This window comes from Haloferax sp. AB510 (assembly GCF_024136985.1).
Taxonomy (GTDB): domain Archaea; phylum Halobacteriota; class Halobacteria; order Halobacteriales; family Haloferacaceae; genus Haloferax.
Genome location: NZ_JAMYJY010000023.1, coordinates 1 through 41510, shown reverse-complemented (window position 1 = coordinate 41510; position 41510 = coordinate 1). Strand labels below are relative to the sequence as shown.

44 protein-coding genes, 2 tRNA genes and 3 pseudogenes are annotated in these 41510 nt (G+C 66.4%); 18 read left to right on the top strand and 31 right to left on the bottom strand.

Going from position 1 to position 41510, the window contains the following annotated elements:
• The 9 genes and pseudogenes from NKF06_RS06595 to NKF06_RS06555 form a co-directional block, all read right to left on the bottom strand.
• A pseudogene (locus tag NKF06_RS06595) lies at nucleotides 1–333 on the bottom strand (ParA family protein); the annotation flags it as partial.
• Nucleotides 334–441: 108 nt separating this feature from the next.
• Entirely contained in the window at nucleotides 442–1257 is an 816-nt protein-coding gene (locus NKF06_RS06590; RefSeq protein WP_253244887.1) for a hypothetical protein, read from the bottom strand.
• Between the two features lie 87 nt (nucleotides 1258–1344).
• The gene (locus NKF06_RS06585) at nucleotides 1345–1761 is read right to left on the bottom strand and encodes an HIT family protein (RefSeq protein ID WP_253244886.1); all 417 of its coding nucleotides are present in this window, start codon (nucleotides 1759–1761) and stop codon (nucleotides 1345–1347) included.
• Nucleotides 1762–1821: 60 nt separating this feature from the next.
• Entirely contained in the window at nucleotides 1822–2058 is a 237-nt protein-coding gene (locus tag NKF06_RS06580; RefSeq protein WP_253244885.1) for a hypothetical protein, read from the bottom strand.
• A 98-nt stretch (nucleotides 2059–2156) separates the two neighbouring features.
• Nucleotides 2157–2786 (bottom strand): annotated as a pseudogene (locus NKF06_RS06575) (uracil-DNA glycosylase family protein).
• A complete protein-coding gene (locus NKF06_RS06570) occupies nucleotides 2787–3017 on the bottom strand; it encodes a hypothetical protein (protein ID WP_058568293.1) in 231 nt (76 codons plus the stop codon).
• Between the two features lie 54 nt (nucleotides 3018–3071).
• Nucleotides 3072–3923, bottom strand: coding sequence for a ribose-phosphate diphosphokinase (locus tag NKF06_RS06565; protein ID WP_253244884.1), 852 nt, complete (start codon nucleotides 3921–3923; stop codon nucleotides 3072–3074).
• 60 nt (nucleotides 3924–3983) lie between these two features.
• Nucleotides 3984–4811: a hypothetical protein gene (locus NKF06_RS06560; protein ID WP_058826805.1), complete on the bottom strand. Its 828-nt coding sequence runs from the start codon at nucleotides 4809–4811 to the stop codon at nucleotides 3984–3986.
• 96 nt (nucleotides 4812–4907) lie between these two features.
• Nucleotides 4908–5252 carry an SWIM zinc finger family protein gene (locus NKF06_RS06555; protein WP_058826804.1) on the bottom strand — a complete coding sequence of 115 codons (345 nt, stop codon included), beginning with the start codon at nucleotides 5250–5252 and terminating at the stop codon, nucleotides 4908–4910.
• A 133-nt stretch (nucleotides 5253–5385) separates the two neighbouring features.
• On the opposite strand from NKF06_RS06555, the gene NKF06_RS06550 reads away from it, so the two are divergent.
• From NKF06_RS06550 to NKF06_RS06540, 3 genes are all read left to right on the top strand, one after another.
• The gene (locus NKF06_RS06550; RefSeq protein ID WP_253244883.1) at nucleotides 5386–6516 is read left to right on the top strand and encodes a tRNA (guanine(26)-N(2))-dimethyltransferase; all 1131 of its coding nucleotides are present in this window, start codon (nucleotides 5386–5388) and stop codon (nucleotides 6514–6516) included.
• Between the two features lie 111 nt (nucleotides 6517–6627).
• Entirely contained in the window at nucleotides 6628–7965 is a 1338-nt protein-coding gene (locus NKF06_RS06545; protein WP_253244882.1) for a YihY/virulence factor BrkB family protein, read from the top strand.
• 1 nt (nucleotide 7966) lies between these two features.
• Nucleotides 7967–8926 carry a phosphatase PAP2 family protein gene (locus NKF06_RS06540; protein WP_058826801.1) on the top strand — a complete coding sequence of 320 codons (960 nt, stop codon included), beginning with the start codon at nucleotides 7967–7969 and terminating at the stop codon, nucleotides 8924–8926.
• 17 nt (nucleotides 8927–8943) lie between these two features.
• Here the strand turns inward: NKF06_RS06540 and NKF06_RS06535 are convergent, their stop codons facing one another.
• The gene (locus NKF06_RS06535; protein WP_058826800.1) at nucleotides 8944–9672 is read right to left on the bottom strand and encodes a methyltransferase domain-containing protein; all 729 of its coding nucleotides are present in this window, start codon (nucleotides 9670–9672) and stop codon (nucleotides 8944–8946) included.
• A 139-nt stretch (nucleotides 9673–9811) separates the two neighbouring features.
• On the bottom strand, nucleotides 9812–11182 hold the full coding sequence (gene glnA, locus NKF06_RS06530; protein WP_058826799.1) for a type I glutamate--ammonia ligase: 1371 nt from the start codon (nucleotides 11180–11182) through the stop codon (nucleotides 9812–9814).
• A 126-nt stretch (nucleotides 11183–11308) separates the two neighbouring features.
• On the opposite strand from glnA, the gene lrp reads away from it, so the two are divergent.
• Complete coding sequence (gene lrp, locus NKF06_RS06525) at nucleotides 11309–11767, top strand: HTH-type transcriptional regulator Lrp (protein WP_004973746.1); 459 nt, start codon at nucleotides 11309–11311, stop codon at nucleotides 11765–11767.
• 5 nt (nucleotides 11768–11772) lie between these two features.
• Here lrp and NKF06_RS06520 read toward each other — a convergent pair whose 3' ends face one another.
• Together NKF06_RS06520 and NKF06_RS06515 are read right to left on the bottom strand one after the other, a co-directional pair.
• Entirely contained in the window at nucleotides 11773–11925 is a 153-nt protein-coding gene (locus tag NKF06_RS06520; protein WP_004045356.1) for a hypothetical protein, read from the bottom strand.
• A 283-nt stretch (nucleotides 11926–12208) separates the two neighbouring features.
• Complete coding sequence (locus NKF06_RS06515; protein ID WP_058826798.1) at nucleotides 12209–13291, bottom strand: aminopeptidase; 1083 nt, start codon at nucleotides 13289–13291, stop codon at nucleotides 12209–12211.
• 116 nt (nucleotides 13292–13407) lie between these two features.
• Between NKF06_RS06515 and NKF06_RS06510 the strand changes: the two genes are divergently transcribed.
• Nucleotides 13408–14433, top strand: a complete 1026-nt coding sequence (locus NKF06_RS06510) for a GntG family PLP-dependent aldolase (RefSeq protein WP_253244881.1) — start codon at nucleotides 13408–13410, stop codon at nucleotides 14431–14433.
• Nucleotides 14434–14654: 221 nt separating this feature from the next.
• Here NKF06_RS06510 and NKF06_RS06505 read toward each other — a convergent pair whose 3' ends face one another.
• Nucleotides 14655–15599, bottom strand: coding sequence for a cation diffusion facilitator family transporter (locus tag NKF06_RS06505; RefSeq protein ID WP_253244880.1), 945 nt, complete (start codon nucleotides 15597–15599; stop codon nucleotides 14655–14657).
• Nucleotides 15600–15762: 163 nt separating this feature from the next.
• Between NKF06_RS06505 and NKF06_RS06500 the strand changes: the two genes are divergently transcribed.
• On the top strand, nucleotides 15763–16281 hold the full coding sequence (locus NKF06_RS06500; protein WP_253244879.1) for a metallophosphoesterase: 519 nt from the start codon (nucleotides 15763–15765) through the stop codon (nucleotides 16279–16281).
• A gap of 207 nt (nucleotides 16282–16488) precedes the next feature.
• On the opposite strand, the gene NKF06_RS06495 is transcribed toward NKF06_RS06500, so the two are convergent.
• The gene (locus NKF06_RS06495; protein ID WP_253244878.1) at nucleotides 16489–17463 is read right to left on the bottom strand and encodes a winged helix-turn-helix domain-containing protein; all 975 of its coding nucleotides are present in this window, start codon (nucleotides 17461–17463) and stop codon (nucleotides 16489–16491) included.
• A gap of 96 nt (nucleotides 17464–17559) precedes the next feature.
• Here NKF06_RS06495 and NKF06_RS06490 point away from each other — a divergent pair, with 96 nt between their 5' ends.
• Genes NKF06_RS06490 through NKF06_RS06480 form a run of 3 tightly spaced genes read left to right on the top strand, consistent with a single transcriptional unit; the run spans nucleotide 17560 to nucleotide 19245 of the window.
• Entirely contained in the window at nucleotides 17560–17727 is a 168-nt protein-coding gene (locus NKF06_RS06490; RefSeq protein ID WP_167321013.1) for a hypothetical protein, read from the top strand.
• A gap of 46 nt (nucleotides 17728–17773) precedes the next feature.
• Nucleotides 17774–18973, top strand: coding sequence for an inorganic phosphate transporter (locus tag NKF06_RS06485; RefSeq protein ID WP_253244877.1), 1200 nt, complete (start codon nucleotides 17774–17776; stop codon nucleotides 18971–18973).
• On the top strand, nucleotides 18970–19245 hold the full coding sequence (locus NKF06_RS06480; RefSeq protein ID WP_253244876.1) for a hypothetical protein: 276 nt from the start codon (nucleotides 18970–18972) through the stop codon (nucleotides 19243–19245). The genes NKF06_RS06485 and NKF06_RS06480 overlap by 4 nt, the downstream gene beginning before the upstream one ends.
• Before the next feature lie 129 nt (nucleotides 19246–19374).
• Here the strand turns inward: NKF06_RS06480 and NKF06_RS06475 are convergent, their stop codons facing one another.
• On the bottom strand, nucleotides 19375–20781 hold the full coding sequence (locus NKF06_RS06475; RefSeq protein WP_253244875.1) for a hemolysin family protein: 1407 nt from the start codon (nucleotides 20779–20781) through the stop codon (nucleotides 19375–19377).
• Between the two features lie 235 nt (nucleotides 20782–21016).
• Here NKF06_RS06475 and NKF06_RS06470 point away from each other — a divergent pair, with 235 nt between their 5' ends.
• The 3 genes from NKF06_RS06470 to NKF06_RS06460 all read left to right on the top strand — a co-directional run bounded on the left by NKF06_RS06470 (nucleotide 21017) and on the right by NKF06_RS06460 (nucleotide 22497).
• The gene (locus NKF06_RS06470; RefSeq protein ID WP_004968989.1) at nucleotides 21017–21280 is read left to right on the top strand and encodes a glutathione S-transferase N-terminal domain-containing protein; all 264 of its coding nucleotides are present in this window, start codon (nucleotides 21017–21019) and stop codon (nucleotides 21278–21280) included.
• Complete coding sequence (locus NKF06_RS06465) at nucleotides 21280–21786, top strand: redoxin domain-containing protein (RefSeq protein ID WP_058826790.1); 507 nt, start codon at nucleotides 21280–21282, stop codon at nucleotides 21784–21786. The genes NKF06_RS06470 and NKF06_RS06465 overlap by 1 nt, the downstream gene beginning before the upstream one ends.
• A gap of 108 nt (nucleotides 21787–21894) precedes the next feature.
• Nucleotides 21895–22497 carry an L-threonylcarbamoyladenylate synthase gene (locus NKF06_RS06460; protein WP_058826789.1) on the top strand — a complete coding sequence of 201 codons (603 nt, stop codon included), beginning with the start codon at nucleotides 21895–21897 and terminating at the stop codon, nucleotides 22495–22497.
• 82 nt (nucleotides 22498–22579) lie between these two features.
• Here the strand turns inward: NKF06_RS06460 and NKF06_RS06455 are convergent, their stop codons facing one another.
• Nucleotides 22580–23269 carry a hypothetical protein gene (locus NKF06_RS06455; protein ID WP_253244874.1) on the bottom strand — a complete coding sequence of 230 codons (690 nt, stop codon included), beginning with the start codon at nucleotides 23267–23269 and terminating at the stop codon, nucleotides 22580–22582.
• A gap of 137 nt (nucleotides 23270–23406) precedes the next feature.
• Here NKF06_RS06455 and NKF06_RS06450 point away from each other — a divergent pair, with 137 nt between their 5' ends.
• Nucleotides 23407–25059, top strand: coding sequence for a fused MFS/spermidine synthase (locus NKF06_RS06450; protein WP_253244873.1), 1653 nt, complete (start codon nucleotides 23407–23409; stop codon nucleotides 25057–25059).
• A 213-nt stretch (nucleotides 25060–25272) separates the two neighbouring features.
• Nucleotides 25273–26007, top strand: coding sequence for a class I SAM-dependent methyltransferase (locus NKF06_RS06445; RefSeq protein WP_253244872.1), 735 nt, complete (start codon nucleotides 25273–25275; stop codon nucleotides 26005–26007).
• Nucleotides 26008–26051: 44 nt separating this feature from the next.
• Here the strand turns inward: NKF06_RS06445 and NKF06_RS06440 are convergent, their stop codons facing one another.
• From NKF06_RS06440 to NKF06_RS06400, 8 genes and pseudogenes are all read right to left on the bottom strand, one after another.
• Nucleotides 26052–27530 carry an acetyl-CoA hydrolase/transferase C-terminal domain-containing protein gene (locus tag NKF06_RS06440; protein ID WP_253244871.1) on the bottom strand — a complete coding sequence of 493 codons (1479 nt, stop codon included), beginning with the start codon at nucleotides 27528–27530 and terminating at the stop codon, nucleotides 26052–26054.
• Nucleotide 27531: 1 nt separating this feature from the next.
• Nucleotides 27532–28099 (bottom strand): annotated as a pseudogene (locus tag NKF06_RS21135) (MaoC family dehydratase).
• Nucleotides 28100–28125: 26 nt separating this feature from the next.
• Complete coding sequence (locus NKF06_RS06425; RefSeq protein WP_253244869.1) at nucleotides 28126–28317, bottom strand: hypothetical protein; 192 nt, start codon at nucleotides 28315–28317, stop codon at nucleotides 28126–28128.
• A gap of 76 nt (nucleotides 28318–28393) precedes the next feature.
• Nucleotides 28394–28789: a hypothetical protein gene (locus NKF06_RS06420; RefSeq protein WP_253244868.1), complete on the bottom strand. Its 396-nt coding sequence runs from the start codon at nucleotides 28787–28789 to the stop codon at nucleotides 28394–28396.
• A 301-nt stretch (nucleotides 28790–29090) separates the two neighbouring features.
• A tRNA-Pro gene (locus NKF06_RS06415) sits at nucleotides 29091–29163 on the bottom strand.
• A 49-nt stretch (nucleotides 29164–29212) separates the two neighbouring features.
• Nucleotides 29213–31069 (bottom strand): SLC13 family permease, encoded by a 1857-nt coding sequence (locus NKF06_RS06410; RefSeq protein ID WP_058826784.1) that lies wholly within the window; start codon nucleotides 31067–31069, stop codon nucleotides 29213–29215.
• A gap of 74 nt (nucleotides 31070–31143) precedes the next feature.
• Entirely contained in the window at nucleotides 31144–33198 is a 2055-nt protein-coding gene (locus NKF06_RS06405; RefSeq protein WP_253244867.1) for a DEAD/DEAH box helicase, read from the bottom strand.
• A gap of 113 nt (nucleotides 33199–33311) precedes the next feature.
• Nucleotides 33312–33701: a cupin domain-containing protein gene (locus NKF06_RS06400; protein WP_058826782.1), complete on the bottom strand. Its 390-nt coding sequence runs from the start codon at nucleotides 33699–33701 to the stop codon at nucleotides 33312–33314.
• An 86-nt stretch (nucleotides 33702–33787) separates the two neighbouring features.
• Between NKF06_RS06400 and NKF06_RS06395 the strand changes: the two genes are divergently transcribed.
• The gene (locus tag NKF06_RS06395; protein WP_058826781.1) at nucleotides 33788–34960 is read left to right on the top strand and encodes a M50 family metallopeptidase; all 1173 of its coding nucleotides are present in this window, start codon (nucleotides 33788–33790) and stop codon (nucleotides 34958–34960) included.
• A gap of 24 nt (nucleotides 34961–34984) precedes the next feature.
• Here NKF06_RS06395 and NKF06_RS06390 read toward each other — a convergent pair whose 3' ends face one another.
• Both NKF06_RS06390 and NKF06_RS06385 read right to left on the bottom strand, forming a co-directional pair.
• Complete coding sequence (locus NKF06_RS06390; protein WP_253244866.1) at nucleotides 34985–35755, bottom strand: molybdopterin-binding protein; 771 nt, start codon at nucleotides 35753–35755, stop codon at nucleotides 34985–34987.
• A gap of 622 nt (nucleotides 35756–36377) precedes the next feature.
• Nucleotides 36378–36450: transfer RNA gene (locus NKF06_RS06385), tRNA-His, on the bottom strand.
• Nucleotides 36451–36600: 150 nt separating this feature from the next.
• Between NKF06_RS06385 and NKF06_RS06380 the strand changes: the two genes are divergently transcribed.
• Complete coding sequence (locus NKF06_RS06380) at nucleotides 36601–37062, top strand: DUF5814 domain-containing protein (RefSeq protein WP_058826779.1); 462 nt, start codon at nucleotides 36601–36603, stop codon at nucleotides 37060–37062.
• A 40-nt stretch (nucleotides 37063–37102) separates the two neighbouring features.
• Here NKF06_RS06380 and NKF06_RS06375 read toward each other — a convergent pair whose 3' ends face one another.
• From NKF06_RS06375 to NKF06_RS06365, 3 genes are all read right to left on the bottom strand, one after another.
• Nucleotides 37103–37516, bottom strand: a complete 414-nt coding sequence (locus tag NKF06_RS06375; RefSeq protein ID WP_004044633.1) for a ribbon-helix-helix protein, CopG family — start codon at nucleotides 37514–37516, stop codon at nucleotides 37103–37105.
• Nucleotides 37517–37704: 188 nt separating this feature from the next.
• Entirely contained in the window at nucleotides 37705–38295 is a 591-nt protein-coding gene (locus tag NKF06_RS06370) for an RPA family protein (RefSeq protein WP_004973682.1), read from the bottom strand.
• Complete coding sequence (locus tag NKF06_RS06365; protein ID WP_058826778.1) at nucleotides 38296–39231, bottom strand: replication factor A; 936 nt, start codon at nucleotides 39229–39231, stop codon at nucleotides 38296–38298.
• A 170-nt stretch (nucleotides 39232–39401) separates the two neighbouring features.
• On the opposite strand from NKF06_RS06365, the gene NKF06_RS06360 reads away from it, so the two are divergent.
• Nucleotides 39402–39683 carry a hypothetical protein gene (locus tag NKF06_RS06360; RefSeq protein WP_058568259.1) on the top strand — a complete coding sequence of 94 codons (282 nt, stop codon included), beginning with the start codon at nucleotides 39402–39404 and terminating at the stop codon, nucleotides 39681–39683.
• Nucleotides 39684–39784: 101 nt separating this feature from the next.
• Entirely contained in the window at nucleotides 39785–40789 is a 1005-nt protein-coding gene (locus tag NKF06_RS06355) for a sugar phosphate nucleotidyltransferase (protein WP_253244865.1), read from the top strand.
• Nucleotides 40790–40807: 18 nt separating this feature from the next.
• Here NKF06_RS06355 and NKF06_RS06350 read toward each other — a convergent pair.
• Nucleotides 40808–41510, bottom strand: a 703-nt coding sequence (locus NKF06_RS06350) for an SDR family oxidoreductase (RefSeq protein ID WP_253244864.1), incomplete at its 5' end; no start/stop codon positions are given.

The window sequence follows — 41510 nt, the reverse complement described above, 5'->3', positions numbered from 1 at the left end:
CGCCCGCGCGGCGTCAGGGGTCATCGCCCGCGCGAGTCGCTCGAACGGGGCCGCGGCGGGGCAGACGGCGACGCGTCCCTCGGTGTCGGTTTCGAAGTCTACCAGCCCCGACTCCAGCGGCACGTCCGCTGCGTCGGTGACGAGCGACGTCGCGTCGGGGTCGAGCGCTCCCGAGACGTAGTCTGAGAGTCCCTGCGTGGCGAACGCCGCGTCGAGGACCACCACGTCGCGGCCGTCGCTCGCGAGCGCCGCGGCGAGTTCGAGCGTCAGTCGGGTCGTCCCCGCGCCGCCGGCGACGCCGACGAGCGCGGTGGTTCTGGGGGGAATCGGCATACCGCGACTGGTCGGGTTCTCGAATTAATAGCTTCGGTCGGCCGGAATTGGTGTCGTCGGACGATACTATTCAGCTCACAGAGATGATTTTGACGGCCGGCGGTGGGGCTAGACCGACCACTCGTCGTCGGCCGCGTCAGGGTCAGACCCCGGCACGGCGTCCGTACAGGCCCGGTAGAAGCAGACCTTGTAGGTTCGCCCGACGAGCGTGGTGACCGTCGAGCCGACGGCCACGACGGCGATATCGACCGCCGACATCGGCGCTTGGAACGCCGTCACCGCGCCGGCGACGGTGGTCGCCCCGTCGAGGCTGACGAGCCAGAGGACCGGCAGGTCGACGACCGAGGTCACGGCGGTCGCCACGACCGCGTAGCCGACGACGTGCCGGAGATTGCCGAAGACGAAGTCGACGCTGCGGCTGAGTGACCCGCCCGCGGTCTTCCCGTCGAGGACGACGGCGGTGTCGAAGAACGTGAAGACGTAGATGACGACCACCATGGTGACGCCGGCCACGCCGAGCGCCCCGAGTTCGACGAGCGTGAGGCTCGCGGAGCCGTTCAGCACCGCGTTGAATCGGTCGAACCCGATGTAGCCGAGGACGCCGCCGCCGACGACCATCGCGACGACGACCACGACGAGGCCGGCGAGGAGCGTCGCGCCGAACAGGCTGACGTAGTAGCGCTGTGCCGCGGTGGACGCGCGCAGGTCGGTGTCAGAACCGGGCCGCGCGCCGTCGGCGACGGTGTAGAACGCGCCGATGAGCGCCGGCACAGCGAGGAGTTGGAGGAGCGAGCCGACGGCACCGGTCGGACCGGAGGCGCTGTTCAACGCGCCGATGAGCCCGAACGCGAGGGCGAACGCGACGAGCACCGGCGTCTCGGTGACGATTCGGAGGGCCGTTCGAAACGATTGGAGGACTGTCACGACAGCCGGTACTCACGGCGGCCCTATGTGTGTTTATGTCGACACGATTGGCGGAGAGACGGAGCGCCGGCTGGAACGAGACCCGCTTCAACCCGAGATGGCCGCCTCGATGTCGGCCAGTTCCTCGTCGGAGAGGTCGGGTCGCTCGCCCGCGACGGCGTGGATGGGACTGCCGCCGTCGCCCTCGAACCGCGGGACGATGTGGACGTGGACGTGGTCGACTTCTTGGCCGGCGGCGGGGCCGTTGTTGATGCCGACGTTCGTCGCGTCGGCGTCGACCGCCGCCTCGACGCGCGGGACGAGGTCGTTCACGGCGGCGAAGAGGTCGGCGGCCGCGTCGGCCGGCACCTCGTCGAGTCGGGAGTGGTGTTCCTTCGGAACGACGAGCGTGTGGCCGGGCGCGAGCGGGTTGGCGTCGAGGAACGCAAGCGAGTGGTCGGTCTCGTGGACGATTCGGCCGGGGATGTCGCCGTCGACGATGGCGCAGAAGATGCAGTCGGACATACGTGGCACGTCGATTGGCGAGGAAAAGAAAGTTCGCACCGGTTCGGCGTCGGGGTCGCGTCAGTTCCGCCCGGTGGACCGTTCGCGGTCGGCGGCGTCGTATTCGCGGCCGACTCCGGTGTTCCCCTTGTCGGCGGCCGCGCCGACACCGTCACCGCCGTTACCCTCGCCACCGCCGAACCGCGCCCGAATTCGCGCCAGTCGCTTCTTCACGCCGGCGACGAACGGGTCCATCGCTTTCACGAACGGGTGGAGAACGACGTCGATAATCAGGTCCGCGATGAGGTCGCCGAGCATCGGTGTGATCGAATAATGTCAACCACCATCCATGAATGTGTGGGTCGAGCGACGCGGTCGTCACCGCCGTCGCGGTTATTCCGCTCGGCGCGGCGGCCTCAGGGGAGACGGGATTCCAAGTCGGCCAGATACTCGTCTAACTCGTAGCCGAGTCGGGAGAGCCACACGTCGCGGTAGGAGGGGTGTAAAAGCGGGACCACGGTGTAGCCGAACCGCTCGCTCTCGACGGGTTCGAGGACGGTATCGAGGAAGCCGTCCAGCGAGGCGTCGTCGAGCGCGAGAACGCTTTCGGTCGCGTGGCGGCCGGTCGGGACCACCACGTCGGGGTCGACGGCTTCGAGTTCGGCGACGAGGTGGTCGCGGCAGTTCGCCTTTTCGGCGGCGGTGGGCGCGCGGTTCGACCCCTCGCCGTCCGAGGGAAAGCACTTGACGGCGTTCGTGTAGAAGACGCCCGACTCGTAGCCGACGGCGGCCATCGTCTCGCGGATGCGGCGGCCCGAGTGCCGGGCCGTGTAGGACATCCCGGTCCAGTTGCCGCCCCGCCAGCGGTCGGCGTCGGGATTGCCCGCACCCGGCGCTTCCCCGACGACCATCACAGTCGCGTCGTCGGGGCCGACGCCCCACGAGATGCGGTTTCAGCACTCGACGAGCGCCGGACAGCGCGCGCAGTCGGACTCGAGGACAAGCGTCTCGTCGTCGTCAGGGAACCGCGGGTCGGCGTCGGCCATCTACTCCGTCAGGGGGAGCACGATGCCGAAGATAATCGGCGAGAACAGGACCAGTGCGATGCCGATCCACTCGGCGTCGAAAAACAGCGTGCGCTCCCAACCGGGGATGGAACCGCCGCTCATGGCGAGGGCGACTTTCGCGCCGACAGCGCCGAACAGGAACAGCGCGAGCCCCAGTCCGAGGCCGGTCTTGGTCATCCGCGGGTAATCGATGTCTCCGTAGCGTCCCATGTTACTCCGAGATACGGGGACTGGGAAAACCGTTTCGAGAGACTGTGTGGTCTGTTACCGTTCGAGTTCGTCGGCGACGGCGGGCGCGACGGACACCTCGCTCACGTCGCGCTCGATGGTGTCGGTGCCGACGACGCGTTCGATACCGGCGCGTGCGAGTTTCGTGCGGGCGTTGCGGGCGAGAAGCGGGTGGACGGTCGCACAGAAGACGCGCTTTGCGCCGCCGTCGGCGAGGACGGTCACGGCCTCGCTCATGGTCGACCCGGTGGCGATGATGTCGTCGGTGATGACCACGTCGCGGCCCTCGAAGTCGGCGTCGCTCGGCGTGATTTCCACGTCGGTCCCGGAGTGGCGCACCTTCTCGAAGTAGTCGGTCTCGCCCTCGCCGTAGGCGTCGCGAACGGTCTCTGCGATGCCGATGGCCCCCGAGTCGGGCGACAGAAACAGCGGGTCGTCGAGTGCGGGGAGCGGTTCGGCGAGTCGCCCGGCGGCGTCGACGATGTCGACGGGCACGTCGAAGAACTCCGAGACGGCGTCCTCGTGGGGGTTGACGAGCACGACGCGGTCGGTCGTCGTGCTCACGGCGCGGGCGACCGCGCGGGCCGAAATCGGGTGGCCGGCCTCGAACGCCTTGTCCTGTCGGGCGTAGCCCATGTACGGGATGACCGTCGTGACTTCGGACGCACCGGCCTCGCGGACCGCGTCCTGCAGTTGGAGGAGTTCGACGTAGGCGTCGTTGCTGGCGGTGCTGGCGACGATGGTGGCGGCGTCGGCGTCGAAGCCGGGGACCGCGGCCAACGTCTCGCCGTCGGGGAAGCGGTCGTACTCGACGGCCGCGAGCGACTCGCCGAGTTCGGAAGCGAGCGCGGCCGCGAGTGCCTGGGAGGATGCGCCGGGTACGAGCATACCCGTTCGTCTCTCGTGGGGGGTAAAACCGCTTTTCGTTGCGTTCAGCCCCGTCGCGTGTCAGCGAACCGCGACGCCGACCGTGTCCAATCCGAGCACCTGCGTCCGCCAGTCGCCTCCGGTCAGCCGAACGCAGAAGCTCCCCGCGTCGGTGACGGCGTAGGCGGCCCGAGCGTCGTGGGCGAGCGCGACGACCGTCTCGTCCAGCGGAATCGGTGCGTCGTCCCACGCGCCCGCCTCGTCGCCGCGCGCGACGACGCCGTCCGGTCCGACCGCGTGGGCGCGGCCGTCCGGCATCGACGCGACCGCCGAAAACGCCCCGTCGAGCGTGTCCATCCAGCCGTTGCCGAGCGCGTACAGCCCCGAGTCGGTCGCGGCGAGCGGGGTTCCCGAGTCGCCGCCGAGACGGCCCGCGGGGTCGGACACGTCGTTCACGTCGTCGAGGCCGACGTGCGAGAGACCGTCGTCGCCGATACGGTAGACGCCGTCTTCGGCCGCGACGAGGCTCCCGTCGAGGGCGCGGACCGATTCGGCCTCGCCGAGGTCGGTCCACCCGGACTCGTCGAAGCGGGCGACGCGACCCGAGTCATCCGCGGCGACGACGCGATTGCGGTGGAAGCCGACGGCCGTCGCGGGGCCGAAGTCGAGTTCGTGGTAGTCGTCGTCCCGCGCGAGCAGCACGTCCTCGTCGGTGGCGACGGCGACTTCCCCGGGCGACCCGGCGGCGTCCCGCGCGGTGCACCGGCGGTCGACGCGGAAGCCTCCGACGAGGTCGTCGGACACGTCCACGGTCACGACCCCGACGTCCGCGGCGACGTACACCGTCTGCTTGTCGGACTTGTCCGCGTACACTCGCTTTTCGTCGATAGAGAGGTCGAAATCAGCCATCCGTTGGACCGAGGTTCGCGGCGGGGTTCGGAAAGGATTGTGGTCGTTCCCGCGGCGCGGCGACGGGCCGAACGAGCGCGTCGTTGAGAACTGAGGTTACAGAAATTCCCGCACGTCGGAGTACCACATGTCGTGGTGGTCGAGCTCGCCGAGCGCCTCGGCCACGTCGACCGCGAGGACGTGCCAACAGCGCTCGCCCTCGTCGGGATCAAGGTTGTACTGGGAGTCCTTGCAGGTACAGCCGCGGTCTTCGACCACGTACTCGTCGTCGTAGCCGACGACCACGTCGAAGTCGCGGTAGCGCTTCACCCGTCGCTCGGAGACGGCCTCGATGGCCGTGACGCCCCGGTCGCCGTGGGCGTCGACGATGGCCTGCACGATGTTCGGCGAGAGCCGCCCGGTCTCCGCGAGCGCCGCTCGCCAGTCGTCGGCCGAATCCACGTCCCCGACTTCGTCGGTGGCGGTGAAAACGCATTCGATGCCGCAGGGTGGACCGACCGCCGCAATCGAATCGCGCAATCGCGTCGCACAATCGCATCGCAACCGGTTTCCGCCCGCGCGGGGGACTGCGGGTATGCACGTGAGCGAGGGAGGCGTCGAAATCGAGGTTCCCGACGCCCGCGACGGGGCGTCAGCGGGGACCGGCGACGATGTCTTCTACAACCCCACACAGGAGTTGAACCGGGACATCACCGCGGCCGTCCTCCGCGCCTTCCGCGAGCGCGAACCCCGCGCCGAGAGCTACCTCGATGCGATGGCCGCCTCGGGAATCCGGGGCGTCCGCGCCGCCGCCGAGGGCTACGACGTGACCTGCGCCGACCTCGACACCGATGCCGTCGAACTCGCCCAGTCGAACCTCGACCGCGCCGGCAACGGCGGCGAGGCGGTCCACCGCAACGCCAACGCCCTCATGTACGACTCCGTCTTCGACGTGGTCGACCTCGACCCCTTCGGCACGCCGATGCCCTTCGCGGACCCCGCCTTCGCCAACACCCGCGACCTCGTCTGCGTCACCGCCACAGACACCGCCCCGCTGTGCGGTGCACACCAGAAAAGCGGCATCCGGAAGTACGGCTGTCTCCCGCAGAACACCGACTACCACCCCGAGATGGGCCTTCGGACGCTCCTCGGCGCGATGGTCCGCACGGCCGCCCGCTACGACAAGGCGGCCGTCCCGATTCTCGCGCACGCGACGCGCCACTACGCGCGGGCGTATCTCGAACTCGACGAGCGGGCGACGAAGGCCGACGAACTCCTCGAATCGACCGGCTTCGTCTATCACTGCGAGGACTGCCTCCACCGTGAGGCAGAGCACTCGCTCATCGCCCACCCACCCGAGGCGTGCGCCAACTGCGACTCGACCCGGATTCTCGAAGCCGGCCCCATCTGGCTCGGTCCCGTCTCCGAACCCGCGTTCGCCGAGGCCGTCCGCGACGAGGTGACGGACGACTTCGGGACCGCCAAGCGCGCCCGAAAGCTCCTCGACACGCTCGCGGTCGAACTCGACACGCCGACCCACTTCGACCAGCACCGCCTCTGTAAGCTCTGGGGGCGCTCGGCCTCGAAGATGGAGACGTTCCTCGAAACCCTCCGCGACGCAGGCTACGACGCTACCCCCGCGCACTACCACGGAACCGCGTTCAAGACCGACGCGACGGTCGCGGAGATTCGCGAGGCGACCGCCGCGCTTGACCCCGAGGCCTGAGAGCAACCCCGCGGCCCGAGCGCCCCGAACCCGAGCAACCGCCCCCGGAACCGCCTCACGCCGCCGCGTCGGCGAGTAGCTTCTTTGTCTCCCGTGTCGTTTTGGTGATACGTGAGCGCCAAGATTCGAACCGCCGTCCCTCTCGCACGGACCGTCGTCGACACGATTCGGGAGAAGGAAATCTCGTTTCTCGCGGCCAGCATCTCGTACTACGCGCTCGTCTCGCTGATTCCGCTTCTCGTGCTCGGCGTCGTCGTCGCCACCGCGGTCGGCGGCGCGGAGTTGCAGGCGCAACTCCAGTCGCTCGTCGAGCAGTATCTCGTCCCGACCGGGCAGGACCTCGTCGAGGAGGCCCTCACGGACCGAACCGGACAGGGAAGCGTCGGGGCGGTGAGCCTCGCGTTGACGGTCTGGGGCGCGCTGAAGCTCTTTCGCGGCCTCGACATCGCGTTTTCGCGGATCTACGGCTCCGAGGCGGGCGGTATCCTCGACCAACTTCGCGACGGCACCATCGCCCTCGCCAGCATCGGCGTCGGCACCATCGGCGTCGCGGTGGTGACCGCGCTCCTCGGCCTCCTCGACGTGCCGTTTCTCCAACTGCTCTCGCCGCTTCTGTTGCTGCTCACGCTCTGTGCGGCGTTCTTCCCGCTGTACTACGTCTTTCCCGACGCCGACCTCTCGCCGCGGCAGGTCGTCCCGGGAACCGTCCTTGCGGCTGTCGGCTGGACCGTCCTCGGGATTGGCTTCGGCATCTACGCGTCGGTGGCCGGCGCGTCGGTCGCGGGTGCGCTGGGGACGCTCCTGTTGCTCGTGACATGGTTCTACTTCTCGGGGCTCATCCTGCTTTCGGGCGCGGTCGTCAACGCGGTCCTCGCGGGGGTCGGCGGCGACGCGCCGCCCGCGGAACCGCGTGACCCGCCGGGGGGACCGCCCGGAGTGGACCGGCAGGTACAACATACGGGAGGCCGACATGACGCTCGTACGGATATGAGCGACGACCGAGGTGACACCGATGGGCCGCGGACGGAGGACGCCGGCGACGCGGAGACCGGCGCGTCCGTCTCCCCGCGCGGCGCTCCCGACATCGAGGAGCTGGAATCGCAGGTCGAGGAACTCCGGGCCGACCTCGACGCGTTCGAGGACGACGTGACGGACCGGACGGTCGAAAAGCCCAAGCTCGAAGCCGAGTTGAAGCGCTACGTCCGCCGCCGGATGCGCCGCGGCAAGGCCCGCGGCTGGGGTCCCTACCTCGTGCTCGGCTACGGCGTCGTCCTCACGCTCGGCGCGTTCTACTACCTCCAGTCGGACCTCATCGCGGTCGTCGCCATGCTCATCATCTTCCTGTCGACGCTCGGGCTCTACGTCCTGTTCGTCATTTTCGGCATCGGCCTGAACGCGCTCGGCCTCCCCGGCCGCGCCGTCGACGCGGTCCGCGAACGCCGCGGCTGAGATGTTCCGGTTCGCACTTCCCCTCCAGACCCGTGGCTTCGGCGAGCTAGCGCTTGCGGACGCACCGGACGCGCTCGTCTTCCTGTTCGGGCTCGTCACCCAACTCGGCGACCAGTGGTTCTTCTTCGTCGCGTTCACCTCGCTGTACTGGCTCTGTCGCCCTCGAATCACGGCACGCCCGCGGCGGACTGCGGCCTCCTTCGTCGGCCTCGCGTTTATCTCCCTGTCACTGGTGACGGCGCTCAAAGTCGGCTTCGCGCTCCCCCGCCCGCCGACGGCCGACATCGCCTCGGCACCGAACTGGCCTGCCCCGCTCGCGGACCTGTTCGTCTCGTTCACGACCGACGACGGCTTCGGGTTCCCAAGCGGGCACGCACTCGGGACCACGGTCGTCTACGGGGCCGCCGCGCTGCTGCTCGACGTGTGGGACCGACGGCGACGCGTCCTCGCCGCCGCGGCTATCGTCGCAACAGTCGCACTCTCCCGCGTCGTCATCGGGGTTCACTACGGTATCGACGTCGTCGTCGGCGTGCTCCTCGGGCTCGTCGTGTTGAAAACCGTCTTCACCGTCGCTGCCGCAGACGACGCCCCCGGCCACCTCGACCCGACGCGACTGTTCGCACTCGCGGTCGGGCTCAGTGCCGTGGCCCTCGCAGTGGTCGTCGCGAGCGGGGCGTCGCACCACACGGCAAACGCGTCTGCCGCTCTCGGTGGGTCGCTCGGCGGCCTCGTCGGCTGGTCCCGGCTTTCTGACCACGAGTCGCTGCCGACACTGTCGCTTCCGGCCGCATTCGTGTCGCTCCTCGCTGCGGGCGCGCTCTGGGTCGCTGCCGACGCGCTTCAGGTGGTTCCAATCGCGATTCTCGCGACCGGAACTGCCGTCGCGTTCATCCTCGTCGCGCCGCGGATACAGGGCCGACTGAGCAACAATGCGGCGGCTGGGGAAGCTGCCGGACGGTAGTCGAACAGGGTACCGATTTAGGACGCTAGTCGGGCGGCGAAGAATGTCCACGGGTCGCTGTCTTCCCCGTCGCCGTCTGCTTCTTCGGCCTCGGTTTCTGCGTCTACGTCCTCAGCCTCGGTTTCTACGTCTGCGTCCTCGGCGTCAACGTCTTCTCCGTCTCCTTCGTCCGGGTTCAACGTCTCTGGCGCGCCCCACGTGTCGGTGACGCGGAACCCCGCGTTCTGTAGTTGCGCGCGCGTCTCGTCCGCACCGGCGATGTTCCACTCCATTCGAACACCGCTTTCGAGCCAGTCGGGGTTCTCGCCAGCCCACTCGTCCGACCCTTCACACAGGAGGACGCGGCCACCGGGCCGAAGGACCCGCGCGAACTCGTCGATGACTGTCTGGTGGTCGTCCATCGGAACGTGAATCAGCGACCAATAGGCAACGACGGCATCGAAGGTGTTCGATTCGAACGGGAGTGTCGTCATATCCCCCTGCAGAAGCGGTGCGTTGGGGACGTTCTCGGCGGCCCGCGACAACTGCCCGCGCGAGAAGTCGAGTCCAACCGGGTCCGCTTCGGACGCCAACCGAGACAGAATCGGTGTCCCCTGCCCGCAGCCCGCGTCGAGTACGCGAGGTGACGCAGAGAGCGAATCGAGAAACTCCGCGAGAATGTCTGTTCCATCTCCATCACCAGTGCGCTGTTCGGCGTACACTGGAGCCAAGTCGTCGTATCCCCGACGAACGTCGTCTTTGTTCACTCTCACTGACCACTGGTGACTCTCGATGTTGTAAGTGCCTTGTGCTGTTCTGAGAACAAGTCATCTGACTATCCGCCCGGTTCTGCCGCTCTCGGTGGTGGGGTCCGAAAGATAAGAGACTGCGTGGAGTTCGTCGCGCTTAGAACGTCTCGAGGTACCGGTCGAGTTCCCACTGGGAGACGTCGACGAGGTAGTCCTTGAACTCGGAGCGCTTGGCTTCGACGAACTTCTCGTAGACGTGGTCGCCCAGGGCGTCCTGGATGACTTCGTCCTCTTCGAGGGCGTCGACGGCGCCGCCGAGGTCCTTCGGGAGCGTCTCGATGCCGTACTCTTCGCGCTTCTCCTCGTCGAACTCGTAGATGTTCTCGCGGACCGGGTCGGGGCAGTCGAGGTCCTTCTCGACGCCGTCGAGACCGGCGTGGATGAGCGCGGCGAACGCGAGGTACGGGTTACAGGACGGGTCGGGGAAGCGGGCCTCGATACGCGAGGCGGCCGGCGTGCGGGCGGCCGGCTTGCGGATGAGCGCCGAGCGGTTGCGGTCGGACCACGCGATGTAGACCGGCGCTTCGTAGCCGGGGACGAGGCGCTTGTAGGAGTTGACCGTCGGGTCGGCGACGGCCGTGATGGCAGGCGCGTGCTCGAGGATGCCCGCGACGAAGCTCTTGGCCGTGCCGCTCAGGTCGAACTCGTCGTCGCCGTCGTGGAACGCGTTCTCGCCGTCCTGGAACAGCGAGATGTGGGTGTGCATGCCGGACCCGTTGATGCGCGGGATGGGCTTGGGCATGAACGTCGCGTGGAGGTCGTGTTCGGCCGCGATGGCGCGAACGACGGACCGGAAGGTGGCGACGTTGTCGGCCGTCGAGAGGGCGTCGTCGTACGTGAAGTTAATCTCGTGCTGACCCTCGGCGACCTCGTGGTGCGAGGCTTCGATGTCGAAGCCCATGCTCTCGAGGCCGTAGATGATGTCGCGGCGCACGTCGGACGCGAGGTCCTTCGGGGCGAGGTCGAAGTAGCCGCCGGCGTCGTTCGTGACGGTCGTCGCGCGGCCGTTCTCGTCTTCTTCGAACAGGAAGAACTCCGGTTCGGGGGCGACGTTCACGTCATAACCAAGCTCCTCGGCGCGGGCGATTGCGCGCTTGAGGACGCCACGCGGGTCGCCGCTGAAAGGCTCGCCGGTGGACGTGTTGAACACGTCACAGATGAGACGGCCTGCGGCACTGTTTTCCTTCTTCCGCCACGGGAGGACGGCGAACGTCGACGGGTCGGGTTCGAGGCGCATGTCGGACTCCTGAATGCGCACGAAGCCGTCGATGGAGGAACCGTCGAAGTAGATGCCCTCAGTGAACGCCTTTTCGGCCTGCGAGGCCGGGATGGAGACGTTTTTGACCGTTCCGAGAATGTCGGTGAACTGGAGTCGGAGGAAGTCGACATTCTTCTCTTCGATCTCGTCGATGACTGCCTGTGCCTCGTCGCTCAGGCCGCCGTCGGTGAGTGCGTTGTCTTCCGTCATTTTCCTGAACACGCGATTCGAACACCCGCACTATAAAGACCTTTCCGCTTAATGCAATTCCCCGCACCTTGCCACAGAATTGGATATTCGTAAAATTCTAATGCCCCGGGACGGTGTGTAGATGTAATGACGTACGAAAACCTCGACGCGAAGCTCATCAACGCACTCCTCGGCGACGGCCGAGCGAGTCTGCGAAGCCTCGCCGAAGAACTCGACGTGTCGGTCACGACCGTCTCGAATCACCTGCGAGACCTCGAAGACGAAGGCGTCATCGAGGGATACACGCCCCGCGTCAACTACGACGCGCTCGGCTACGACGTAACCGCCGTCATTCAACTCAAAGTCGAGGGCTCCGCGCTCCCCGACATCACCGAACGCCTCCGCGCCGAAAAACAGATGATCTCGGTGTACGAGGTCACCGGTGACTACGACATCATCGCCATCGGCAAGTTCCGCGACACCGACGGCATGAACACGCAGATCAAGAAACTGCTCACCGACGCGGACATCCGCGAGTCCAACACCTCGGTCGTGCTCAACTCCGTCACCGAAAACGAGCAGTTCGAACTCGACCTCGACCAGTAACACCGTCAGACGATTCGCGTTTTCACGTCTCGCATCTCCGACTTACAGTAGGGGCACCGATACCTCGTGTCGAAGCCGTCGGGCGTCGTTTTCGTCGTGGTCTCTATCTCGTGAACCGCCACGTCGCGTCCACACTCCCGGCACTGAACCGCTGGCATCGATTCGTGTTCGTCGATTATTCGAAATAAACCTACTGGGATATGTGTATTGTTGTCACACTCCTGTCTATAGACGGAAGGGCACCGCTTCGACTGGAGAATCCGCGGGCTTCGGTCGATACGCTCCGTCCGAACCCCACGTTTCCGTGTCGATTTCGGCGGCTGTTAGAAGGCTCCTGTTTCGACTGGAAAACCCGACGACGCAAAGCGATTCTCCGGGGGATAAACTGGAGACGAAATGTTGCGAGTTGTCCGCGAACGGGAGAGCGCGTCGCCGACCCGGTCAGAACTCGTCTTCGAAGACGAACGTGCCGTTCCGCTGGACGACCTCGCCGTCGACCTCGATGACCGACTCTTCGGACATGTCGACGATCATGTCGACGTGCTCGGCGCTCTCGTTGAGTTCGTTCTCTTCGCCGACCGTCTCGGGGTACGCCGAGCCGACGGCCATGTGGACGGTGTCGCCCATCTTCTCGTCGAACAGCATGTTGTAGGTGAACTGGTCGATGCTGCGGTTCATGCCGATGCCGAGTTCACCGAGGTAGCGCGCGCCCTCGTCGGTGTCGAACACGCCGTCTAAGACCTCTTCGTTCCCCTCGGCGGAGTAGTCGACGACCTCGCCGTCCTCGAAGCGGACGCGGACGCCGGAGACCTCGCGGCCCTGCCGGTACAGCGGCAGGTCGAAGTAGACCTCGCCGTTCACGGAGTCCTTCACGGGCGCGGTGAACACCTCGCCGCCGGGGAGGTTGTGCTCGGCCGTGTCGTTGATGGCGGTGTTGCCGGCGATACTCATCGTCACGTCGGTCTCGTCGCCCGACTTGATGCGGACCTCGTCGCCGTCGTTGAGGATGTCGACCAACTGCTGTTGGAGTTCGCCCTGTGCGTCCCAGTCGAGGGTGACGGCGTCGTAGACGAAGTTCTCGTAGGCCTCGGTGCTCATGCCCGCGAGCTGGGCGCTCCCCTTCGCGGGGTACTGGGTGAGACACCAGCGCTTCGAGAGCATTTCGCCCTGCACCGGTTTGTACGCGCGCTTGTACGCGGCGTTCGTCTCCGGCGGCACGTCGCTCTGTTCGGTGGCGTTCGTCTCGCCGCGGACGCGAATGATGACGTCCGTCTCCTCGTAGAGCGCCAGCACGTGCTCGGGGGTCTCGTAGTCGTCGTCGCCGGCGCGGAGGAACGCGCGGGTAAACCGCGGGTTCGCGTCCATCGCGACGACGTTCGCGCCGCGGTCGCCGAGCAGTTCGTGAATGGCCGTGACGAGGTCCTCGGCCACCGAGGGCGCGGAGACGACGACGTTGTCGCCGGCCTCGACGCTCGTGGAGTGGTCGACGATGGTCTGTGCGTGCTCGCGGATGCGCGGGTCCATACCGCGTCGTGTGTGTCCCCGGGGCAAACACCTTTCGAAGCGCAAATATTGCGACACCGCGGGGAAACGCCCCGCGGACCACCGTTTATTTCTCCGTCGGCGCGGTCTCTCCGCGCATGATCGACCTCCGAAGCGACACCGTCACGCTCCCGTCCGACGAGATGCGTGAGGCCGCCCGCGACGCCGACGTCGGCGACGACGTGTACGGCGACGACCCGACCGTGAACGAACTCGAAGCGCGCGCGGCCGAACTGGTCGGCACGGAGGATGCGCTGTTCGTGCCGTCGGGGACGATGGGCAACCAAATCGCCGCCCGCGTCCACGCCGCCCCCGGTCAGGAGGCGCTCGTGGACGCGAAGGCGCACGTCTACAAGTGGGAGGTCGGCGGCTTCGCCCAACTGTCTGGCCTGCAGGTCCGCGCCTACGACGCCGGCGAGCGCGCCGCGCCGACGCCCGAACAGGTCCGCGACCACGCCCGCGAGGAGTCGCTTCACGTCGCCGGCACGGGCGTGCTGTGTCTCGAAAACACCCACAACGCCCGCGGCGGCGTCGCGATTCCGAAAGCCGATATCGACGCCGCGGCAGCGGCGGCTCACGACCTCGGAATTCCCGTCCACCTCGACGGCGCGCGCCTGTTCAACGCCTGCGTCGCCCTCGACGAGGACCCGACGGCGATGGTCGAACACGTGGACACGGTGATGTTCTGTCTCTCGAAGGGGCTCGGCGCGCCGGTCGGCTCGGTGCTCGCGGGTCCCGGAGAACTCATCGAGGAGGCCGTCCGCGTCAGAAAGCAGTTCGGCGGCGGTATGCGACAGGCCGGTCTCATCGCCGCACCGGGGCTCGTCGCGCTCGACAATATCGACCGCCTCGCCGACGACCACGCGAACGCGACGGTCCTCGCCGAGGGTCTCGACGCCGTCCCCGGACTGTCGGTGCCGACGCCCGATACGAACATCGTCGTCGTCGATTCCGAGGGTACCGGGCTGACGGCCGAGGAGTTTGTGAGTCTGTGCGACGACGCGGGCGTCCTCGGTGGGACGTTCGGCGAGTACCACACCCGCTTTACGACGAATCTGAACGTGTCGCGCGCGGAAGTCAAAGAAGCAGTCGAGCGGGTCGCACAGGCGGTCGAAACGCGGTAGGTGTCCTCAGCCAGTCGCAAGCGCGACGACGAACCACAGCACGCCACCGAGGGCGAGTGTGATACCTACCCCCGTTGCCAACTTCCGTTGGAGCTTCTCCGCCTTCGCTGGTGCCTCCACTCCCGGGGCGAAACGAGATTTCTCGTCGACATCGGCCGCCTGTAGATGTAGCCGCCGGCGGCGACGAACATGACCGAGGGGGCGATTTGCGTGAGGTCCATCTACAGTTCGGGTTCGATGTAGACGAAGTGGACCCGGTTGTCGGCCGCCTTAAGTTCGGCCTCGATGTCGGAGATGTGGTCGTCTATCTCCTCGGTGTCGAGTTCGGGGTCGAAGCTCACGTCGAGGGCGACGAGGAGTTTCTCGGGGCCGACGTACGACGCGCGGAACTTGTCGATGTGTGCGACGTGGGGGTGCTCGCGGACGAGTCTCCGAATCTCCTGTTCTTCGTCCACGGGGACGCTCTCGCCGATGAGCAGGCGCTTGTTCTCCCACGCGAGCGCGATGGCGAAGCCCATGAGCAGTATCCCGATGAGGAGCGCCGCGCCGGCGTCGAACAGCTCGTTGCCCGTGAGTTCGGTGAGGCCGATGCCGACGAGCGCGAGCATCGCGCCGACGAGGGCGACGGTGTCCTCGGTGAACGCCGTGAGCGTCGTCACGTCGCTCGTCTCCCGGAACGCCTCCACGAGACCGCTCCACTCGTACTCCTCCATCTGCCGGCGGAGTTCGGCGTTCGCCTTCAGGAAGGCGTAGCTCTCGAAGGCGATTGCGCCGAGGAGGATGGCGACGTTGACCAACACAGGCTCGATTTCGAAGCCGAGCAGGAAGAGCGCCTCACCGCCCCCGCCGTGGGCGGGGTGCATCAGGGCGTCGTAGCCGTGTTTGGCCGACTCCCAGCCGGCGATGCCGAACAGCATCACGGAGACGAGAAACGAGTAGAAGAACTGCGATTTCCCATAACCGAAGGGGTGCGACTGCGTCTCGTCGCGCTTGCTGTCGCGGATGCCGATGAGGAGGAACACCTGGTTACCGGTGTCGGAGATGGAGTGATACGTTTCGGAGAGCATGGAGGGGCTCCCGGTCGCGAGATAGCCGAGGAACTTGAGAATCGCAATCGCCCCGTTCGCGAAGAGCGCGGCGACGACGACGGACGTACTGCCTGCCATGTCGTGGGCCACTCCCCCCGCCCGGATAGAGCTACCGACGGGGAACCGGGACACCGCTCGCCGACTGCGGCGACCCCGTCCGCCCCCGACCAGCCTCGACCGGTCCCGACGACCCGACACCGCAGTCGGTAGGTTTCAATCCCTCCGGCGCTTACCCCGGCGCATGCTCGTCGTCGTCTCCGACACCCACAGCACGGACGGCCATCGTCTGACGAACCGAACCCTCGACGCGGTCCGCGAGGCCGACCTCGTCGTCCACGCGGGCGACTTCATGCGCGAGTCCGTCCTCGACGCGTTCATCGACGAGGCCGACAGCTTCCTCGCGGTCTACGGCAACAACGACGGTCCCGAGATTCGCGACCGGATTCCAGTCGCGCGAAACGTCACCTACGGCGGCGTCGAGTTCGCGGTGACTCACACCCGCCGCGGCGGGAACACCGCGCTTTCGATGTTCGGCCGCGAGCGCGGGGCTGACGCGGTCATCTTCGGCCACAGCCACCGGCCGGGCTTCGACGGTACCGGGCCGATTCCGCTCCTCAACCCGGGGAGTCACGCCCAACCGCGGGGCAACCGCAAGGCGCACGCGGAACTGGAGGAACTGCCGGACGGCGGACTCCGCGGGCGACTCGTCACCGTCGACGGCGACATCTTCGAGACGTTCCGTATCGTCCCTGACGAGTGATGCAGTGGAGTCCGGCGGAGGGCCGGAAGAATCAGCGGGAACAGGCTGGGGAAGCCTGTTGGGGACAGTCCGAGGCCGCGCGAGACGACGGGGTGAGGGGCAGGGGCACGGATGGCAGTCCCGTCGCCGTTGGGGGCCACGCGCGACCTCGTACTCACTCCTACGGGTGACGGTATCAAATACGCACCGTAAGCTCAAACAACCGTTTTAGTCACGCAGCACGCCCACCGCGACCCACGCGAGAAGCACGGTCAGCCCCCCGAGGAAGAACAGCGTCCCCGGCGAGAGCGACCCGATAGTCTGGGCGAGTCCGCCCGACCCGCTCGTGAGCTGCGCCGCGGTCTCCGTAGCCGTCTGTGCGGCCGTCGTGTCCGGAACCGCCGTCGGCGTCGGCGTCGCGGCCGCGGTTTCCGCGGCGGTCTGTGTGGCTTCCGTTACCGTCCGCGTCGACTCGACCGCGGTCCGGGTCGCCTCCGCGGTCTGCGTCGTCGAATCCGCCGTCGTGGTCGCTTCGGCGATGCTGAACCCGCCGTCGCCGTCGGTCGTCGTCGCGGTTTCGGTAGCTGTCTCGGTCGCGGTCTGCGTCGTCGAGTCCGCCGCGGTCGTTGCGTTGACCGAATCGGCCTGATAGGTCGCGTTGAGGTCGCCTCCCGACCCGCCGCTCTGGCCGGCCTCGGAACCGCCAGCGCCGTCCGCACCGCCGGCCGAGTTGCCGAAGCCGAACGGGAGCACCGACCCGGTTCGAGCGAGTCGGTTTACCACGGCCGCGCCGATACCGAGGACACCGACCCCGCCGATGAGGCGCGTGAGCGCGCCTTTCAGTCCCTTCGTCTCGTCCTCGCGCCCGGCGACGACGACGAGCGCCCGGTCCGCGGGCGTGTACACCTTCATCTCGCGGCCCTTCTCGGAGTACCTCGTGTCCGCGACTTCGATGAGGCCCGCTTCCGAGAGGTTTCCGAGGTGGTACTGGACGTTCTGGAGAGACGTGTCGACCTCGGTGGCGAGGTCGGAGGGCGTCGCCGGCGACTCGTGGAGCGACGCGAGGACCGACCGGGCGGTCGACGAGGAGATGGCACCGAGCAGGTCGTCGGCCTCGTCGCTGTCGAGGCCGATAACCTTGGGGTCTCGGTCGTCCCGGTCGTCGTCCGGGTCGCCCGGGCTGGAGGGGATGAGGTCGGCCATCGAATCCGCGTTACTCGCGTTTTCTCATGAGTGTTCGTATTCTTTCACGACCCGTCGCCGAAATTGCTATACCTCGTGCCCGCCGAACCCATCCACATGACCGACCCTTTGGTCGTAGACGGCCTCGTCGACTTTCTCGCGGGGAATCCCGTGTTCGTCGGGCTGCTCGTCGCGTTGTTGCTCTTCGTCTTCTTCGGGTATCTCCTCGTCCGTCGGACGCTCCTCGGCCTGAGCGAGGGGTACGACGAGGCGCGCCGCCGCTGATGGACGGGACAACAGCCGACGCCGACGACCGCCGGGGTGTCGCCCCGTGGTAGCCGCCGCGACGCTCGCCACGTTCGTCGTCGCCGCTCTCGCCAGCCTGTTCATGGCGTGGGCCATCGGCGCGGGGTCGTCGGGGTCGACGCCGTTCGCGCCCGCGGTCGGAGCCAACGCCATCTCGGTGATGCGCGCGGGCTTCATCGTCGGCCTGCTCGGCTTCGCCGGGGCGTTCCTGCAGGGCGCGAACGTCACCAACGCGGTCGGGACGGAACTCATCGGCGGCGTTACGCTGACCGCGGGAGCCGCGGTCGTCGCGCTCCTCACCGCGGCGGTGCTCGTCGCGCTCGGCGTCTTCGCGGGTTACCCCATCGCCACCGCCTTCACCGTCACCGGCGCGGTCGTCGGCGTCGGCCTCGCCATGGGTGGCGACCCCGCGTGGGCGAAGTACCAGCAAATCGTCTCGCTGTGGGTTCTCACGCCGTTCGTCGGCGGCGGGGCGTCGTACGCGACCGCCAGACTCCTCCGCGCCGACGGCGTCTCCGAGCAGTGGACCGTCCCCGCGCTCGCCGGACTCGTCGGCCTGCTCGTCGCCAACATGGAGTTCGCGGGGCTGGGTGGCGCGTCGGGTTCGGCCTCAGTCGCCCGGGCCGCTGCAGTCGAACTGACCGACCTCGCTGGTCTCGGTGAGACGGTTTGGTTCGTCGCCGCCTCCCTTTTCGTCGCGCTCGTCGCGGCCGCGATCGTCGGTCGCTGGGTGACGACCGACAAGACCCGCGGTCAGCGGCGATTCCTGCTCGTCCTCGGCGGCCTCGTCGCCTTCTCGGCGGGCGGCAGTCAGGTCGGCCTCGCCATCGGGCCGCTCGTTCCCCTGCTGGACGTGGTCGCGGTCCCGCTCCCGGCGCTCCTCGTCGGCGGCGGGGTGGGCCTCCTCGCTGGGTCGTGGACCGGCGCGCCGCGCATGATTAAGGCGCTCGCGCAGGACTACTCCTCGCTCGGGCCGCGGCGCTCCATCGCGGCGATGATTCCCTCGTTCGCCATCGCCCAGACCGCCGTCGCCCTCGGCGTTCCCGTGTCGTTCAACGAGATTATCGTCAGCGCCATCATCGGCTCCGGCTACGCCGCCGGCGGGTCGGGCGTCTCCCGGCGGAAGATGCTGTACACGGTCCTCGCGTGGGTCGGCTCGCTCGCGCTCGCGTTCGGGCTGGGCTACGGCGTCTTTACGCTCGTGTCGAGCGTACTCGGTCTGTGAACGTTCGTGGGCTCCGCGTCGCGCTCGCCACCCTCGTTTCTGCCCTCTGGGCCGTCTTCGGCGTCTACCACGTCGCGATGGCGGTCGTGACCGGCATCTCGCTCCGCGGGTTCGCCTTCGGGAGCGTCGGCCTCGGCGCGTTCGCGCTGGCGATTCGCTTTCGCGGGCGGGCGCGACGCCTCGGCGACGGTACCGCCGACGCGACCGGGTTGGCCTTCCTTGCGCTGGCGTCGCTGGTGCTCGTGGTTCTCTCGTTTACGCTCCTCGGGTGAGTCACGGCGGACGACGGTCCGAAAACGAGTTCAGTCGGGTGTCGGGGCGAACGGAGTTTGGATGTCGGGACGAAACGGGTTCAGGCGTCGAGACGACGGGTTCGGTCGGGTCGGACCGGTCAGGGCCGGTCAGGTGTCGGGCTCGACTTCCGCTTCCTCGTCGCCGCCGTCCTCGTCGTCGCCGTTGCCGTCGGTCGCTTCGATGCCCGCGTTGGTCCGGATGCGCGCTTTCATGATGCGCGTGTTGTCGACCTGCTCGATGCGGATGACGATGTCGTTGTAGCTGATCTCCTCGCCTTCCTCGACGAGGCGGCCGGCGCGGTTGAAGATGAAGCCAGCGAGCGTCTCGAACTCCTCGCCCTCGGGGAGTTCGATGTCGAGCATCTCGTTGACCTCGTCGATGTTGACCTCACCGCGGACGAGGTAGGTGTTCTCGTCAACCGCCTCGAACGGCTCTTCCTCGTCGCCTTCGAGGATGTCGCCGACGATTTCCTCGACCATGTCTTCGAGGGTGATGAGCCCCTCCGTGGTCCCGAACTCGTCGATGACGACGACCATCTGCATCCGAGTGTCCTGCATCTCGGCCATGAGTTCGTCGACGTTCTTCGACTCGGGGACGTGGAGCGTCGGCGAGACGATGTCGGCGATGCCGACGCCGCGTTCGCCGTAGTACTTCTCGCGGACGAGGTTTCGGATGTTGACGATGCCGATGATGTTGTCGAGGTTACCGTCGTACACGGGGACCCGCTCGTGGTCGGCCTGCACGCACGTCTCGATGGCCTCGTCGATGGTCGCGTCCTTCGGGACGGCGGTCATGTCGAGGCGCGGGGTCATGACCTCCTTGGCGATCGTCGAATTGAACCGGAAGATGCGGTCGAGCATCTCGCGTTCTTCCTCCTCGATGACGCCCTCGCGCTCGCCCGTCTCGATAAGGTTCTGAATCTCGTCGCGGGTGACGTAGGTCGTTTCGATGGCGGTCTGACCGCCGGTGACCTTGTTGATGACGCGGGTCAGGTAGTCGAAGAAGACGACGAGCGGGAGCAACAGCAGCTCGGCGTACTTGAGGGGCCGCGCGATGCGGAGTGCCCACGACTCGGTGTTTTCGACCGCGTAGGACTTCGGCGCGCTCTCGCCGAACAGCAGGACGACTGCCGTAATCCCGAACGTCGCGATTGCGACCGCCTCTCCCTGTTGGAAACCGACGAAGACGAGCAGTCCGGTCGATATCGAGGACATCGCGATGTTCGCGATGTTGTTTCCAACCAGAATGGTCACGAGAAGCCGGTGCGGGTCGTCCTTGAGCGCTTTCACCCGCTCCGCGCCCGGAACACCGTCTTCGACCATCGAGTCGACGCGGTGTTTTGCGAGCGAGAACATCGCAATCTCGGACGAGGAGAAGAACGCCGAGAGGCCGATCAGGACGATGATTCCGATCACGCCGAGGACCGTTATCGTCGTGTCGTCCAGCGGAATGTTCGAGACCTGTGCGGCCGCGAGTGTCGTGGCTGGTGGTAACTGTAGCGGCGGCAAACCCATGTAACTACACTGTCTTGCGCGGGACCGGAATTAAGAGTTGCCCTCGAACCCCTCTCGGTCGGCGTCTCGTCCGCCCTCGTCGGCTCCGTTGGCGAACCGCGAGAACGCCGATTCGATGCCCCCGGCTCGGCGCGACACCGTCTAACTGGCCGAGGCGGTACGTCGCCGAACCGATCTTGCGGCGCGGATGCCCGCGAGCGAAGGGCTTAGGCGACGCTCTTCCCAACAGCCGTCCATGTCCGACGAGCAACCGGCGATTACGCTGTACCGACTGCAGGCGTGCCCGTACTGCGAGCGGGTCGTCCGCACGCTCGACGAGCAGGGCCTCGCCTACCAGTCGCGGTTCGTCGAGCCGATGCACTCCGACCGGAACGTCGTCAAGCGCGTCTCGGGCAAGCGCTCGGTTCCGGCCATCGTCGACGACAACACCGGCGTCACGATGTCCGAGTCGGCGAACATCGTCGAGTATCTCGAAAACACCTACGGGGAGGGAGCCTGATGGTCGACTTCGACGTCGTCGACCTCCCCGAGCACGACGCGCCGGAACCGGGCGACACCGCCCCGGACTTCACCCGTCCGCTCGTCAACGACGAATTCTGGGAGGACGCGTCTCTCTCGGACCTCACCGCCGACGGCCCCGTCCTCCTCGTGTTCCACACGATGGCGGGCGCGTTCCCGGCGACGTACGTCTGGAACGAACTCCGCGACCGCGGCGTCCCGGAGGACGTGCAGACGGTCGGCGTCTCCATCTCGTCGCCCTACGAGCACAAGTCGTTCCTCGAAGAACGCGGCGTAGACGCCCGCCTGTTCTCTGACCCCGCGGCCGGCGTCGCGGCCGACTACGACCTCGAACACGACCTCGACGGGATGGCCGGCGTCACCGAACACCGCCCCGCCGTGTTCCTCCTCGACGAGGTGCGAACGGTCCAGTACCGCTGGGTCGCCGACGAGTGGCCGGACTTCCCGGACTACGAGGAACTCGCGGACGCGCTCGCCGGCCTGTAGGCCACGCGCTCGATTCCCGTCGCGCCGTCCTGCGCTGTTCCACACCTCCGCCCCGCACGGAATCGCCGTTTCGTCACGCTTTTTCGCCCGTTTCGCGTCCGTTCGTCCATGAGCGACGACGACGTACAGCGTGCCGCCGCCGCCATTCGCCGCGGCGAGGCGGTCGTCTACCCGACCGAGACGGTCTATGGCATGGGCGCGGACGCGACGAACGCCGACGCGGTCGAACGCGTCTTCGACATCAAGGGCCGCGACCGAGACAAACCGCTCTCCGCCGGCTTTCCCGACGTGGACGCCGCGCTGGCGCACGTCGTCGCCGACGAGCGCGAGGAGGCGTTCATGCGCCGGTTCCTCCCCGGTCCGGTGACGGTCGTCGTGGAGCGACGCGACAGTCTGCCGGACGCGCTCGTCGCCGGGAAAGAGCGCGTCGGCGTCCGCGTTCCCGACCACGAACTCGCCTTGGACCTCTTCCGCGCGGCCGGGACGCCCGTCACGGCAACCAGCGCCAACCGCTCCGGCACCGGGAGCATCACGCACCCCTCGCAGCTCTCCGACGAGATTCGGGACGCCGTCGCTGTGGTCCTCGACGGCGGGACGACGCCCGGCACCGAGAGCACCGTCGTCGACCCCGGTCGCGGCGTCGTCCACCGCCGCGGCGCGATGGCAGACGATATCGAGGCGTGGTTAGACGAACACGCCGCCGACGCGTAGCCCGACGGGCGTGCCAACGAGGCGACGCGTAGCAGGCGGCGTCGCCGCCGCGGAGCCTAACCTCACCGGCCGAGCCCCCATCTCACCGGCCGAGCAGCGACGACAGCGACCACGTTTTCACGCCACAACGCCCCCGGTAGGCGCACGACTCGCACTTCGCGGAGTTTCGCAACCGCGACGGGACGAAATCGAGGTTGCGGGCGATGCGGAGCGCCCGCCGGTACGCCGCCTTGTTCCCGGTCGTGAGTCTGACTGTCCGGACGACGCCGACCGCCGGGTACTCGACCAGCGCCCGCGATACCGACGCTTCGCGCTCCCACGCGAGCGCTTTCGCCAGCGCGACGGCCCGGACGCGCTGCGGTTCCCAGACGCCGCGCTCGGGCGGTTCGCCCGGCGAGACGAGCGACGGAACCGGCGGTTGGTCGTCCTCGTCGCCGTCGTCGGGCGACCGCACGAGTTTGTGCGCGATGCCGCGGCAGTCTTTCCCCGAGAGGAGCACGTCACGGGCGACGGGGTCGGTGAGCGCGTCCCAGTCGTCGCGGTCGTGGAGGCGAGCGAGGTTCTCGCGGTACGCCGACGGCGACACCGAAATCGGTCGCGTCGCGAGTTCGTCGGCGGGGCCGTCGAGCAGGGCGGGATACTCGAAGGCGAGCGCGCGAGCGTCGCGAACCGCGGGCGGCGGCGCTCGGTCGTCGTCGCGGCGGGCGTAGTAGAGCTGTCGCGGACAGTACGCGGCGCGGGCGAGATCGGATGCGGCGACGAGGGAGGACACGGGACGGGCTGGCTCCGTTATCAGATAAGAAGGTTCGCGCGAGTGTGTCGCAGAGGCGGCGGGGTCGACCACCCCACGCGTCGTCCGGCTCGCCGCCGTGGGTGAATTAATACGGCCGCGCCCCTTGGCTTACTGACATGGCATCGACCTCCATCGGCTCGTGGTTCCGGATGACGCGTCCCGAACTCGCCGTGTTCGTCTCCGGGGTCACGAGCATGGGGTTGGAGATTCTCGCCGGTCGGATGGTCGCCCCCGAGTTCGGCAGCAGCATCTACACGTGGGGGAGCATTATCGGCGTCTTCCTCGCGGCGCTGAGCCTCGGTTACCACCGCGGCGGGCAGCGGGCCGCAGCGGCGTCGAACGGCGCGCTCGTCCGCGTCTTCATCGGCACCGCGGCCTACATCGCGGGCGTCATCCTCCTCGGCGACCTGTTCATCCAGTCGACGGCGAGCCTCCCGCTCCCGAGTCGATTCGCGTCGCTTCCGGCGATTACGCTCCTGTTCGGGCCACCGACCTACTTCCTTGGCTTCATCAGCCCCTACGCGGCCGAACTCTCCGGGCGGTCCGACGTGGGCGCGGCGTCGGGCCACGTCTACGCCGTCGGCACCGTCGGCAGCATCATCGGCGCGTTCGCGACCACGTACTTCCTCATCCCGTCTCTGAGCGTCACCAACATCGGGCTCGTCTTCGGACTCATCTCGGTCGTGACGGCGCTCGCACTCGCCCGCCCCGACATCGGCCGCGACGAGGCGGTCTGGAGCGTCGGTATCGCCGCAGTCCTCGTCCTCGCGTCGCTGACCGGCGGCGTCGGTCTCGACTCCCGCGGAACGACGGTCTACCACACCCAGACCGCCTATCAGGAGCTCCGCGTCGCCGACGCGGGCGGAACGCGGACGCTCTACCTCGACGGACAGCCCCACAGCGCGATGGACCTCGACGACCCGACGCGACACGTCTTCGACTACACCTCGTACTTCCACGTCCCGTTTCTCCTCTCGGACGACATCGACCGGGTGCTGTTCGTCGGTGGCGGCGGGTTCACCGGCCCGCGCGTGTTCTTGGAGCAGTACCCGAACGTGACCGTCGACGTGGTCGAACTCGACCCGGAAGTCGTCTCCGTCGCCGAGGAGTACTTCGGCGTCGAGGAGTCGCCGCGGCTCAACGTCCACACGATGGACGGTCGGCAGTACCTCAGAGAGACGAACCGGACGTACGACCTCATCGTCCTCGACGCCTACCGGAAGGACAAGGTCCCGTTCCAGTTGACGACTCAGGAGTTCATGCAGCTCACGTCGGACCGCCTCGACGAGGACGGTGTCCTGTTCGCCAACATCATCTCTGCGCCGAGCGGCCCAGCCTCGCAGTTCTACCGCGCGGAGTACAAGACGATGCGGTCGGTCTACCCGCAGGTGTACAGCTTCCCCACCGCGGGGAGCGTCGCCGTCCAGAACATCGAGGTCGTGGCGACGAAAGACGAGACGCTCGTGACGGCCGAGGAGCTACAGGCGCGTAATCAGCGCCGCGACATCGGCATCGACCTCGCGGCCGAACTCACGTCCTACCGGAACGACGAACCCACCGGCGACGTGCCGCTTCTCACTGACGACCGCGCGCCCGTCGATAGCCTCTTGGACCCGATGGTCGGCCAGCGATACGTCGTCCAGCGGACGAACGAGAGTGAGCGGACCGAAACCAACAGCAGTGGGAGCGACCCGCCCGAGAACGACAGCAGTGGAAGTGACCGAAACGAAGTCGATGCGAAGACGATTGCTGCCGTCGCCCGCCGTTAGCGAGGAATTAGCTAACATGCTTCTGTGCGTTTGTCAAGAGAATGAGCCAATACCGGCAGTCGGTATTCGCGGCGATACTCCCCAATCGACTCCTCCAGCCAATCAAGCAACACGGCGTGGCGGGTGCAACGCGAAAGGCACTCACCAGTCCGACGGCGGCGTATCGACATCTCTCGTCCGCCGGACCGACGGAATTGCTGCCGAGACACCGGTATGAATCCCCGCCGTCCCCGAACGAACTCGAATCGTTCGTCTCGGACCTCGGAATCGAAGCGACGCGTCGTGACGTCACCGACGCGTCGTGACGTCACCGACGCGTGGCTTGCGCTCGCGGGCGACGTACAGTTCCGTGCGGAGTTGACGGCGTCGTTCCGGCGAACCGCGACTGGCCCGGACGTGTTCTACCACAACTGGCGCGACGTTCTCTCGGTTCTCGTTCGACTCACGGAACCTGAACTGGTGGTCGAAACCGGCGTTCGTGGGGGGCTGAGTGCAGCGTATCTATTGAGCGCCCTCGACCAAAACGCTCGCGGGTCCCTCGTTTCTATCGACCTCGGAGACACCTCGGTGTTGCCGGCAGACCTCGACGACCCGGAAATCGGGTGGCTCGTCCCCCAGCGACTCCGGGAGCGCTGGGAGTTACGCTTGGGTGACTCGACGACCGAACTGCCGTCCGTTCTCGACGACAGCACGGACCTGTTCTTCAGCGACGTTCCGAATGCCATCCTCCGAGACGAGTTGGCGATAGCGGCGACACGGATGCGACCGGGGTCGATTATCGTCACCTGTTGTCCAGTCGGGTCGGCCGCCGAAGCGACGTGGAACGAGTTCGCCGACGCCGCGCTCACGAACACCGCGCGAGCGACGCGATGGGTGTCTGAAGACGGTCGTTCGGACCTCTGTGCCGGTATCCTGGGGGACGACTGCGCGGGTGGATTCGAGGCGTAACTCGCACTGCATTCGTCCCCGCACTATTTCTCCGATTGCCTGCCTCACCCCTCAGACTGCCAGTCGAAGGCTCGTGACAGGTCGTGTGGGATGTGACCGCCGCCTCGTTCTGCCCGCTTCAGATACCGGCGGAGGTCGCTTCGATACTCGGGGTGCGCGCAGTGTTCGACCATCTCTTCGGCTCGTTCTCGCGGTGCGAGTCCGCGCAAGTCGGCGACGCCCTGTTCCGTAATCACGATTGAGATGTCCTGTTCGGTGTGGTCGACGTGTGGAACCATCGGCACGATGCGCGAGATGGCGCCTTCCTTTGCGGTCGACGACAGCGCCACAATCGGAACGAGTGCGTTTCGATTGAAGTCCCCACTTCCGCCGATGCCGTTCATCAGGTGCGTCCCACCGAGGTGCGTCGAATTAACGTGTCCATAGAGGTCGACTTCGAGGGCGCTGTTGACGCCGACGACGCCGAAGCGGTTGACGACCGCCGGGTTGTTGGAGATGTCCGACGGCCGGAGCACGACGTTCTCTGCGTAGCGGTCGATATCTTCGCAGAGCCGGTCTTGGCCGTCTTCGGACAGCGCGAGCGACGTTGCACTCGCCACGTCGAGCAGTCCGTCGTCGAGCAGGTCCAAGAGGCCGTCCTGTATCACCTCGCCGTAGTAGTTGACCTCGCGGTCGCCGAAGTCGAAGTCGCCGAGCGCGCCCATAAGCGCGTTTCCGAGACTTCCGACGCCGAACTGGAGTTGAATCGACTCCGCGAAGACCGGGTTGTCGTGAATCTCGTCGGCCAGAAACTCCAGGAGGTTCGCCACGATAGCGCGGTCGGCCGCGGTCGGCTCGCGGAACGTGTACGAGGTGTCTCGGCGCTCGGTTCTCGTGACGCCGACGAGCTTCTCGCTCGGGAACTGGATTCGCGGCGTCCCGATTCGCTCGCCGGGGTGAGTCAGCGGAATCGGCTCGCGATTGGGCGGTCGCCCCGGCCGGTAGACGTCGTGTATCGCTTCGAGCCCTCGCGGGAGCGAGTCGTTGATTTCGACGATGAGCCGGTCTGCGGCGGCGACGTACGCCGGCGTCGGCCCGATGGACAGCGAGGGAACGAGCCAGTCGTCGCCCACAGCGACTGCCTCGACGACCGCGATGTCGACGCCGACGTGCTGCCCGAGTTCGATTTCGTCGCTGAGGCGGGAGATGTGGCTGTCGTGAAACGCGATTTGGCCCTCGTTAATCGCCGCACGGACCTCCGGTGTGACCTGATAGGGATACCGGCGCTCGATAGCTCCCGCTTCGACGAGCAGCGTGTCGATTTCCTCGCCGACGCTGCCGCCGCTGACGATAGTCAACGAGAGGTCGCGGTCGCTCTCGGCGAGTGCGAGCGGCACGGCCTTCGGGTAGCCGACACTCCCGAAGCCACTCGTCGCGAGGGTTGCATCCGCCGGAATCGACGCCGCGAGCGTCTCGGCATCTTGGACGGTGACTGACCCGTGGATTCGATTCCCGCTCGGCTGGCTGTGGTTTTCGTCGGTCATCTCAGTTCACATCCTCCGGTTGGGTGCCGATTCCTTCCAACCAGCCAGGTGGCATGGCCGCGCTCGGTTGGGCGGACTCGCGTTTCAACACCATCGCGGTTCGTTCGAGCGACAACACGAGGTCGCCGTCTTGGTTGTACGCACGAAGCTCCGTCGTGACGAGGCCGACGTGGTCTCGCGACTCGCTGGCTCGGGTTTCGAGCACCTCCGATTCGGCGAATATCGTATCGCCGTGATAGACCGGTGCGTGGTGTTTAAACCCTGTCGTAGCCGAGATTCGCTGTTGCGTTCATGGTCACGTCGATGACGCTCATGCCGACCGCGAGCGCGATAACGACCGTCCCGTTGACGAGGCGTTCACCGAACTCCGTCTGGCTCGCGTAGGCCTCGTTGAAGTGCATCGGATTGAGGTTCATCGTCACGTTCGTCAGCCACACGTCGTCAGTCTCGGTGACGGTTCGGCCGAACGGGTGTTTGTACACGTCGCCGACGCGGAAGTCTTCGAAGAAGCGTCCGTGCCAGCCGCTGACGAGTCGGCGTTCGGGTGTGTGGGGTGAGCTTTCGGTCATTGACACTCAGTTTCGCGCTCCGAACGTTACTCTGTTCTGTCGAGTGCGCCCCGGTATGCACGCGGTCCCGCGACGGCTGCAGTCCCCAGTATCATCAGCGTCACTCCCGTTTCGAGTCGTTGACTCGCAACGACAGTGGGCGTGAGCATCCCGGTCAAAAGGAGGACGCCGACGAGAAACATGATACTGCCGAGGACATCGAGGGGTTGAATATTCACCTTGGTTGAGGGGATTCCCGCTCGTCGCAAAAGCCTTATTGCTGCTACCGGGGGGTTCCGCGGTGACGGATGGCGATTACTGTTTGAAAAACTCTATCTTGAACTCCTTTAGGACGTGGATGATGAGAGATTGACTTTTCTCTCCGGTTACCTTCCATTGCGTACTGCGTTGGGCACGTTTCTCGTCTACTATCGACTCCGCTTCGACCTGTACGTCGTACGTTCCCGGGCGAACAACGTCAGTGAGAGTTGAGCGGTAGCCGTTCGCTGGTGGTTTTTTGGATCTATTACGGTATACTTGCTTAGGATTCGAAAATACTCCGCCGTCACGACGTATCGTAATCTCGACCCAAATCTTCTGTTCTGTGAGATTCCCAATCTGAATGTTTCCGCTTTCATCGGGGGTTAGCGAACAGCCAGCAAGCGGAACGGTCCCGACAGTTGCGGCGATGAATTGGCGTCTGGAGGGCACAATTATTCAATAAATTGCCACGAATATGCGTCTTCTGTATCTCACGTCCTCCCAGCACAGAATCACTAAATAACATTTGACAAATAGATATAGATAATAACGAGGGGTGTGAATAGCGCTTTATTTCATGATCAATTGTGTTTTATAATTTCAATTGTCCGTTCAATATATATGTCTGGTGTGTCACCACCCGCAATGCTCGCATTCCCGAGGCTTCGCCTCGGTGAATAGGAGCATCATGCCAACCACCGCTGTTGGCTGTTGAAACCGGCAAAAACGGCCGATTCAGCCTTAATGGGTATGGGACCGCCCGGATTTGAACCGGGGTCACGGGCACCCAAGGCCCGAAGTATACCAGGCTAACCCACGGTCCCGCATATACGTCTCTCCCCGTCGCGGAGTAAAGGGTTTCGTTCCGCCCCGTCAGGTCAGGGGGAAGAAGTACGCGACGCCGAGCGTCGTCACGACCCCGAGAAGCAACTGTAGCGGGCCGCCGACGCGGATGTAGTCCGTGAACTTGTAGCCGCCGGGGCCATAGACGAACAGATTCGTCTGGTAGCCGACGGGAGTCATGAAGGCTGTCGAGGCCGCGAACATGACCGCGAGGACGAACGAGAACGGGTCGGCCCCGAGCGTCGTCGCGGCCTCGATGGCGACCGGAATCATGAGCACGACGCTCGCGTTGTTCGAGATGACGTTCGTCAGGAGCGCCGTCACGAAGTAGAACACCCCGAGGACGGCGATAAGGGGGAGGAAATCACCGGTCATCACGACCAGTTCCGCGAGGAGTTCGGCGGCCCCGGAGTTCTCCATCGCGATGCCGAGCGGGATGACGCCCGCGAGGAGGAAGATGATGTCCCACTGAACGGCGTCGTACAACTCGGTCGGCCGGAGACACTTCGTGGCGACCATGGCGAGCGCGCCGAGGAGCGCGGCGACGACGATGGGCAGGAAGTTGAGCGCGGCGAGCGCGACAACGCCGGCGACGATGCCGACTGCGACGGGAATCTTCGACTCGCGGTAGTCGTGGCGCTCGATTTCCTGGGCGACGATGAAGTTGCGGTTGTTGTCGAGGCGCTCGATGCTCTCGACGGTCGCCTGCACGAGGAGCGTGTCGCCGACGCGGAGCGGGAGGTTGTCCATCCGCCGGCGGATGAGTTCGCCGCCGCGGCGGAGCGCGAGCACGGTCGCGTCGTACCGCTGTCTGAAACTCGCCGAGGCGAGCGACTCGCCGACCAGTGCCGACCCCGGTGCGACGACGACTTCGACGAGGTTCTGGCCGCGGTCGGCGAGTTCGAGTTCGTCTTCGGTGACGGTCGCCGGTACGAGGTCGAGTCCCTCTACGTCGAGCAGTTCGACGAGCGTGTTGCGGTCGGTCCGGAGGGTGAACACGTCGCCCGGCTGAATCTCCTTCGGGCCGAGCGGTTCGAGGAAGACGCTCTCGCCGCGGATCAGCTGGAGGAGGTCCACGTCGAACTCGGTTTCGACGAGCGCCCGCTGGACCTGTTGGCCGACGAGCGGGGAGTCCTCGCGGACGACGACCTCGGTCAGGTAGTCGGCCATCTCGAACTCCTCGGTGAGGTCGCGCCGGGGCTCGATTCGCGCCGGCGTGAGCCGCCGGCCGATTGTCATGAGGTAGACGACGCCGACGGCCATGACCACCGCGCCGAGCGCAGTGAACTCGAACATCGAGAAGGGCGCTTCGCCCGTGATGCGCGAGTAGACGTCGCTGGCGAGGATGTTGGTCGAGGTCCCGATGAGCGTCAGCATGCCGCCGAACATCGAGGCGTACGACAGCGGTAAGAGGAGCTTCGAGGGTGAGGTCTGCCCGCGCTCGGCGAGATCGGTCACCATCGGAAGCAGGATGGCGACCGCGGCGGTGTTGTTGATAAAGCCGGAGATGGGGCCGACGACGCCGACGGTCGCGCCGAGTTGCCGGAGTTCGCTATCGCCGGTGAACGTCGATATCTTCGCGCCTAGAAGCTGGATGATACCGGTTCGCTGGACGCCCTCGCTGAGGATGAACATCGCGAGGACGGTCAGCGTCGCCGTGTTGGCGAACCCTGAGAGGGCGTCGCCGGGGTAAGAGTCGAAGAGAACGATAGGTGCGCCGAGCATCCCCGCCGAGGCGAGCGCCTCCGAGGCGGGTTGAATCAGCATCAACGACACCATCACGCCGATTGCTGTCACGTCGACCGGCACGGGCTCGGTCGCGAAGAACGCCAACGCGACGAGGATGACGGCGAAGACGACGAGGATATCCGGCGTTATCGCTACCACGCGGTCATCGACGCGTCGGCGGCCAAAAAGCGTGCGGGATTCGGAATATCAGCCTCGGCCGAGCGTGTCGGTCGCTACCGGCCTTCCTCGTCGAGTTCGAGGTCGGCGACGATTTCGTACGGCGACGACCCCTTTCGGATGCCGTCGAGGATGGCGAACGCCTCTCTCGGCGAGAGGAACTGCCGCGTCACGGCGAGCCCGAGCGGGGTCGGGTCGAGGCCGTCGATGAAGCCCCACTCCAGAAGCTTGCCCACTGCGTGGGTCGTCGGCACCTCGCCGAGCATCCGGTTGTTGAGCGCCTTCGCTTTCTTGCCGGCGACGACGATGTTCGCCAGCGTCTCTTCGACCGCCGAGGACTGGTCGTACACCGTGCGAACCTCCTCCATCTCGCCTTTGAGGAGCTTGAACGCGACCTCGTCTTCGGTCATCTCCATCGTGTTGTGATAGCTGGCGTCGGGTTCGACGAGCAGGTAGACGACGCCCTTGTCGTGGTAGTCGGGGCGGCCGGCGCGGCCGAGCATCTGGCTGAACTCCTGGACGGAGAGCCACTCGATGCCCATCGCCAGCGTGTCGAAGATGACCTGTGACGCCGGGAAGTCGACGCCGGCGGCGAGCGCGGCGGTCGTCACGACGGCCGCGAGGTCCTGATTGGCGAACTGTCGTTCGACGCGCTTTCGCTGGCCGTAGTCCAGGCCGGCGTGGTACGCCGCGGCGTTGTAGTCTATCTTCCGGGAGATCTCGTGACACCGCCGCCGCGAGTTGGTGAAGATGATGGTCTGGCCGCGGTAGCCCTTCGAGGACTTCGAGTCGAACGCCTGCCGCACGAGGCGGTTTTCGATGCGCGGCTTCTCTTGGCCGTCGGCGAAGGTCACGTGGCGCTCGATGGGGACGGGGCGGTCCTCGTACTCGACGAGATTGGCCCGGAGGTTCTGGGCGAGCCACTTCGGGTTCCCGACGGTCGCAGAGAGGTAAATCCACTGCGCGCCGCCGTAGCTCTCGCGACGCTTCGCCCGGGCCTCGCAGTAGTGTTTGAGGCGAGCTATCATCCCGTCGAGGCGGTGGCCGCGTTCCTCTTCTTTCAGGGTGTGAACCTCGTCGATGACGACCGTGCCGATGTCGCCGAGTTCCTTACCCGTTCGGAGGGCGTGGTCGATGCCCTCGTAGGTGCCGACGATGACGTCGGCGTTCGGGTCGAAGCGGTTGCCGTCGTCGTTGATTCGGCTCGCGCCGACGCGGATGGTCACCTTGCCGAGGTGGCCGTAGCGCTCCTTGAAGTCCTCGTGCTTCTGGTTCGCGAGCGCGACCAGCGGGACGAGAAACAGCATCTTCCCGTCGTCGTTCAGCATTCGGTTGATGCCGGCGAGTTCGCCGACGAGCGTCTTCCCGGTCGCCGTCGCGCTCACGACGAGTTGGTCGTCGCCGTCGAGCAGTCCGTTGTCGATGGCGAGGCTCTGGACGGGGAGCAGGGTGTCGAAGCGCTCGGTCAGCATCGACTTCAGGTTCGGGTGGAGGTCGAGCGTGCTCGTCTCGACCAGCTCCACGTCCTCGGTCGTCGCACTGATGGTGTCGAATTTCGTCAGGTCGGGGTCCAACTCGCCCTGCAGTAAGTTCGTGATGCGGGTCAGGTCGCCCGTCTCGTAGAGGAGTTCCTCTAGGCGCTCTTGGGCCGCCTGCGTGAGCCCGCCCGCGAAGGAGAGTTCACCCTCCAGTTCTTGGACGGCGCAGTCGCGACAGATGTGCTCGTGTTCGGCCTTGATGGCCGTGTCGTCGGTGATGGGCGAGTACCGACCGTTGACGGCGCAGCGGCGGCAGGTCCGAACCGTCAGCGCCTCCAACTGGTAGCCGTCGAGCATCTCTTTCAGCTCGTCGCGGCCGGCTTTCGGCGTCTGTTGTGAGATGCGGATACGGGCGGCTGATCGGGCGAGCTCGACGAACTGACTCGGGTCGCGCGGCGAGTCGTTTCCCTTTCGAGTCACCAGAAAGCGCAGGGGACGAGGCCCCGCGTTCGTCTCTTTGAGTTCGAGCTTGCCGCGGAGCACCCGCTTTCCGTCCCGGCGGGCGACGACGAGGTAGTCGTCTCCCGTCTGGTGGAGAAACAGCGTGTCGACGCGGGTGACCTGTTTAGACACGGTGCCTGCTACGGCGACGTGGTATTTCAGCGATTCGCCTGCGAACGCTCTCGACAGCGACCCGCATGCGGCTCCGCACCTCGACCGCTACGGCCACCGCCCCTTGACCACGCTCAGGCGTCGGCGTCGTCGGCGAGTTCGATGGCGTCGTCGCCGTTGGGGACCGCACAGAGGAACGACCCCTCCTCGTCGGACTCGTTTCGGTACCAGTGGACGACGCCGGCGGGAATCAAAAGCGAGTCGCCGGCTTCGACCTCGTACTCTTCGTCGCCGATGCCGACGACGTACCGACCCGAGAGGACGTACTGCTCGTGTTCGACCTCATTGGTGTGTTTCGGCACCGACGCGTCGGGGTCGAGGACGAACCGCCGGATGGCAAAGTTCGGCGCGCCGTCGGCCTCGGAGACGAGGACGCCCTTCGACATCCCGTCGGCCGCGCCGACCCGCTCGTACTCGATGTCCGCGCTCCGCTTGACCACCGGCTCCGGTCGGGAATCGCTCATGACTCCCCGTCGATTGCCCGCCCGCGTAAGCATTTCCCCGTCTCTCCGCCCTGATTGCTTAAGGCCCCTCCGGGGTTACTACGGGTATGCGAGGAATCCGCATCGGTAGCGCCTTCGGCATCCCGATAAAGTTGGATCTCACGTTCCTCATCGTTCTCCCGCTTTTCGCGTGGCTCATCGGCTCGGACGTGGCGAATCTCGCGCTCGTCGTCAACGACCTCTTCGGCGCGAACATCGACGGCGCGGCCATCTCCGCGGGGTCGATGCAGTGGGTGCTCGGGAGCGCGGCCGCCATCGGCCTGTTCGCGGGCGTCCTGCTCCACGAGTTCGGCCACTCGCTCGTCGCCATGCGCTACGGCTACGAAATCGAGTCCATCACGCTCTGGCTCTTCGGTGGCGTCGCCCGGTTCAAGGAGATACCCGAGGACTGGAAACAGGAGTTCACCATCGCCGTCGCCGGCCCGCTCGTCTCGGTCGCCATCGGCGTCGTCTCCTACGCCGGCTTCCTCCTGCTCCCCGAGTCGCAGGCCCCCGCGCAGTTCGTCCTCGGCTACCTCGCGCTGGTGAACGTCTCGCTCGCCGTGTTCAACATGCTCCCCGGCTTCCCGATGGACGGCGGGCGTGTCCTCCGGGCGCTTCTCGCGCGCAACCGTCCGCACGCGAAAGCGACCCAGATGGCCGCCGAGGTCGGCAAGGTGTTCGCGTTCCTGCTCGGCCTGTTCGGCCTCTTCTTCAACCTGTTTCTCGTCGCACTCGCCTTCTTCATCTACATGGGCGCGTCCGGCGAGGCCCAACAGACGGTCCTCAAGGCGACGTTCCAGGACGTGATCGTCCGCGACATCATGACCGGCCGCGAGGACCTCGACGTGGTCGACGAGCGGACCTCCGTCGCGGAGCTTCTCGAACGCATGTTCGTCGAACGCCACACGGGCTACCCGGTCCTCAGAAACGGCAACCTCGTCGGTATGGTCACCCTCGACGACGCCCGCGGCGTCAAAGAGGTCGAACGCGACGCCTTCCGCGTGGACGACATCATGAGCGACGAACTGGCGACCATTACCCCCGATGCCGACGCGATGGACGCCATCGCGCTCATGCAGGAACGCGGCGTGGGCCGCCTCCCGGTCGTCGACGAGGCGGGCGAACTCGTCGGGCTCGTCTCCCGGTCGGACCTCGTCACCGCCTTCAACATCATCCGCAGTCGCGGGTCGCTCGACGCCATGCCCCGCTCCGACGCCGGCCTCGCCCAACTCCGCTGACCGGCCAGCCGCCCGCTGGCTTGGTTACTCGCCGTCTGTTTTCTCTCCGCGCGCCGCCATCACGGCCGCCTCGTTCTCGTAGAGGTCGACCGCCGCGTTCGCCCGGAACCACGCCATCGCCTCGTCGAGCACCGCCGGGTCGCCACCGGTGAGTTTGATTCGCGTCGGCCCGCCGCTGTTGGGGTAGCTCCCGACGCCGACGCCGAACCGCTCGGCGACCTCCCCGAGTTCCCGGGCGACGGCCCCTTCCGGCGCATCGGCGTAGCACTCCCGCGACTGCGCGTCGCCCGCGAACCGCTCAGCGATGGAGTCGAACATCGGCTTCATCTCCGTGGGGATACCCGGCAGGACGTAGACGTTCCCCGCCCGACAGCCGGGTGCGAGGCCCTCTTCGTTCGGGAGTACCTCGGCGTCGGCGGGCATCGAGGCGTACCACTCCGGTTCGAGGTCGAAGTCGATGTCGGGCCGGCGTTCGAGAATCGCCGCGATGGTCGCTTCGACCTGCGTTTCGGCCTCGTCGTTGACGACGAACGCCCTGTCGAGACCGGCGGCGACGGCCTCCATCGTGATGTCGTCCGGCGTCCCGCCGAGGCCGCCGGTGACGAGCACGGCGTCGAAGGCGGCCGCCCAGTCGGCGACCGTCTCCGCGATGACCTCGTGGTCGTCGGGGACCGTCTGAATCCGCGCCACCGTCGCCCCGCCCTCGGTGAGCCGTCTGGCCAACCACGTCGCGTTCGTGTTCTCGATGTCCCCCGCGAGCAGTTCGTTGCCGACGGTGAGGATGGCGACCTGCATGGCCGGGTCGTAGGACGCCCGATAGAAAGACGTGCTCGTTTCCGGTGTTCCCTTCGGGTTGTCGGCGACGGCCCCGCTATCGACGGTTCGAGACGGCTCTCGCTCGGCGGTTCGAGCGCCGAAAAACGAGGTGGACCGACGGCGATACTGCGGAGCGACGGTCACCCCGTCGGAACTGTTGGGCCGACGGGTGCTTCGTTGTCCTCCGGGTCGCCGCGGTTGAGTATCGCGTCGCGGATGCGGTCGAACACCGAGTTGTCCGCGCGGAGTTGGGTACTCATCCCACGTTGAATGTTAGTCAATGACACACTTGGTTCTGGTGGGAGTCTCAAGCGGGCGTGTTGTCGGCTAGGTTCGACTTCGCACATTCTCGTGAGTTCTCGCGGTGCTCGCTGACGCGAGCACACGCTCGAAAGAGTGAGAATGTAAAGAAGAGGTCCAGGTGCGAGAATTGAACGCCGTGAGGCGGAGCCTCACGTATTCACGCTCGTTTCACTCGCGTGAACCTCGGTCGCAACAAGTTGCTCCCTGGCTCAATTCTCGCAGTCGTCCCTCACAGTACATTTCGAGAATGGGTTCGCGCACGCTACGCGGCGCTCACCGGCCGAAATGTAAAGAAGAGGTCCAGGTGCGAGAATTGAACCCGCGTCTCAGCCTCCACAAGGCTGAAGGATAGTCCACTACCCCAACCCGGACACGCTGCAGTCCTTCCTAATCCGCTACGACTAAAATACGTTACGCTACGGTCCCGGAATGACAGTACGTAACAGAGCTCACCCGCGTCGCCGACGCTGCGTCGGCGAGCGGGACGCTTTTGCCGCGGAGGCCCGAAGTCACGGGTAGCAGTGGCTATCACCGACAAGATTTATCTCAAAAACCACCGCCAAATCGTCTCGCAACTGGATACGAACATCCCCAAGCGCGTCTTCAGCGGTGCGACCCTCGAAATCCTCTACTCCGGCGAGGGGCTCGCCAAGGTTGACGACGCCACCCGAGACCGCCTGCTCGACTTCGCGCAGGACTTCCTCGACTGCGAAAATTCGGACGACATCTACACCGGCTACCCCGAGCGCCAGTTCATCGAGTACCTGCTCGAACTCCGCGCGCAGGGCCTCGGCCCCGACGCCATCGTGGACGTGATGAGCGACGACTACATGGTGTACGCCTACCCCGGAGACGTGCTCTCGTTCCTCGACGACGCGGTCCGGACGCTCGAATCGGTCGAGGCGCTCGCGGACGTGGAAGGAAACAGAGAGATGCAGGACGACGCGCGGCGGGCGAAGCAGGACCTCGTCGGTCCTCGCTGAATATCGGTGAGCGTGGACGCCACAGAGGACAGTACAGCGCTTAGCCGAGGCGGAACGACGGCTCGTCGCCCGTGTCGAGGTCTTCCAGTTGGATGACCTCTTCGACGTCGTCGTGGTCGTTTTCGACCTGCTCGCGCAGGTAGTTCACGTAGCCCTTGTGCTCTTCGAGCTGTTCGCGGAGGTGTTCGGCCTCCAGTTCGAGGCGCTCGTGCTCGCGGATGAAGCTCTTGGGAACCTCCACGGTCGGGGGGAACGACTCGTCTTCCCCCTCGCGCAGCTTTTCGAGTTCGTGTTTGGGGACGACCTGCACCTGACCGTCGTGGGCAACTAACGTGTCCACGTAGTCGCGGAAGACGGCGGACAGGGAGATGTCCCGCTCCTCGGCGATCTCCCGAAGGGTCTCGAACGCGTCCTCGTTGACGCGAAACGAGATGGTCTTGTTCTTGTTGCCCATGATATTCGTCGGTCCGTGGTGAGGCCACTTAATGGTTCGTCAGACGAGGGGTCGCGGGCGTCGTGATTCGTCAAAAAAGGGGCGTATGACGGTGGAAATCGGCCGTCAGTCGGCGTTTGATACGTTTGGTGGGTTCGTCGACCGGTGCGCGCCCCGCTGACGCGTCTGGTCGCGGGCGAGACGCTCGCTTACGCGCTCAGTTCGTCGGCCTGTTCGAGGCTTTCGAGCGCGGCGATGGCGGCGCGCTTGTACTCCTCGGGGTCGAGGTCGTAGTGCTCGCGGGCCATCCGCGCGTACTCGTTGCCCTCGTCGTCGAACGCCGCGATGCGGTCGAGCGTCTTGTCCGCGGTCTCGGTCACCCAGCGGTCGCGCGTGGCCGCGTCGACCTCGGTGATTGACTCGGGGCGGACGGAGACGTTGATGCTGCCGTCGTCGGTCTCGTAGGTCCGCGGCTTGCCGACGACCGCGACGTAGGCGGGCGCGTCGAGGTCGCGCAGCGCGCTGGCAGCCTCGGGCTGATACTGGCCGGCGTAGACGAAGAACGTCCCCGTCGGGTCGACGATGCGACCGCGCCAGTACTCGTTGTCCTCGCCGACGTCTTCCTTCTCGGTCAGCGTGCCGACGAGGAAGACGCGGTTCGCGCTCTCTCCCGTCGGGAGCAGCAGGTAGACGGGCGCGCGCTCGTCGTCGGACTCTTTGAACGTGTAACCGGCGTCGTTGAACTCCTGTGCGAAGACGCGCCGGGCGACCTCTCGGGTGGGGATTTCGTTGGAACTCATTTACATCGACCTCGCTTTGATGAGCAGTTCTTCTGCGTCCGCCGGCTCGCTCAGCCGCTCGACTTCGTTGGCGAGCACGTACCGACCCAGCGTCGGGCCGGTGACGCGGTAGTAGAACCCCACGAGGTCACCGCGCATCTCCTCTTCGACGATGGTGGTGTCGAGGGCGTCCATGGCCATCTGCTTCGCCTCGTCCAGTTCGATACCGGTCAGCTCCTCCGTCATCTCGCGGTTGAAGATGACTTCGTGGACCTCCTCGCCGTCGTCGACGACGGCCTTGATGCGGAGGTCGAACTCGCCTTCGACGCTGCCGTGTTCGGAACAGCGCCCGTTCTGGAGGACGCGCGTACAGCCCTCCTCGGGACAGCGCTTGATGAGGCCGCTCCCGGACTGGATGTCCACGAGCGCGCCCTCGACGCTGGTCGAGTCGTCGCCGACTTCGATTTCCTCGTCGAGTTCGGTGATGCTCGTCGTCCGGTTGAGCTTCACGGAGAAGTTGCCTTGGTACTCGTCTGTGACGACGTTGCCGAGCGCGTACGACTTCCCCTCTTCGAGTTCGGGGAGTTCGGACGTGGTGAAGGCGATGAACTTCATCCGCCCGGAGTCGTCGCCGAGCAGGCCGACCTGCGCGACGGACTCGCTCCGGGGTTCCCAGAGTTCGACGACCTTCGCGCGCACGTCGACCCACTGCTCGTCTTGGTCGATGTCGTTGAGCAGGGTCTGTTCGTTCCCGCCGGAGCCGCCGGCGAGCTCGTCGCGCTCGATGCCGGCCTCGTCGAGGTAACTGTTGACGACGCTCCGCCGCGCTTCGTCGACGGGGACACGGTACTCGCTGACGAGGCTCTCTAATCGTTCTTCGACTTCGTCCGCGGACACGTCTAGGTGGTCCGAGAACTGGTCGGCTATCTCAGCCGCGTGGGTTCGCAAATCAGTCATGGTCTACCTCGCCTCCACCTTGGTTTCCATTGGGAGGCATACTGAGCTTGGATGCGTACTCATATAAAAAGTTGCAAACGGCGCAGTGAAAGTGAACGTCACGCCGGAGAGCGCGTCAGAACCGTCGCACCGAGCGAGGAATTGATAGCCTCGGAGACGCATTCGACAGCATGGACGACCGCCTCGAAAGCATCATTCGCAGCGCCGCTCGAAACGCCGGCAAGCGCTACGAGGAGGCCAAACGCGCCTATCGAGACGGTCGCGACTCGTCTCCGGCGCACTCCCTCCCGCGGGACGGTGAGGGCCGCGCCAAAATCGTCTGTCGCCGCCACGCCGAGCGCCGCGCCGTCGCCGTCGACGGGAAGGGCCGCCCCGCCTGCTTCGACCCCGACCACCCCGACTGTCAGGGCTGTGTCGAGGACATCCGCGAAGGGATGGTCGAGACGTGGTAGGCGGAATAGTCGAGCCGTGGGCAGCGATATAGTCGGCGACGTGGCCGGTGACGTAGGTCGCGACGTGGTACGGTTTTGAGGCTGTAGCGCCACCCACCGATATGGACCGACCACTCGTCGCGCTCGTCCTCGCCGGCGGCACCGGCACCCGCCTGTACCCCGCGAGCCGGAGCGACCGGCCCAAACAGTTCCTCCCGCTCGGCGGCGACCGCTCTCTCCTCGCCGAGACCGTCGCCCGCGCCGATTTCGCCGACCACGTCGCTGTCTCGACGCGCCCAGAGTTCGCGGACGGCGTCGCCCACCACGCGCCCGACGCCGAGGTCGTGGTCGAACCCGCGGCCAAGGACACCGGTCCGGCGCTCGTCTACGCGACCCACCGAATCGCCGAGTTGTACGACGACCCGGTCGTCGTCGTCCTCCCGAGCGACCACCACGTCGGCGACGGCTTCGCCGAGGCGATGACCCGCGGCGCACGCGTCGCCGCCGACACCGGCGCACTCGTCGCCTTCGGCGTCGACCCGACCCGCCCGGACACCGGCTACGGCTACATCGAACCCGGCGCGGACCGCGGCGACTACCGCGACCTCGCCGCGTTCCACGAGAAGCCGGACGCCGAGACGGCCGCCCGCTACGTCGAGGAGGGCTACCTCTGGAACGCCGGGATGTTCGCGTGGACGCCCGAGGCGCTGTTTTCCGCTGCGCGCGACTCGCCGCTCGCGCCCCTCCTCGACGCTCTCGACGCCGGCGACACGGACGCCGGATTCGAGGCGGTCGGGGGCGTCAGCATCGACTACGCGGTGATGGAGCGCGCCGCCGACGCGGCGGTCGTCCCGGTCCACTTCGAGTGGGACGACCTCGGTTCGTGGGACGCCCTCGAACGAATCGTCGACGCCGACGAAGACGGCAACGTCGCGCTCGGCGACGACCCGGTGTTCGTCGACGCCGCCGACAACGTGGTCGCTACCGACGGCGCGAACGTCTCGCTCGTCGGCGTCTCCGACCTCGCGGTCGTCGCGTGGGGCGACCGCGTGCTCGTCGTGCCGAAAGAACAAGCGCAGAACGTCCGCGACGCGGTCTCGGTCCTCCGCGACCGCGACGCGTTCTGAGACGGGTCGAGCGCCGCGTCAGGCGCTCCGCAGTCGCCCGCCGTCGACTGGGACGCAGGCCCCGGTGACGAAGCTCGCGCGGTCACTGGCGAGGAACGCGACCACGTCGCCGAGTTCGCGCGGGTCACCGACGCGGCCCAGCGGAATCCCGTCGGACCACGAGTCGAGGCCCTCCTCGTAGGTGTCGTGGTCGCCGCGCTCGACGGCCGCCTCGACCAGTTCCTCGATGCGACTCGTCTCGTGTGCGCCCGGCAGCACCGCGTTCACCCGCACGCCCGGCGCGAGTTCGCGCGACAGCGACTTCACGAGGCCGATGACGCCGCGTCGGACCGCGTTCGAGAGGATGAGGTCGTCGATGACCTCCCTGACGGAGGTGGAGGTGATGCAGGTAATCGTGCCCGCGTCGCTCGCTTCGAGGTGCGGCCGCGCCGCCCGCACGGTCCAGACGGCGCTCATGACGAGCATGTCGAACGCGCCGTACCACTCCTGTTCGGTCAGGTCGGCGAAGCCGCCCGGCGGCACGCCGCCGGCCGAGGTGACGACGTGGTCGACGCCGCCGAACTCCTCGACGGCCGCCTCGACGAGCGCCTCGACGTCGTGCTTGCTCGTGATGTCGGTCTCGACGCCGAGCACGTCGCCGTCGAGGTCGCCCAGTTCCGATTCGGTCGCCGCGAGGCGCTCCGGGTCGCGCCCGCAGACGACGACGTTCGCTCCTTCGTCG

Coding starts and splice junctions, on each gene's coding strand:
- NKF06_RS06585 (WP_253244886.1), bottom strand. CDS start 1,761: ATGTCCGACTGCATCTTCTGCGCCATCGTCGACGGCGACATCCCCGGC.
- NKF06_RS06580 (WP_253244885.1), bottom strand. CDS start 2,058: ATGCTCGGCGACCTCATCGCGGACCTGATTATCGACGTCGTTCTCCAC.
- NKF06_RS06570 (WP_058568293.1), bottom strand. CDS start 3,017: ATGGGACGCTACGGAGACATCGATTACCCGCGGATGACCAAGACCGGC.
- NKF06_RS06565 (WP_253244884.1), bottom strand. CDS start 3,923: ATGCTCGTACCCGGCGCATCCTCCCAGGCACTCGCGGCCGCGCTCGCT.
- NKF06_RS06560 (WP_058826805.1), bottom strand. CDS start 4,811: ATGGCTGATTTCGACCTCTCTATCGACGAAAAGCGAGTGTACGCGGAC.
- NKF06_RS06550 (WP_253244883.1), top strand. CDS start 5,386: ATGCACGTGAGCGAGGGAGGCGTCGAAATCGAGGTTCCCGACGCCCGC.
- NKF06_RS06540 (WP_058826801.1), top strand. CDS start 7,967: ATGTTCCGGTTCGCACTTCCCCTCCAGACCCGTGGCTTCGGCGAGCTA.
- glnA (WP_058826799.1), bottom strand. CDS start 11,182: ATGACGGAAGACAACGCACTCACCGACGGCGGCCTGAGCGACGAGGCA.
- lrp (WP_004973746.1), top strand. CDS start 11,309: ATGACGTACGAAAACCTCGACGCGAAGCTCATCAACGCACTCCTCGGC.
- NKF06_RS06520 (WP_004045356.1), bottom strand. CDS start 11,925: ATGCCAGCGGTTCAGTGCCGGGAGTGTGGACGCGACGTGGCGGTTCAC.
- NKF06_RS06515 (WP_058826798.1), bottom strand. CDS start 13,291: ATGGACCCGCGCATCCGCGAGCACGCACAGACCATCGTCGACCACTCC.
- NKF06_RS06510 (WP_253244881.1), top strand. CDS start 13,408: ATGATCGACCTCCGAAGCGACACCGTCACGCTCCCGTCCGACGAGATG.
- NKF06_RS06505 (WP_253244880.1), bottom strand. CDS start 15,599: ATGGCAGGCAGTACGTCCGTCGTCGTCGCCGCGCTCTTCGCGAACGGG.
- NKF06_RS06500 (WP_253244879.1), top strand. CDS start 15,763: ATGCTCGTCGTCGTCTCCGACACCCACAGCACGGACGGCCATCGTCTG.
- NKF06_RS06495 (WP_253244878.1), bottom strand. CDS start 17,463: ATGGCCGACCTCATCCCCTCCAGCCCGGGCGACCCGGACGACGACCGG.
- NKF06_RS06490 (WP_167321013.1), top strand. CDS start 17,560: ATGACCGACCCTTTGGTCGTAGACGGCCTCGTCGACTTTCTCGCGGGG.
- NKF06_RS06475 (WP_253244875.1), bottom strand. CDS start 20,781: ATGGGTTTGCCGCCGCTACAGTTACCACCAGCCACGACACTCGCGGCC.
- NKF06_RS06470 (WP_004968989.1), top strand. CDS start 21,017: ATGTCCGACGAGCAACCGGCGATTACGCTGTACCGACTGCAGGCGTGC.
- NKF06_RS06465 (WP_058826790.1), top strand. CDS start 21,280: ATGGTCGACTTCGACGTCGTCGACCTCCCCGAGCACGACGCGCCGGAA.
- NKF06_RS06460 (WP_058826789.1), top strand. CDS start 21,895: ATGAGCGACGACGACGTACAGCGTGCCGCCGCCGCCATTCGCCGCGGC.
- NKF06_RS06450 (WP_253244873.1), top strand. CDS start 23,407: ATGGCATCGACCTCCATCGGCTCGTGGTTCCGGATGACGCGTCCCGAA.
- NKF06_RS06445 (WP_253244872.1), top strand. CDS start 25,273: ATGAATCCCCGCCGTCCCCGAACGAACTCGAATCGTTCGTCTCGGACC.
- NKF06_RS06440 (WP_253244871.1), bottom strand. CDS start 27,530: ATGACCGACGAAAACCACAGCCAGCCGAGCGGGAATCGAATCCACGGG.
- NKF06_RS06400 (WP_058826782.1), bottom strand. CDS start 33,701: ATGAGCGATTCCCGACCGGAGCCGGTGGTCAAGCGGAGCGCGGACATC.
- NKF06_RS06395 (WP_058826781.1), top strand. CDS start 33,788: ATGCGAGGAATCCGCATCGGTAGCGCCTTCGGCATCCCGATAAAGTTG.
- NKF06_RS06390 (WP_253244866.1), bottom strand. CDS start 35,755: ATGCAGGTCGCCATCCTCACCGTCGGCAACGAACTGCTCGCGGGGGAC.
- NKF06_RS06375 (WP_004044633.1), bottom strand. CDS start 37,516: ATGGGCAACAAGAACAAGACCATCTCGTTTCGCGTCAACGAGGACGCG.
- NKF06_RS06370 (WP_004973682.1), bottom strand. CDS start 38,295: ATGAGTTCCAACGAAATCCCCACCCGAGAGGTCGCCCGGCGCGTCTTC.
- NKF06_RS06365 (WP_058826778.1), bottom strand. CDS start 39,231: ATGACTGATTTGCGAACCCACGCGGCTGAGATAGCCGACCAGTTCTCG.
- NKF06_RS06360 (WP_058568259.1), top strand. CDS start 39,402: ATGGACGACCGCCTCGAAAGCATCATTCGCAGCGCCGCTCGAAACGCC.
- NKF06_RS06355 (WP_253244865.1), top strand. CDS start 39,785: ATGGACCGACCACTCGTCGCGCTCGTCCTCGCCGGCGGCACCGGCACC.